The organism is Streptomyces sp. NPDC003300, assembly GCF_040610915.1.
Taxonomy (GTDB): domain Bacteria; phylum Actinomycetota; class Actinomycetes; order Streptomycetales; family Streptomycetaceae; genus Actinacidiphila.
Genome location: NZ_JBEXNE010000013.1, coordinates 60,207 through 117,877 on the forward strand (window position 1 = coordinate 60,207; position 57,671 = coordinate 117,877).

The following is a 57,671-nucleotide window of genomic DNA, read 5'->3' on the forward strand; positions in this document are numbered from 1 at the left end:
CCGCACCCCGAGCGGGCGGGCTGCGCTGACTCCGCCTCACCGCACCCTGAGCGGGCGGGCTGCGCTGACTCCGCCTCACCGCACCCTGAGCGGGCGGGCTGCGCTGACTCCGCCTCACCGCACCCCGAGCGGGCGGGCTGCGCTGACTCCGCCTCACCGCACCCCGAGCGGGCGGGCTGCGCTGACCCCGCCTCACCGCACCCCGAGCGGGCGGGCTGCGCTGACCCCGCCTCACCGCACCCCGACCGAGCGGGCGAAGCCCGAACCCGGCAGCGCCCCGACTCGATCGTGAACGAACACAGCCGAAGGCGCGCCGAAGGCGGGCCGGCCCGGCGGTTTCGACGGCCACCCGAGCCGAAGAAGGCCGCCGGGCGGCCCTCCCCTCGACGTCGACGGTCATCCGACCCCCCACTGAATCGATTCCCCGCACCCCCGAGCCCCCGCCCGCGAGCACGCGGTGCCCCGCCTCCTTGACCGGCGTATACGCCCACCGGCCCCCGGCGTCAGGAGTCTTGACACACCCGTTCACGCGTCCGTAACGTCACTAGCAGATGAAGTGAAACGATTCAATCCCCTTCCGTGGACGGACTGTGACGATGCGTCGAAGACTGGTGTCCCTCTTGGCCACGGCCTCGGCCCTCGCGGCCCTGGTCCTGGTCCAGCCGCTGGCCGGACCCGCGAGCGCCGCGCCGCCGGGCGCGCCGGGCCCGGGGCAGCGGGCAGGCGTGGGGAACAGCGGCGCGCCCTCCCACCTGACGGTCGGATCGCTGTCCGCTCCCGTGGACGTCGATCCCGCCGGTACCGTCGGCTTCGGCTGGCAGTCCGGGGTCGGCCGCCAGACCGGCTACGAACTCCGCGTCACCGAGGGCGAGTCGGGCCGCGGCCGGGTCGTGTGGGACAGCGCGAAGGTCGCCTCGGCCGCCGCGACCGCGATCCCGTACGGCGGCGCCGCCCTGCGCGCCGCCGAGCGCTACTCCTGGTCGGTGCGGGTCTGGGACGAGCGCGGCAGGGCCACCGCGTGGTCGGCCCCCGCGACCTTCGGCACCGGACCCGGCGCCACCTGGGGCACGAGCGCGCCGATCTGGTCCGCGCCGCCCGCCGTCGACACCTGGACCGACTACCGCCTCGACGTGAAGCTGACCGTGACCAAGGTCGCGCTCGGGGTGAGGTTCCGCTCGCCCGACGTCCGCAACGGCTACATGTGGCAGTTCAGGGCGTCGGACACCAGCAACCCCAACACCCTTGTCCCGCACGTCGAGACCAACGGCACCTTCCGCGCGGGCACGCCCGTACCGCTGAACACCACGCTCGCCGTCGGCACCACGCACGACGTCCGCATCGAGGCGGTCGGCTCGACGCTCACCACCTTCCTCGACGGCAAGGTCGTCGACACCAGGACCGACACCGCCTTCGCCGAGGGCGGCATCGGATTCCGTACCGGCGGCACCGAGACGGGCACCGCGGACGACGTCACGGTCACCAGCCTGGCGGCGGCCGACAGCGGAAAGACCCTCTACGCCAACGACTTCGGCGCGACCGGCGCGCCCTTCCCGTGCGGCACCGTGCAGAACGGCGCGCTCGCCGTGGGCACCAGCACGGACTGCCTCAGCTCCCACGCCACCAACGACTGGGCGCTGCTGCGCCACGACTTCACGCTCGACAAGAGCGGGAAGCGGACCAAGCAGGTCGCCTGGGCCACCGTCTTCGCGACCGGCTCCTCCTTCGACGCGGCCAAGCAGTACGTCTACAAGCTGTATCTCGACGGGCGGTTCGTGGGTCTCGGCCCGACCGAGGCGCTGGACAAGGAGACCCGCTACGACGGCTTCGACGTGACGGCCGCGCTGCGGTCCGGCGGCGAGCACGCGCTGTCGGCGGTCGCGTACACCACCAAGGACCAGCGTTTCCAGGCGTATCTGGTGATCCGCTACACCGACGGCAGCACGAGCACGGTCGGCACAGGACCCGGCTGGAGGAGCATGTCAGGGGCGGACATCTGGCCGTCCGCGAAGTCCACCGGGACCAGCTACTGGAACATGCCGCAGGAGGACATCACGATGAGCCGCTACCCGGACGGCTTCGGCCGCTTCGGGTACGACGACTCCGCGTGGCCCGCCGCCACCGCGAAGACCGCGTTCGCCGACCTGCGGCCGACCCCGTTCGGCAAGGTCCGGGAACAGCTCAGGCGGCCCGTGAAGATCACCGACAAGGGCAGCGGGAACTACCTCGTCGACTTCGGCCAGACCTGGCAGGGCGGCGTCCACCTCACCCTGCCCGGCACGGCGGGACGCAAGGTCACCCTCCGCTACGGCGAGGAACTGTCCGACCCGACGACCGTGCGCTACAAGCTGCGCGCGGGCAACGAGTACCAGGACGTCGTCACCCTGCGCGGCGGCACCCAGAGCGTCGACACCTGGGGCATGCGCGTCTTCCGCTACCTCGACGTCCTCAACTCGCCCGTCCCCGTCACGGCCGACAATCTCCAGGCCCTCGCCATGGTCTACCCGTTCGACGAGAGCGGCGCCCAGCTCACCTCGTCCGACCCCGACCTCGTCTCGGTCTGGCAGCTCGCCAAGAACACCGTGGAGACCACCAACCAGAACTTCTACGTCGACTCCTGGACCCGCGAGCGCGGACCCTACGAATCCGACAACTACATCCACCAGTTGGCGAGTCTCTACCTCAGCGACGACCCGACACTCGGCGTCTACTCGATGGACTACTTCGCCAACCACCGCACCTGGCCGCAGGAATGGCCGCTCTACGTGATCACGTCCGTCTACGACAACTGGCGGCAGACCGGCTCCACCGACCAGGTCAAGCGGATGTACGACGCGCTCGTGCCCAAGCTGCTCAGCAAGGACTACAACGCGGCGCTCGGCACCATCGACCAGTCGGACGCCATCGTGGACTGGCCGGAGGGCAGCCGCGACGGCTATGTCTTCGCCGCGAAGAACACCATCCTGGGCGCCCTGTCGTACAGCAACTTCTCGCAGATGGCGGTCCTGGCCGCCTCCCTCGGCAAGAGCGCCGACGCGGCGAACTTCACCGTGATCGCCGACCGGCTGCGCACCACCCTCAACTCGGCGTTCTACAACGCGGGCAAGGGCGCGTACGACGACGGGCTCAGCGCCGACATGAAGCCGACCGGGCACTTCGCGGTCCAGGCGACCGCGTTCCCCGCCGCCTTCGGCGTCCCCGCGAGCCGGCAGCAGTACGACGCGGTCGCGTCGTACCTCACCTCGCGCGGCATGGCGTGCAGCGTCTACTGCTCGGGCTTCCTGCTCCAGGGGCTGTACAACGCGGGCCACGCGCAGGAAGCGCTCGACCTGCTCACCTCGCACGGCACCAACGGTTGGCTGCACATGATTGACCTCGGCGCGGGCGCCACCGGCGAGGCGTGGGACCCGGCCGAGAAGAGCAACATGACGTGGTCGCACCCGTGGGCCACCGCCCCCTCGTACGTCATCCCGCGCGACATGTACGGCATCGCGCCGTCCACGCCGGGCTACGACACCTTCACCGTGCGTCCGCAGCCGGGCGACCAGACGTACGGCTCGGTGACGACACCGACCGTCAAGGGCACGGTCGGCGCGTCCTTCCACCGCGTGGGCGACCGTACCGACCTCGGCGTGTCGGTGCCGGGCAACTCCGTCGCCACGGTGAGCGTGCCGGTCATCGACGGATACCGGGGCACGACGGTGTACGTGGACGGCCGTGCGCGGACCGCGACCCGGCAGGACGACGGCGGGCTCGCGGTGCGCGTCGGCGTCGGCTGCCATGTGCTCAGCACCTCGGGCAGCCGGGCCGTGACCGCTGACCCGCTGCTGACGGGCGTGTGCGGCGGCGCGTACCGGGTCGGCGACACGCCCACCGGCTCGCTGGCCACCACGGCGGTGAGCGCGACACGCGGGAAGCCCATCCCGGTGACGCTCACCCTCGACCAGCAGGTCACCCGCCTGACCGCCGCCGACCTGCGGGTGTCCAACGGCACCGTCACCGGCCTCACCGCCAACGGCGTCGGCGCGGCGGGCACGACCTGGACGTTCACCGTCACCCCGCGCGGGAACGGCGAGGTGACGGTCCGGGTCCCGGCAGGCGCGGTGCACGGCACCAGCGGGCGGCCGAGCCTGGCGATCGGACCGCTGACCGTGGGCTCCGCCGGGCACGGGCCCTGGGGCTGACCGCCTCTCGCCGCAGACCCTGAACCCCGCTGAATCCCCCTGAACCAAGGCCGGGTGCCACGATCAACCCGTGGCACCCGGCCTTGTCCCTGTCCTCCGCTTCCCCTCGGCCGCGCGAGCCCCCGCCCGCCGCCCGGCTACCGTTCCCCGTATGCGCATCGTCTCCCTGCTTCCCGCCGCGACCGACATCGTCGTCGAACTCGGCCTCGGCGACGCCCTCGTGGGCCGTACCCATGAGTGCGACTGGCCGCCGGAGGTGGTCGCCGACGTACCGGTGGTGACCGGCGCGGAATTCGACCCGGACGCGCTCAGCAGCCGGGAGATCTCGCGGGCCGTCGGCGGCGCCGCGCACCGGGGCTCGTCCCTTTACACCCTGGACGCCGCGCTGCTCGCCGAGTTGGCGCCCGACGTGGTCCTCACCCAGGACCTCTGCCAGGTCTGCGCCGTCTCCTACGGCGCGGTCACCGACTCCGTACGCGTGCTGGACGGCGAAGGACCGCGCGTGATCAGCCTGGAGCCGAAGACCTTGCCCGACGTACTCGCCTGCGTGCGCCAGGTCGGTGACGTGCTGGGCGTTCCCGAGGCCGCGGCCCGCAGGACGGCGGAGCTGGAGGAGCGGCTGGCGGCGGTACGGGAGCGGGTGGCGGGCCGCCCCCGGCCGCGGGTGGCCGCCATCGAATGGCTGGACCCGCTGTGGCCCGCGGGGCACTGGGTCCCGGAACAGATCCGCTGCGCGGGCGGCGAACCCCTGCTCGCGCGACCGGGCGAGCACACCGCGCCCATGGAGTGGACCGCGCTGCGGGAAGCCGCGCCGGAAGCGGTCGTGCTGCTGCCGTGCGGCTTCCCGCCCGAGCGCACCCTGAAGGAGGCCGGCCTGCTGACCGGCCACCCCTCATGGGCCGAACTGCCCGCCGTGCGCGACGGGCGCGTGTGGGTCCTGGACGGCCCCGCCTACTTCAACCGGCCGGGACCCCGCGTCGTGCGCGGCGCCGAAGTCCTGGCCCACGCGCTCCACGGCGTCGAACCGGCGGAACCGGTCACCGCCGCGGAAGCGCGCCCGCTGGCGGGAGCCGGTCAGCTCCCGTACCGCAGGTAGACCGTGTCACCGAGGTGGACGGTCGTGCCGCGCGAGGCGGCGATCGGCGCCGAGCCGTCCAGGCTCGACTTCCACGTCGCCGTACCGGAGTTGACGGTGCCGTTGAGCGCCGTGACCGTGCCCGTGCCGGTAGCGGGCGTGACGGCGGTGACGCAGCCGCCGGGCGTCGCGGACGCCGCCGCCGCGTCCAGGACCGTACCGAGCGTCGTGGTCGTACCAGTCGCCGCGACCGGCACCGAGCACACCTTCAGCGAACCGCCGCCGTTGTCCACAATGAGCGCGAGCTTGCTGGTGGAGCCGCTGGTGAAGTCGGTGGTGGCGGCCCAGGCGGGCGCGCCAGGAGTGACCGGGGCCGGGGGAGTGGCGGTGAAGCCGCCGCCCGCGACCGCGCGGACCGCGTCGATCGAGGCGTACGCCGACGGGCTCGTGTCGGTGGGCAGGTAGCGGAAGCCGCCGCCCGGACCGAACTGCTGGGCGAGCAGGAAGTCGACCGGCGTCTTGCGCGCCGCGGTGGTGAAGTCCGTGCCCTGCGCGTTGAATCCGCAGGCGTTCAGGCCGGAGACGGCCCAGCCGTTGGAGTCGGTGTTCGCGCCGAACATCGAGGTGAAGGCGCCGGTGGCGTTGACGAGTTTGCCCTTGAGGAAGTTCTTGCCCGCGACGACGGCCGTGTCGGTGTTGGGCACCCCGGCCGAGCACAGCGACGCCAGGGTCGCGCCGGTCATGTCGATGTCGCTCGCGGCGCCGAGCTGCGTCGGATCGCCCGCCGCCTTCGCGTAGTTCCAGCCGCCGTCGGTGTGCTCGTTGGCGCGCACGACCGCCACCGACGCGTCGAGCAGGGCCTGCGGCACGCGCTGCCCGCCCGATTGCGTCTTCGCCCCGGCCAGCGCCAGCAGCCCGAAGACGGTGCCGTTGAAGTTGGCGGGCGGCCCGAAGTAGCCGGGCGAGCCGGGCTGCCAGTACGAGGCGATGTCCGCGATCAGATTGCGGCCGGTGCCGACGCGGGCCGGATCGATGCCCGCCGCGTACGCGTTGAGCGCGCCGCGCTCGTAGTCCGTCACCACCGGCGACGCGGACGGCCACGCGGCGGTGGCGAGCAGATTCCGGTAGACGGTCCTGGCGTTCTTCGTGGTGTCGCCGCCGGGAGAGACATCGGCCGCCGCGGTGCCCGCGGCGGCGAAGGCGCTGAACGCCCACTCGTTGGACAGACCGCTGCCCGCGTACGAGCCGTCGGCGGCCTGAAGCGACTTCAGATAGGCGACGCCGTTCGCCTTGGACGTGGCGATCTGCGCCGGGGTCGAGGTCGCCCGGGCGGGCGCGGTCGCGGTGAACAGCAGGGCTCCGGCCGCCAGCGGTACGGCGACGGCGAGTGCCCGGCGCCGGGCGGTGCGGGAGGGCACGGTCACAGGAACGGTCATGGGTGGAGGACTCTCCTTGGAAGGGGGCGCCTCGCGCCCCGGCACACGGCTGTCCTCACGACCTGCCCGCGCCGAGGCGGTCGCCGCCCGAACGCGTGGTCAGGCTTCCGCACGTGCTGCGTCTCCGAGCGGGTGATCGGGCTCGGACCACCGCGAAGGCGGCCCCTACCGTTGCGCGTCAGCTCCGGACTCTCACCGGATTCCCCCAGTCGGCGACCAGCCGAGGCTAGCGCAGCACGCGCGTGACGTAAGGGTCGCGGGGGAGTGGTGAAGGCAACTGCCCGCCACGTTGACGGGGCACACGCCGACGTGGTGCTATGAAACGTATTTCCGATTCAGCAGCCAGGGGAAGCCGGTCCAAGTCCGGCGCTGACCCGCAACCGTAGGCCCTCCGAGAGGCGGGCGAGCCGGATCACCTGCGCTGAGCAGCAAGTCACGATCGCCGTCGAGGACTACGGCACGGACGACAGGACGGCCGCGTCAACCGCCAGGCCGCCTCGCCTCCGCGGCCCGCCCTCCCCGTCGGCCGACCCGGGGGGCCACCCGTGCTTCGTCTTGTCCCGCGCCGCCGTCACAGACGGCCGCGCATCGTCGTCCTGCTCACCGCGGCGGCGCTGACCTTCGGCAGCCTCACGGCCGGACTGGTCTCGGTGGCGACCCCGGCGGGCGCGGACCCGATCGGCGACTGCACACCCACCTCGGGGGCGATCGTCGCGGTGGACTACGGGCACTGGAACGGCCCGGTGCTGCGCGGCTGCGACGCGCACCCCACCACGGGCATGAATCTGCTGCACAACGCCGGATTCACCACCACCGGCACCGTGCACGACGGCCCCGGCTTCATCTGCCGGATCGGCAACGACGGCTTCGACAGCGGCACGCAGTACCCGACGACCGCCGACGAGGCGTGCGTCCTGACCCCGCCCGCGAACGCGTACTGGTCGTTCTGGATCGCGCCCGCGGGACAGGACACCTGGACGTACAGCCCGCTCGGCGCGCTCGGCGACCACCCTCAGGACGGCGAGGTCGAGGCGTGGGTGTTCGGCCCCACCGACATCGGCGGCGGCACCGGCGGTCCCTCGTTCACACCGGACTCCGTCCGCGCCCACGACACCACCACGCCGCCGACCACCCCGCCCACGACGCCGCCGACCACGCCCCCGACCGGTCCCGGCGGACAGGCCGACACGGCGGCCGCGGCCACCTGGCTGACGAGGCAACTCACCGACGGCGACCACGTCTTCGACGGCTGGGGCACCGACTTCGGCGCCACCGCGAACACCGCCATCGCACTCGCGGCGGCCGGCGGCCCCGACGCCACGATCCGCGCGATCGACGCCTTTCTGACGGCGCACGCCGACGACTACCTGCTCCCGGACTCCACGGTCACCGTGCCGAGCCCGGCCGCGGCGGCCAACCTGGCGCTGCTCACCGAGATCCTCGGCGGTGACCCCACCTCCTTCGGCGGCCACGACCTGCTCAAGGACCTGACGGACAACGTCTGCGCGGCGGCCGGAAGCCTCGGCAACTGCACCGCGGCCGGTGACTTCCACGGCGCTTTCTCGCCCGGCACCCAGGCCCGCGCCCTGCTCGCGCTGGCCCGCGGCGGCGCCACCGTGCCGCGGCCCGCCGTCGACCGGCTCACCGGGATGCAGTGCGCCGACGGCGGATTCTCCGGCTCGATGCTCTCGCCCGGCGAGCGCTGCACGTCCGACCCCGGTTCGACCGCCGACGCCGTCGTCGCCCTCAAGCACCTGCCCGGTACCGGCGACGTGCTGGACAAGGCGCGGGCGTACCTCACCAAGACGCAGTCCGCCGACGGCGGTTACCTCGCGTACGAGGGGGCGTCCTCCGGCGACACCGGTACGACCTCCTCCGCGGCCCAGGCGCTGACTGTACTGGCGCAGACCGACCGCGCCGCCGCCGCCCGCTCCTGGCTCGCCGCCCGGCAGACCGACGGCGGCGGTTTCGCCTCCGACGGCTCCGGCGGCACCGACCCGGACCTGTACGCCTCGACCGCCGCCGTCCTCGCCGTGACCTCCAGCGACCTCGGCAGCCTCACCTACGGCGACACCCCGACGAGCCCGCCGACGACGCCCCCCACCACCGCGCCGACGACCCCGCCCACGACCGCGCCGACCACCCCGCCCACGACCGGACCGACCACCCCGGCCGCGGCAACCCCCGACCTGGCCAAGGGCGTCGCGTACCTCATCAACCGCGGCAATCTCGTGGACGGCCACTACTACGAGTCCGGCGCGGGCCAGAACACCGGCTTCGCCGACTTCGGCCTGACCGTCGACGGCGTGCTCGCGCTGGCCGCGACCGGCGGCGCCGACGACACCCTCGCCGGGATCACCGACTTCCTCCAGCACGGCAAGGACGGCTCCGGCCGCGGCATCGACGACTGGACGCTGATCGGCACCTCCTACGCGCAGGGCGGCTCGCTCGCCAAGGAGGCCGTCGCGGCCGAGGTCACCGGCAACGACCCGCGCGCCTTCGGCGGCCACGACCTGATCGCCGCGCTCGACGCCACCGTCTGCGCCGCGGCCGACGCCTCGGGCGGCTGCGCCGCCAGGAACAACTACGCCTACGCCACCTCGGTGTTCTCCCAGTCCCTCGGCGTCATCGCCCAACTGCGCGCGGGTGACACCGCCAAGGCGGCCGGGCCGGTCGCGTACCTGGAGAGCCTCCAGGACTCCAGCGGCGCCTGGCCGAGCCTGATCCCGGCCGCCGGCGACCAGGACGTGGACAGCACGGCGATGGCGATCATGGCCCTCGACCTGGTGCCCGGCGACGCCGCGGCCAAGGCGGTCGCCAAGGGCGCGGCCTGGATCGCGAGCAAGCAGCTCGGCGACGGCGGCTTCCGGGGCGCGGCCGGTGACTCCGTCAACTCCGCCGCCCTCGCCGTCCAGGGCCTCACCCTGGGCGGCACGGGGTACCGCGCGCAGATCGCCAAGGCGCGCGCGTTCCTGGCCGCGCAGCAGAACGCGGACGGCGGCTTCCGGGTCGCCTCCGACACCGACCAGAAGCAGTCCGACGTACGCGCCTCCACGCAGGCCGTCGGCGGCGCGGTCGGCACCTCCTTCGGCACCCTGCTGCGCGACCTCGCGGACCAGAAGGCGGCGGCCGAAGGGGCCGCGTACCTGGTCGAGCAGCTCGACGGCAGCGACCACCTGGCCAGCACCTACGGCCCCGACTACGGTCTGACCGCCGACCTCGCCCTCGCGCTCGCCTCCACCGGCGGCCAGGACCCGACGCTGACCAAGGTCACCGGCTACCTCGCGGGACACGTCGCGGACTACGCCGACCCGGCGGGCACCTCCGCCTACCCCGGCCCGTACAGCGGCGCCACCGCCAAACTCGCGGTGCTCGCCCAGGTCATGGGCCAGGACCCGCGGCACTTCGGCGGCTTCGACCTGATCGGCACGCTCAGCGGCCACGTCTGCACGGCCGCCGCCGAGGACGGTTCCTGCACCGCCCCCGGCGACTTCGACCAGGCGTACTCGACGGTCTCCCAGTCCCTCGGCGTCCTCGCCCTGGCCCGCGCGGGCCAGACCCCGCCCGCCGCCGCCGTGAACCGGCTGCTCCAACTCCAGTGCGCGGACGGCGGTTTCTCCTCCACGCTGGACGCGCCGGGCGCCGACTGCGCCTCCGACGTGGACACCACCGGCTACGCGCTCCAGGCGCTCGTCCTGGTGCCGGGACACGCGGACGCGGTCACCAAGGCCCGTACGTATCTCGTCAAGGCCCAGCAGTCCAGCGGCGGTTACCAGGGCGCGGCGGGCGTCAGCAGCAACTCCACCGCGCTCGCCGTCCAGGCGCTGCTCGCCACCGACAAGATCCGGCCCCAACAGGCCCGCGACGGGCAGAAGTTCCTGCGCACCACGCAGAACAAGGACGGCGGCTTCCGGATCACCGCCGCGGCGGGCGACTCCGACCTGCGGTCCAGCACCCAGGCCGTCCCGGCGCTCGCGGGCACCCCGCTGACCACGCTCACCCACGCGCTCGCGCCCATCGCGCCCTCGGGCGGCGGCTCCACCGGCGGATCGTCCGGTTCTTCCGGCTCCGGCGGCTCGTCCGGCTCCGCGGGCGGCACGGACTCCGGCGGCAGCGGCGGCTCGCTGGCCGCCACCGGCACCGGTGTGCTCGCGGCGGCCGGTCTCGCCGCGCTGTTGCTGGCCCTGGGCAGCGCGCTGACCGTACGGCGGCGGCGCACCGCACAACAGGGCGGGAGGCACCAGTGATCCACGGCATTCGGCCGGCCCATGGCATGCGGTCAACGGCCCGGCGGGCGGCGCCCGTCGCAGGCGCGTCCTGCCACCCACGGCGGCCCGGCGCACGATCGGTCCTCGCCCGTACGGTCACCGCGCTCGCGCTGACGTTCGCCGCCGTGTGCGGCGGGCTCACCGTGGGCGCGGCGCCCGCGATGGCGACCGCGCAGCCGATGAGCGCGTGCACGACCACCAAGGGCGTCGTGCTCGCGGTGGACTTCAGCCACTGGGGCGGCCCGCTGCTGCGCTCCTGCGGCACCACGCCCACCACCGGCTACACCCTGCTGAACCAGGGCGGCTGGGCCACCACCGGCACCCAGCACGACGGTCCGGCCTTCATCTGCCGGATCGGCTACGCCGGTTACCAGGGCGGCAAGCAGTATCCGACGTCCAAGGACGCCCCCTGTGTGCTGACGCCGCCCGCGACCGCCTACTGGTCGTACTGGCACGCCGACGCGGGGCAGAACACCTGGTCCTACAGCCAGTTGGGCGCGATGAGCTACCACCCCAAGCCCGGCAGTGTGGACCTGTGGATCTTCGGCGCCACCAACGTCGCGGGCACGCAGGGCCGTCCGACGTTCTCACCCGACAGCGTCCGGGCGCACAACACCACGTCCGGCGGAGCCACTTCGGCCCCGCCGAGGCCGACCAAGCCCGCCGGTACGCACACCACCGCGGGCTCGGCGCCCGGGAAGACCTCACGACCGGCCGCCACCACGCCGTCCGCGACCCGTACGACACCGGCCACCACCTCGGCCCCGCCCACCGCGACCCCCACCGGGACCGCGTCCGCGAGCACCGCGCCGGGCACGGGCACGGCCACGGGCGCAACGCCGTCGCCAGGGCAGCCCCGCACGCAGGACGCGGAGCCGACCGCCGCCGCGGGCCATTCGTCCGGCTCGGTCCTGCCCTTCGCCCTGACCGCGGCCGTCGTGGCCGTGATCGCCGGATTCATCGTCGTCAGGACCCGGCGGCGGCGGAACGCGGAGTAGCGCGTTGTCCACCGCCCCGCCTCCGTCCCCGACCGGCGGTCCCGCGCACGCCGCCGCGGGACCGCCGCGCGCCGCCGCCTCCCCGCACACCGGGCGGCGGCTGCCGCGCACCCTGCACCCGGTCGCCTGGTGGATCTGGGGCATCGCCCTGGCCACCGCGGTCAGCCGCACCACCAACCCGCTGCTGCTCGGCCTGGTCCTGGTCGTCCTCGGCTACGTCGTCACCGAGCGCCGCACCGACGCCCCCTGGGCGAAGGGCTTCAAGTACTACCTGTACCTCGCGCTGACGGTCGTCGCGATCCGCGTCGTCTTCCGCTGCGTCTTCGCCAGCGGCATCACACCCGCCGACCACATCATGTTCTCGCTGCCGCACATCCCGACTCCCCACTGGTACGCGGGAATTCAGCTCGGCGGCCCGGTGTCGCTCGAGGCCACCCTGTCCGCCGCGACCGACGGACTGCGGCTGGCCTGCCTGCTGTGCTGCATCGGCGCCGCGAACACCCTCGCCAACCCCAAGCGGGCCCTGCGCGTCCTGCCCGGCGCGCTGTACGAACTCGGCGTCGCCGTCACGGTGTCGCTGAGCGTCGCCCCCCAACTCGTCGAAAGTGTCCAGCGGGTGGCGCGCGCCCGACGGCTGCGGGCCGACCGGGCCAAGGGGCTGCGGGCGCTGCGCGGCATCCTCATCCCCGTACTGGAGGACGCGCTGGAACGCTCCCTGCACTTGGCCGCCGCCATGGACTCGCGCGGCTACGGCCGGGCCGGCACCGCGACCCGCGCCTCACGCCGTACCACCGCCGTCCTGATGCTCGGCGGCATGCTCGGCCTGTGCACCGGCATCTACGGGCTGCTGGACGGCACCACCCCGCGCGCGCTCGGACTGCCCGCCATGCTGGGCGGGTCGCTGCTGTGCTGCGCCGGACTCGCGCTCGGCGGGCGGCGGATACGGCGCACCAGCTACCGACCCGACCCCTGGCGGTCCGCGGAGTGGGTGGTCGCGCTGTGCGGCGTCGCCACCGCCACCGTGCTGTTCCTGACCGTCGGCTACAACGCCGCCGACCTCAACCCCAGCCTGTATCCGCTGCGTTGGCCGTCACTGCCGTGGCTGCCCGCCGCCGCGATCCTGCTCGCGGGCACCGCCGCCTTCGCCGCGCCGCCCCCGCCGCGCACATCCGCCGCGAAGAGCGCGAAGAGCGCGAGAAGAGCCACGGCCGGGCGCTCCGCCGTGCCGCCCGGCGGAGCCGCCGCGACCGCCACCACAGCCGAAACCGCCGAAACCGCCGACAAGCCCAGCGAGGCCCTGCTGTGATCCGATTCGACCAGGTCAGCGTCGTGTACGCGGACTCCGAGCAGCCCGTGCTGCGGGACGTGGACCTGACCTTGGAGGAAGGCGAACTGTGCCTGGTCGTCGGCAGGACCGGCGCGGGCAAGTCCACGCTGCTAGGCACGGTCAACGGCCTGGTGCCGCACTTCACCGGCGGCACACTCGCGGGCCGTGTCACCGTCGACGGCCGCGACACCGCGACGTACCCGCCGCGTGAACTCGCCGACGTGGTGGGCGTCGTGGGCCAGGACCCGCTCGCCGGATTCGTCACCGACACCGTCGAGGAGGAACTGGCCTATGTCATGGAGCAGTTGGCCGTCCCCGCCGATGTCATGCGCAAGCGCGTCGAGGAGACCCTCGATCTGATGGGCCTGGCCGACCTGCGGCACCGCGCGCTGAGCGAGCTGTCCGGCGGCCAGCAGCAGCGCGTCGCCATCGGGTCCGTCCTCACCGCCCACCCCAAGGTCCTGGTGCTGGACGAGCCCACCTCCGCGCTCGACCCGACCGCCGCCGAGGAAGTCCTCGCCGCCGTGACCCGGCTCGTGCACGACCTCGGGGTGACCGTCGTTCTCGCGGAACACCGCCTGGAGCGCGTCGTGCAGTACGCCGACCGCGTCCTGCACCTGACCGGCGACGGCACCGTCACCTCCGCCCCGCCGTCCGTCGCCTTCCGTACCGCCTCGGTCGCGCCCCCCGTGGTCGACCTCGGCCGCCTGGCCCGCTGGGAACCGCTGCCGCTGTCCGTACGCGACGCCCGCCGCGCCGCCGTCCCCTTGCGCGAACGGCTCGCCGGACGCCCGGTGCCGCCGGTCCGCGTCCCGCACGGCACGGGCACACCGCTGCTGACCGCCAGCGGGATCGTCGTGCGCTACGGAGACGTGGTCGCGGTCCGCGAGGTGGACCTGGAGCTGCGGGCCGGTGAGGTCACCGCGCTGATGGGCCGCAACGGCTCGGGCAAGTCGTCCCTGCTGTGGGCGATCCACGGCGCCGGGCCGCGACAGGGCGGAACCGTACGGTTCGCTCAGGGCGCGGACCCGGCCGCACCCGAGCCTGGGGCCTCGGCACGACGGTTCGGCGGACGGCGTACGACGTCGGGACCTGAGCGCCGCCGCGTCGGCCTGGTCCCGCAGACCCCCACCGATTTGCTCTACCTGGAGACGGTCGGCGCCGAACTGGCCCAGGCCGACCGGGAGTCGGCCGGGGCGGCCCCGAGCACCGCGCGGGCGATCCTCGACCGGCTCGCGCCCGGCATCCCCGACGACACCCACCCCCGCGACCTGTCGGAAGGCCAGAAGCTCTCGCTCGTGCTGGCCATCCAGCTCACCACCGCCCCCGACGTCGTCCTGCTGGACGAGCCGACCCGCGGCCTCGACTACCAGGCCAAGCAGGCCCTCATCCGGATCGTGGACGCGCTCGCCGCCGAGGGCCGCAGCGTCGTGATCTCCACGCACGACGTGGAGTTCGTCGCCGCGAGCGCCGACCGCGTGATCGTCATGGCCGAGGGCGAGACGGTCGCCGACGGCCCCACCGCCGATGTCATCGTCGCCTCACCGGCCTTCGCGCCACAGGCCGCCAAGATCCTCGCCCCGCTGCCCTACCTGACGGTCGGTCAAGTCGCGGACGCGCTCGCGGAAGCCGAGGCGAAGTGATGGCCACGACCAGGACGGGCGCCACGGACACGAGCGGGGGCGCGGGCAACGGCAAGGGCGCGGCCGGGCGTTGGACGGGCCGTACCACCGCCGTCCGGATGCACGCGACGGCCGTCGTCACCATCGTCCTGGCCGCCTTCATCGGCCTGGTCGCCTTCTTCTGGCCCTTCGTCGTCGCCCCCGGCCGCTTCGGCACCTCCTACGCGCCGCCGCTGATCTTCGGCGTCCTGCTGATCCTCGTCCTGGCCGTGGTCTTCGCCCAGATCGCCGACGGCGGCATCGACGCCAAGGCCCTGGCCATGCTCGGCGTGCTGTCCGCCGTCAACGCCGCCCTGCGCCCGCTCGGCGCGGGCACCGCGGGCATCGAGACCGTCTTCTTCGTCCTCGTGCTCGCGGGCCGCGTCTTCGGCCCCGGCTTCGGCTTCACCCTCGGATGCACGTCCCTCTTCGCGTCCGCGCTGCTCACCGGCGGTGTCGGACCCTGGATGCCGTACCAGATGTTCGGCTGCGCCTTCGTCGGGATGCTCGCCGGGCTCCTCCCCCGCGCCCGCGGCAGGGCCGAGATCCTGATGCTCGCGGCCTACGGCTCGGCGTCCGGCTACCTCTTCGGCTTCCTGCTCAACCTCTCCTTCTGGCCCTTCTCGCTCGACCCCGGCAGCTCCATCGCCTACCTGCCGGGCCTGCCCTTCACCGAGCAGTGGCACCGCTACCTGGCCTTCGACGTGGCGACCTCCCTCGGCTGGGACACCGGCCGCGCGGTCACCAACTTCGTCGCCATCCTGCTGGCCGGCCCCGCCGCCCTCATCACCTTCCGCCGCGCCGCCCGCCGCGCCAACTTCACCGCCCCCATCCACTTCGCCCCGCCCGCCCCGCCCCCTCCGCCCGCTGGGTCCGCTCCGGGCGCGGGCGCGGACGAGACGTAACCCGTACTGGTCTAGCCTGGCTGTCCCCGACGGACGCGCGGGACGCGGGACGCGGGAGAAGGGGCTGAGGGCGTGGAGTTGGTGTTCGCGGGGCGGGTCGTGGAGTGGCGCGGACCGGCGCCGTACTACTTCGTGCCCGTGCCGGAGGAGGAGTCCGCGGACATCCGCGAGGTGGCGACGACGGCCTCGTACGGGTGGGGGGTGATCCCGGTGCTGGCCCGGATCGGCGGCACCGATTTCGCGACCTCGCTCTTTCCCAAGGACGGCGGCTATCTGCTGCCGCTCAAGAACGCCGTGCGCAAACCGGAGGGGCTTTCCGAGGGGGACGACGTGACGGTGGAGATGACCGTCCGCCTCGACACGTAGGGAAGGCGATCCCGTGCCGAATCCCGCTGAATCCCCGGATCGATTCCGGGGACCGATCCCCGGGCCGATTCCCCGGCGCCGATCCGGCACGGCACTTTTGCGCGGCCATTGCCGTGCCGACAGCGGTGAACCACTAGCGTTACGGCCTGTGAGTACGAGTATCCGGTTTTCGCCGTCCGCGGCTCCGCGCCTTGCCGGTTCGGTCGCCTTCGGGGCGGTGGTCGGGGCGTGCGTGGGGTCGTCGACCGACACGCCGCTGGGAATTCTCTCGGCCATCGCGGCCACCGAGTCGTTCTTCGTCGTGGTCGGCTGGTGCGTGCTGTGGCCGATGGACGCCGCTGCGACCCGCCACAATTCGCGGCGCGAGGACCTGCGACCGCTCGCCGAGGAGATCGTGGTCGTCGCGGTCGCGCTCTGCGGCCTCATCGGCATCGTCGTGTTCCTGCTCGGCAACTCCGACACCGCCCACGCCGCGACCGCGCTCATCGGCGTCTTCATGGCCTGGGCCGCACTGCATCTGATGTACGCGGCACGGTACGCGTATCTGTATTACGAGGAGTCCGAGGGCGGGATCGATTTCAACTCCGCGGACGAGGCCCCGGCCTACCGCGATTTCTTCTACTTCAGCTACAACCTCGGCATGACCTACCAGGTCTCCGACACCGACGTCTCCAGTTCGACGATCCGCGCGGTCGTCCTGCGGCACACACTGCTGTCGTATCTGTTCGGTACGAGCATTCTCGCGACCGCCATCAACCTCGTCGCCGGAATCTTCACGCGGTGAGCGCACGGCACTTGCCCTGGCGCCTGTCCTGATACCTGCCTGACGCCTGCAATGTCCTGAAGCCTGCGCGCTGTCCTGATCCTGCGCTGTCCTGACGCCCGCACTGACACGTGTCCGGCACCGCGCGACGCCTTCCGCGCGGTGCCGGACACGTGCCGGAGGGTCAGCGGCAGCCCACTCCGTAGGTGCCGTTGCCGGAGTCGGCGGCCGGGTCGCTGGAGACGGACAGCCCGACGTACGGGTGATCGCGGTCCGGGGTGAACGTGTACCGGTCCGTGAAGGTGTAGCTCTGCGCGCCCTTGGGGAACTGGGCGGTCTGCCGGGCCAGCGTGACGGCGCCCTGCGGCTTGCCCGTGGCGCTGTGCCACCACGTCAGGTGCAAGGCGCCCGCCTCGGTGCCGTCGTAGGTCACGTACACCGTGGCGGTCGCCGTGCGGCGCTTGCCGGTCGGGCAGTCGAAACCGGTGACGGCGATGGACGCCACGTGCGGCCCGGCAGCGGGCTTCCCGGTCGTCGTCGGGTCGGTCGAAGGGGTGGTCGGCGCGGTGGTGGGCGGCGTGCTCGGCGTGCCGGTGGGCGTGCTCGACACGGTCCTGCTGGGCGTGACCGCCGTCGTCGGTGTGCCGGTCGGCGAGACGTTGACCGTGGGCGACGCCGACAGGCTGACGGTGGGGGACGGGGTGGCGGGCGCGGTGGTCGGCGTCGTGGCGGTCAGCGACGTGACGGCGGTCGGCGTCGGGCCCGCCACGGGGGTGTCGTCGCTCTTGTTGCCGGTCGCCACCGCCGTGACGGTCACCGCGCCCGCGATGATCACGGCCGCCGCGACGACGGCGAGGACCTTCGCGCGTCGGCTGAAGCGGGGTGCGGGAGCCTCGGGGCCGCCCGCGGGGGCGTGGTGGGGCACGTGCTTGGGCGGTACGGGCGGCGCGCCAGCCCCGGACGCGGCGGACGCGGCCACGGCGACCGGTACGGCGGCGCGCTGCGGCTGCTGGGCCGCTTCCGCCGCCGCATCGCCGGACGGCGCCGCCAACAGGACGACCAGCGCGGCGAGTTCACCGCGCCCGCGCTCCTCCCAGTCCTCGCCGTAGGCGGCGACGGCGACCGCCTCGGCCTCGGCGGCGAACTCGGACGCGCTCTGCGGCCGGTCCGCCGGGTTCTTCGCCAACCCGCGTGCGAGCAGCGGCCGTACGGGCTCCGGAGCCTGCTCGGCCGGGACCGGCGCCTCGGCGTGCTGGGCCGCCGGTTCCGCCGCCGTGGCACCCGCGTACGGCGGCGCGCCGGTGAGGCTCTGGTGGAAGACGGCCGTCGCCGCGTAGACGTCGGAGGCCGCGGTCGCCGGTGCGCCCGCCCACCGCTCGGGCGCGCTGTAGGGGGTGCCGGAGGGTACGGCGTCCGGCTCGGCGTTCGCCTCCGCCTGATCCGGGGCGGGAGCCGCCGGTTCGGCATCGACGAGCTGGACCGCGCCTTCGGGAGTGAGCAGGACGTTCTCGGGCGTGTCCGGCTCGGCGTTCGCCTCCGCCTGATCCGGGGCGGGAGCCGCCGGTTCGGCATCGACGAGCTGGACCGCGCCTTCGGGGGTGATCAGGACGTTCTCGGGCGCGATGTCGCCGTGGGCGCCACCGGCCTCGTGGGCTGCGGCGAGCGCGACCAGCGAGCCCTTGAGGACGACGAGCGCTGCCTCGGGCGCGAGCGCGCCCTTCTCCCGGAGGAGGGCGACAAGTCCGGTGCTGCTGACCGGAGTCGGCGTCCCGGCCGCGGGCTCCTGGGGCTCCGGGGCCTCGGCCGCGGCCTGGGACGGCACCGCCTTCGAAGCGGCCGGTGCCGTCTTCCGCCCCTTCGCCGGGGGCCTGGTCCCCGCCGCCTTCTTCGCCGCGCCCGCGGGCGGGTCCGCCGCCGCGGTCTTCCGTGTCTGCGCCGTCTTGGCCGCGGTTCTCGCGGGCGCCTTCGCGGGTGTCTTCGCGGGTGCCTTCGCCGGAGTCCCGGCCGGTGCCTTGGCCGCCGTCTTCGCGCTCTTGGCGGCCTTCACGGCGGGCTCCTCCGCCGCCTGCTTCTGTGCCGCCTTCGCCGCCGCGGCTGCCATGGGAGCGGCCTCGGGCCGCTTCTGAGGCTCCGTCACCTTGCTTGCGGTGGCGGGTACTTCGGCAGCCGCGGTCTTCACGGCGGGCTTTGCGGCAGCGCGCTTCGGCGCGGCCTTCGTGGGCTTCGCGGGCTTTGGCGCCGCCTCGGACGCGGCGGCTTCCTGAGCGCCGCCCTCGGGCTGCGCGTCCGCCAGCGCCTCCGTGTCCCCTGCCGTGTCCGCTGGCGTCTCCGCTGCCGTCTCCGCTTCCGCCCGGGCGGGAGCCTGGGCGCGCTTACGGGGCTGCGCCGCAGCCTTCCGCGCCCGGGCCATGGGCCTCGGGCCCGGCTGCCGCTGTCCGGCCGGCTTGCCGTCCCCGGCCGTCGCGCCGTCCTCGCCGGGTATGCCCGTGCCGTTGTCGTCGTCCACCTGATTCCGCCCCTCGCGCTGCCCCTTGAGGAGGAGCCGCTGTGCGCGGCACCTCGACGCCCTGTTCCGTACTCGGATTTCCCACCGCCAGCCGGGCCGATCTGCCGGGGGTCACGGCTGTCCGCCCGAACTGCCCCTTCCACGGGAGGGCCGAGCGCCGAAGGCGCCGACAGGGGACCGGGGTTCGCCCGGGAACCGTGGAGGAGGTGCCGTGAGGATCAAGAGGGTACTGGTGGCCGGGCACCAAGGGGAGATCGGGGCGGCCCTCATCCCGCCCCCGCACCCCCCTTTGCCGGACAGCCAGGGGCATATGCCTCGCCGATTCCCCGCCTACGCGTGTCCCCCGATGCGGACGGTACGCACGGGGCGGCGGCGACGACGGCGCGGGCGCGGAACAGGCGCTCGGCGCGGCCGGGTTGGGCCTTGCCGCCGTATCGGCACCGGCACCGGCACCGGCACCGTGTCACTCGATCCTTCAGACGACTGGCCGGATGGCGTGAGCCAGGGGGCGGGCCGTCACGCGCGTGGCACCGTCGCCGTCCGGTTCGACCGCCCGGAGGGGGCAGCCTGTGCCGACGCGGTCGGTGAGTTCGGCGCGCAGGGTGGCGAGTTCGGCCATGCGGGTGTCGAGGAGGCGGATCTTCTCCTCGAACAGCGCGGAGAGCGCTACGGCGGGGGCCGGTGCCGCGCGCAACTCCTCGCCGGTCCTGGCGATTTCGGCCAGGGAGAATCCGAGTGTCTGCGCGGTGCGGACGTAGTGCAGCCAGGCCACCGACTCGGGCGGGAAGTCGCGGTAGCCGTTGGTGAGGCGTCGGCCCGTGACGAGGCCGACCTTCTCGTAGAACCGGATCGCGTCCCTGGTCATCCCGGTCTGAGCGGCCAGCTCTCCGATACGCATGCCGCGCCTCCCCCTCGGCCGATGAGCTTGACCTTGGACCGTACTCCACTGTTTAGCGTGAGGCCGTCGCTGAGCCCCCCAACCGGCCGGAGCCTCCCCATGATCCGTTTCCACGCCCCCGCACGCCCCGCCTATCTCCGCGTCGTACGCGCGAGTGCCTGGTACGACCTCGCGGTCACCGTGGGGTTCGTCACACCGTGGACCTACGCGCGGGTGCACGACGCGCTGTCCTCGGCGGGCGACGCGCTCGGCTGGGGCGTCCTGCCCGAACTCGACGTGTGGCAGACCCTGTTCGCGAATCTGATGGGCTCTGTGGTGGTCGTCTGGGCCGCCCTCCGCATCGTACGGACCCTGCCCGAACACGGCCTGCTCGACGGCATCGCGCGCACCCTGTTCTCCGCGTGGATGGCGTACGCGCTGGCCCAAGGCGCCTCGCGGATCCTGTGGCTGTTCCTCGCCGCCGAGGCCACCTGGGGAATCGTCCAACTCACGCCCTGGCTGCGCCCCGCCGTCGACCACCGGACCGCCCGACCGGAACACTCAGGGCTGGGTTGATCGCCAGCCGCCAGCCGCCAGCCGCCAGCCGCCAGCCGCCAGCCGCCAGCCGCCAGCCGCCGGCCACGGCGGCCCTTCGGGGCGCGGACGGCCTACGGCCTACGGCTACGGCTGCGGCTTCGCGGTGGCGATGCGGTCGAGCCAGTCGCGCAGGAGGGCTTGTTCGGTGGCGGTGAGGGCGGAGGTCCTGGGGAGGACGGCGCGCAGGGCCACGGCGGCGGTGACGGGACCGGAGGCGGGGTCGGTGGCGGCCGGGGCGTCGGTGGTGATCGCGGCGATGACCGCTTCGCGGGCCAGGGCGGCCAGTTCCGGGTCGCGGCGGTCGGGCGGCAGGGAGATCAGCGTGTTGGTGATGCCCTGGCCCGCGGCCTGGACGAGCAGCGAGGCGCGTTCCTCGCTCACGCGCAGTCGGCCCGCCTCGGCGATCCGGCGAATGTGCCCGGCCAGCACCGCCACGCCCGCGACCTCGGCGGGCGTCGGCGGCACCGAGCCCCTGGTCCGCTCGTACATGACCTGGTAGAGCGCCGGGTTGGCGAGGCCGAAGCCGACGTGCAGGTCCCAGCCGGTCCGCAGGTCCGCCACCGGGTCCGCGCCGGGCTCCAGGTCCGTCTTGCCGGCCAGGTAGGCCGCGAAGCCGTCGGCCGCGACCGCGTCGAGCAGGCCCTGCTTGTCGCCGAAGAGCCGGTAGATCGTCGGTGCCTGCACTCCGGCCGCCGCGCCGACCGCCCGGGTCGACACGGCTTCCCGGCCGCCCTCGGCGAGCAGCTTGGCGGTGGCGGCGAGGATGCGCTCGCGCGGACCGTCCTCAGGGGCGATGTCTCCGACGCTCATGGTGTCGACGGTAACAGGAATCGCGTTAGCGGTAATTCAGTATCGGTGCTAGCGTGTAGGTCGTTAGCGGTGATTCGGCGCTGCTCGTGCCGCCACCGGTACGGCGACATCTATCGGCATGTCGATCTGTCGACCGCGCGTCGCCCGTGCGCCGAGGCCGCGCAAACCCTCACCCACCTGGAGACACCTCATGATCATCGTCACCGGAGCCACCGGAAAACTCGGCCGGGCCGTCGTCGACCGGCTGCTCACCCGCGTCCCCGCCGAGGAGATCGGCGTCAGCGTCCGCGACCCCGACAAGGCGCGGGACCTGGCGGAGAAGGGCGTCCGCGTACGGCGGGGCGACTTCACGGACCCGGCGACCCTCGCGCACGCCTTCGAGGGCGCCGCGCAGGTGCTGATCGTCTCGGCCGACGTCACCGGAGAGGCCGCCCTCGCCATGCACCACGCCGCGATCGACGGAGCCAAGGCAGCCGGGGCCGGCCGCATCCTCTACACCAGCCACATGGGCGCGAGCCCGACCTCCCTCTTCGCGCCCATGCCCGACCACGCCGCCACCGAGGCGGCGCTGCGCGACTCGGGCGTGCCGTGGACCTCCCTGCGCAACGGCTACTACGCCAGCTCGGCGATCATGCTGCTCGGCGCCGCCGTGCGCACGGGCGAGCTGGCCGCGCCGGAGGACGGCCCCATCTCCTGGACGGCCCACGCCGACCTCGCCGAGGCCACCGCGCGCGTGCTGACCGCCGACGACCGGTCCGTACGCCCCTCGGGTCCGACCGCGCCGCTCACCGGCTCCGAAGCGCTCGATCTCGCCGACGTCGCGGAGACCGCCGCCGAACTGTCCGGGCGCCCGGTCAAGCGCGTCGTCATCGGCGACGACGAGTACCGGGACCTCCTCGTCGGGCACGGCGCCTCACCCGCGCAGGCGGAACTCCTCCTCGGGATGTTCGCGGCCGGCAGGCAGGGCGAGTTCACCGCGGTCGACCCGGCGCTCGCCACCCTGATCGGCCGCCCGCCGACGCCGTTCAGGGACGTACTCGACGAGGCGATCACGTCCGCTGCCTGACGGCCGCCCCCGGCCGTGTGCTCGTCAGCGCAGGAAGGCCGCCACGGTCGACACGAAACGCGCCGGGTCGTCGAGCCAGGGGAAGTGACCGGCGCCGGGCTGGACGGCCGACTCGGCGCGCGGGAACAGACCGGCGACCTCGGCCGCGGCGGCGGGCGGGGTGTTGAGGTCGACCTCCCCGGCCAGTACGAGGACGGGGGCGGTGAAACGCGCCAGGGCCGCGCGGGTGACGGCCGGGTCGAAGGCGCCCTCGGAACCGAAGACCTCCCCGGCTACCGCGTTCTTGCGCGCCTCGCCCGCGTCCCGGTGCGCGCGGGCCGCGTCGTCCCAACGCCCGTAGAAGAAGGGGTCGACGGCCCGGAACGTCCCGGCGTCGCCCTTGCCCGCGACGACCGCCTCCAGCGCGGCGAAAGCGGCCGGGAACCACGGCTCGCCCTCGCGCAGCAGCGCCGTCCCGCGCCGCGTGTCCCCGGTGACCGGGACATCGACCGCCCGGACGCTCGGCGTGATCAGCGCGAGCCGCCCGACGCGTTCGGGATGCCGGGCGACATACAGCACGGCCAGATTCGTACCGGCGGAGTGCCCGAGCAGATCCGCCCGGTCAAGGCCCAGATGGACGCGGAGGGCTTCCACGTCGTCCACGAGCCGGTCGCAGCGGTAGGAGCCGGTGTCCTGGGGGACCGCCGAGCCGCCGGTGCCCCGCGGGTCCAGCAGGATCAACCGCCGGTGCGCGGTGAGACCGCCGAGGTCCCCGAGGTACGCGCTGTCCTGCATCGGACCCCCGGGCAGGCAGATCAGCGGCGGCCCCTCGCCGAGAGCGTGGTAGGCGAGCCGGGTCCCGTCGGGCGCGGTGAAAGAACTCGTGGCGGCCGTGGCGGTCGCGGTGGAGTCGGCGGTCATGGCGACGACTGTGGCAGCGGCCTCGGGACGGGGGCAACCGGGTTCCGGCGGCGGCCGTCCGCCGGGGAGCGGGAGCGTCGTACCCCGCGAGCAGCGTCGGTCGGCGTGGATCTCGACGCCGTACGCACCTTCGTCGCCGTCAGCGACGCGGGAAGGTTCCAGCAGGCCGCGACGGACCCGCACTCGCTGGTCCGGCGCGCCGACAACCCGCATCCGCCGGTGGCGCGGGCGCGGTCCGCGGGTCCCGGACTGGGGCCGCGCCGTGCCGGACCGGCCGGGGACGCCGTACGTCCAGGGGCCGGATGAGCCGTGCGGGCCGCACCGGGCGAGGAGCGTGCGAGGGCGGCCACCGGACAGGTGACGTACCGGCGAGGGGACGGGCCACCGGACCGGCGGGAGGCGGCCACCGGACCGGCGGGAGGCGGCCACCGGACCGGCGACGGTCGGGCGCCCGGCGTATTCTGCGTCGTATGTCCTGGACCAGCCTCTTGAGGGTGCGCCGCGCGGAGGGGGAGACCTTCCTGCTGCGCCGCAAGCGGGTCCCCGGCATCGACCTGTCCTACGGTGACGCGCGGCTCGCCGAGATCCGGGCGGCGGCGCGCGAGGGCGTCGAGCGGTGGCCGCTGATCCGCGCGCGACTGGCCGCCGCGACGGACGGCGAGGACCTGACCTTCCTGCTGGAGGGCGTGCAGAGCGTCGCCGGGGTGGAGCGGTGGATCGGCGACGTGATCGCCGCCGAGCCGGACGACGCGCTGCCGCTGCTGGTCTCCGGCGCCCGGCATGTCGCCTGGGCCTGGCACGCCCGTACGGGTTTCGCGGCGCGATACGTGTCGGACGAGCAGTGGGAGCTTTTCCGGGCCCGGCTGACCGTCGCCGAGGACCACCTGCTGGAGGCGGCCGAGCGCGAGCCGACCTGGGCGGCGCCCTGGTACTTCCTCCAGATCACCGGGCGCGGTCTCGGCGTCGGATCCGATGTCGCGGAGCGCCGCTTCGCGGCGACCTGCCGCCGCTCGCCCGGCCATGTCGCCGCCCACCGGCAGCACGTGCAGCAGCTCTGCCCGAAGTGGGGCGGCTCGTGGGCCCGGACGCACGCCTTCGCCCGCGAGTCGATGCTGGCGGCCCCCGCCGGTAGCCCGATGGGCCACCTCGTCGCCCAGGCCCACCTGGAGGAGTGGCTGGCACTCGGCGGCGACGCGGAGTCGCCGTATCTGGCCGACGCCGACGTGGTCCGGGCCGTCAACGAGGCCGCCGCACGCTCGGTCTACCACCCGGACTTCGTACGCCGCCGGGACTGGCCGCTGGCCTTCAACACCTTCGCGATGACCTACGCGCTCGCCGGGGACCTCCGCCTCGCGCGTCCGCTGTTCCAGGTCCTCGGGGACCGGGCCACCGAGATGCCCTGGATCTACCTGGACGGCCAGTCGCCCCTGGTCCCGTTCCTCGCCTGGCGCGCCCGCGCCGACCGCTGACCCCGTACGTCCGAAGGGGTACGGACCCGCGCCGGGCGAAAACCGCTGGTCGCGGCGGCTCCCTTTGCGGTAGGTCTGCGGGGGCGCGTGCCGTGGAGCGGCGCCGCTGTGCGATGCCGACGTGGAGGACGAGATGTTCGCGATTTCCCTGGGAGACGACGCCGAGCTGCGCCCGCTGGAGCCGTGGCGGGCCGAGGAGTTCCTGGCCCACATGGACCGCGGGCGCGAGTACATCGGACAGCACATCGGCCTGGCCGACGCCACCGCCGACCTGGACTCGGCGCGGAACTGGCTCCAGTCGTACGCCGACAAGACGGCGGCCGACGCGGGCCGCCTCTACGGCATCTGGCTCGACGGACTGCTCGTCGGCGGTGTCCTGTTCAAGGTCTTCGACGCGGCGGCTGGCAACTGCGAGGTGGGCTGCTGGCTCGAACCGGCCGCCGCCGGACGGGGGTTGGTCACCCGGGCGGCCCGCGTCATCATCGACTGGGCGGTGTACGAACGCGGTATCCACCGGGTGGAGTGGATGGTGTCGCCCAAGAACACGCCGAGCGTCAACGTCGCGAAGCGGCTCGGCATGACCCGCGAAGGACTGCTGCGCGCCACCTACCTCTACCGGGGCGTACGGCAGGACGCCGAGGTCTGGTCGATCCTCGCACCGGAGTGGCGCGCCGCCGGGCGGGACGCCCGCTGACCGACCGATCGACCGCCCGCTGATCGACTGCCTGCTGACCGCCCGCTGACCGCCCGCCCGCCGTCCTCGTACCGGACGCCGGGCCGGCAGCGCACCGCGGCCCCGGCGCGCCCGTGGCAGACTCCCCGAATGCTCCATCCCGACGCCGCCCGCCTCACCCGCCGCTATCTGTCCGCCGCCGACCGGCTGCTGCCGGGCCGGATCACCCACTTCTACGTGGTCGGCTCGGCCGCGCTCGGGGCGTGGCGCGCGGGCGGCAGCGACATCGACGTCGTCGCGGCGGTGGACGGCGGCTTCACGGCGGGGGACCTCCGGCGGCTGCGGGTGCTGCACCCGGTCGGCAACGCCACCCCCGTCGTACGGGCGCTGCTGCGGGCGCGGGTGACGGTCCCCGGCACGGTGAACGCGGTCTACGTGTCGGCCGCCGACCTCCGCCGACCGGTGACGGCCATCCGCCCGCTGGCCTCGCACACCGGGAACTCCTTCGCGCGCGGCCGTGCCTTCGACGTCAACCCTGTGGTGTGGAAGGTGCTGCGCGAACGCGGCATCCCGCTGCGCGGCGCGGCCCCCGGCGCCCTCGGGCTCGACCCGGAACCGGAACGCCTGCGCGCGTGGAATCTGGAGAATCTGCACGGCTACTGGCACCCCTGGGCCGAGAAGGCGCTGGCCGGGAAGACGCCCGGCAAGCCGCTGGTCGCGGCGCGCTCGGCGGGACGTTCGCTCACCACCTGGGGCGCGCTCGGGGTGTCCCGGCTGCACCGCACGGTCGCCACCGGGGACATCGTCTCCAAGGAGGGCGCGGGGGAGTACGCCCTGGACACCTTCGCGCCGCGCTGGCACCCGCTGATCCGCACGGCCCTCGCCCATCGCCGCGCGGAGCCGCTTCCGGCCGGGCTCGCCCGCGACCCGGACCTCGCCGACCGGGTGCGGCGGCTCCGGCTGACCGGCGCGTTCGTCATGGAAGTGATCGCGGACGCCGACCGGCTCTGAGGACCGCCGCCGCCGAGCAGCCGTCCAGCGGTCGCCCCCCCCGCCCCCTCCGGGGGGCCGTCACGACCCGGAATCCCGGCACGACCGGCCGTTGGCCCGTGCCGCGCCCTGCCGCCGTACAGGCGACCCCTGTCACCTGTCAGGAGCGGCAGGCGCGGGCCCGCTCCTACCTCGGCGCCGTGGCCCCCCAGGCGCTGGCGCAAGCGCAGGGCCAAGCGGCGCCGAGCGGCCGGTCGCACCCGTACACCGACACGTACGCGACGGGCACAGCCGCCGATACGACGTCCCGTACGGCCTCCGGTGCGATGTCCGGTACGGCCTCCGGCACGGTCTCCGGTGCGCGGACTGCGTACACCGACCTCGACCGGCTGGTGCGGACCTTGAACGTGCACGGCGGCCGGGTCAGTAGGCTGACGGGCCGTCAGGGGCGGTCCAGGGTGATGGAGTTGACCGGGCCGAGGTCGTAGTGCCAGGCACCGCCCGCCACCAGGTCGTCGACGACCTGGCCGGTGCCGTTGTAGCCCGTCCACAGCCTCGCCCGGGCGCCCCCGGACTGGTTGTTGAGCACGTCGTGCCACCCGTACTGATTGCTCAGGTTGTGGGCGCCGTAGCTCCAGTACACGAAGCTGGGGTGGTCGTTGCCCCAGTCCGTGTCGTTCGGGTAGACGCAGACGGCGCCGTACGGGCAGCCGTGGACCGTGCCGCCCGCCGCGTCGGCCCGCACCGCGCCGACCGTCCCGACGGCCGTCACCGAAAGTGCCAGCACCGCCACGCCCCGCATGACCTTGCCCATGTCGCTCTTCCTCTCCTCGCGGAACCGGCCCTTCGAGGCCGCCACCAGCACCGTAGGAAAGGGGAACGGCCCGCCGCTCCTGACAGATGACAGGGCGGCGGGCCGGGACCGGACCGTCAGGACAGGCAGCCGACGCTCGCCAGGGCCTGCCGGAGCAGGACACCGCGACCGCCCGGCATCTCCTGCTGGAGCTGCGGCGAGGACGCCTCCTGCGGGGTGAACCACACCAGGTCGAGCGCGTCCTGGCGCGGGCGGCAGTCGCCCGCGACCGGTACGACGTAGGCGAGGGACACCGCGTGCTGCCGGGGGTCGTGGTACGCGGTGACCCCCTCGGTCGGGAAGTACTCGGCGACGGTGAACGGCTGCGGGGAGGCCGGGATCCGGGGCAGCGCCACCGGGCCGAGGTCCTTCTCCAGATGCCGCAGCAGCGCGTCGCGGACCCGCTCGTGGTGCAGCACCCGGCCCGACACCAGCGTGCGGCTGATCGTCCCGTCGGGCCCGATGCGCAGCAGCAGCCCGATGTGGGTGACTTCCCCGCTGTCGTCCACCCGCACCGGCACGGCGTCGACATACAGGATCGGCATACGTGCGCGCGTCAGCTCCAGTTCGTCGGGAGCCAGCCAGCCGGGCGTGGTTTCGGTCATGTCAGCCATCCGCTGATCGTACGTCGCCACCCGCCCGCGCACAGGCCCGGGAGCCGAACCGGACCCGCGCGGTCCGCTGTCCGGACCTGCGCGGTTCCCGGCCCCGCCACGATCCGCACCCCTAGCCGCTCTTGCGGCCCACGCCCGCGTAGACCCAGAACTCCGAGGGATTGTCCGGGATTTCGTCGGCCGGATCGGGGCGCCACAGCGGGACGTAGACCAGTCCCGGCGGGACCAGGTCGAAGCCGGTGAAGAGCGCGGCGATCTGGTCGTGGGAGCGGGCGGTGACCGGAGAGGTGGCCTTCGACCGGTAGAGCTGGCCGACGGCGGCGGCGGTGCCGGGGCGGTCCTGGTCGGTCGCGTGGCTCAGCGCGAGCCAGCTCCCCTCGGGCAGCCCGTCACGGTAGGCGGCGACCAGCCCCTCGGGGTCCTCCGCATGCGTGATGAAGTGCAGGATCGTGATCATCAGGACGGCGACCGGCTGGTTGAAGTCGATCAGCTTCCGTAGCTGCGGCGAGTTCAGTACGTCGTCGGGCCGCCGGATGTCCGCGCTCACGATGTCGGCGTCCGGATTGTCCGCGAGCAGCGACGCGCTGTGCGCGACGGCCACCGGATCGTTGTCCACGTAGATCACCCGCGTGCCCGGCGCGATCGACTGCGCGACCTCGTGGACGTTGCCCTGCGTGGGGATGCCGGAGCCCAGATCGACGAACTGCCGGACGCCCGCGTCGACCAGATAGCGCACCGCCCGGCCCAGGAAGGCCCGGTTCGCCCGAGCCAGCGCCCGCACCTGCGGGTCGATGGCGGTGAAAGCGGCCAACGCCTCCCGGTCTATGGCGAAATTGTGCTCCCCGCCGAGCATCGCGTCGTAGATCCGCGCCACGCTCGCCTTGGCCGGATCCACGCCCTCCGGGACATCTTTGCGTCCGCTCACCACAAGTCCCTTTCGACGGCCGCGTCTTGAACGGTCATCATAGAATCCTGGTGACGGGGCGCTGCGGGGTGCGTACGTCTCCACCGGGTGGTTTCGGCCGCCCGCCGCAACGGCTCGGCGGAAGGCACGACCCTGCGACACGAAGCGCACGAACAGCCCGAGGACAGCGCCCTCGAGGACGCGCCGGGGGCCGCTTCCGCGTTCCGCGAGAAGCCGCCGCCCCCGCGCCGCGGGCGGCTGGCGGTCGGTCCAGCGGCCGATGTCATCGGTTCCGCGCTCGATCTGCATATGACCGGAAACCATGTCGTCCACGCGATGGCGCCCGGATTCTGCGACGCCGCCTCCGTCTATCTGCTGGAGCGCTGGCTCGTCGACGAGAGCGCGGGGACGTCCGCCGATCCGCCGCAGATCGAGGCCAGGCGGCTCGCGCTGCGGATGGGCGCGGCGGCGGCCGAGAGCACCGAAGGCGTCCTGCCGATCGACGAGGTGCTGGTCTTCCCGCGCCAGACCCCGTACGCCCGCGCGCTCGCCACCGGCCACGCCCAACTGCTCGACGCGGTCGACACCCACACCTTCGACCGGCTCGCCGCCTCCGGACGCGGCGACGCCCGCATCCACGACCTGTTACGCACCGCGTCCTTCCTCGTGGTCCCCATACGCCTCCAGAGCGCCGTGATCGGCTTCATCGCCTGCACCCGCGGCCCGCACCTGCCGCCGTTCGGCCTGGAGGACATGGCGGGCGTCGAGTCGCTGGCCGCGCGGGCCGGGGTCGCCCTGGACAACGCCCGCCGATACGAGCACGAGCGCCGTACCGCGCTGGCCATCCGCAGGAGCATGCTGCCCGACACCGACCGGACCTTCGAGGGCTGCCGCGTCGCCCACGACTACCGGCCCGCGGGCCCGCACGACATCATCGGCGGCGACTGGTTCGACGTCCTGCCCAGGCCCGGCGGCCGGGTCGGCCTGATCGTCGGCGACGCCATGGGACACGGCCCGGAAGCCGCCGTCGCGATGATCCAACTGCGCACCGCCGCACGGACGTTGGGCGCGCTGGACACCGATCCGCGTGAACTGCTGCACCGGCTCGACGCCCTCGCCGCCGACACCCCCGACGCCTCCTTCGCCACCTGTGTGTACGCCGAGTGGGACGCGGAACAGCACACCTGCACCGTCGTTGGCGCGGGCCACCCGCCGCCGCTGATCCGCGCACCGGGCGAGGCCGCCCGCCCCGTCCCGCTCGGCGCAGGACTGCCGCTGGGGCTCAGCGCCTGGAGCGCCGAGCCCTCGGTGCTGGAGATCCACCAGCCCACGCTCCTGCTGCTCTACAGCGACGGCCTGATCGAGAGCCGCCGCTCCGACATCGACGCCGGTATCGCCCGGCTCGCCCGCTCCCTCGACCACGGCATAGGCGAACGGGCGCCGGGCGGCCCGGCCATCGGTGCCGACGGTGCGGACCGCGCCCCAACCGGCCCCGGTACGGGTCCCGTTGGCGGCGCCACCGCCCGCGCCGCCGCCGAGGCCGCCGCACTGGCCGAAGTCGACGTCGGCCAGGAGCAGTTGCAGTCCCTCTGCGACACCCTCCTCCGCGACCCGCCCGCCGACGCCACCACGGACGACCGCACGGTCCTGCTGGCAGCGCTGACACCGGGATAGGCCGCGGGCGCGCTTGTCGTGAAGGGGCGTCCGTCTGACGGTGCCTGGCGCGCGGCCGGATTCCGTGAGGCGCTTCCGGCGGTCGTGCCAGCGGTCGTACCAGCGGGCTGACACGGCGGGCTGACACCGGGAAAGGCGCGCGGGCGCGCTTTGCGCGAAGCGCCCGGTGGCGCTCGGCGCGCCGTCGCGCACCGGCAGGTGGCTCCGCGGCCCCGCTCGGCCAGATCGCCACGGGACGGACGGCCGACGCGAGCCACGTCCGCTGCGCCGACTTCGACGGCGACGGGAAGACCGACTCCATCCTGATCGGCGCGGGCGGCGAGATCTCGGCGTGGCTGAACCGCGGCGGCGACGGCCGCGTCGCCTCGGGCCCGGTCATCGGCTGACCGCGCGCCCGAGGCCGTGCGGCCGTGTGTGTGTACGCGCGGCCGTACGCGACGGGCCTGGTCGCCGGGGCGCGACGCGTACGGCCGCGCGCGACGCCCGCTCGAAGGGGCCGGTCAGACGATGCCGCCGTTGGCGCGGACGACCTGGCCGTTGACCCAGTGACCGGCCGGGGAGGCGAGGAAGGCGACGACCTCGGCGATGTCGGCGGGGGTGCCGAGCCGCTCCAGCGGGGGCTGGGCGGCCAGGCGGGCGACGGTCTCCTCGTCCTTGCCGTCGAGGAACAGGTCGGTCGCGGTGGGGCCTGGCGCCACCGCGTTGACGGTGACGTCCCGGCCGCGCAGCTCGCGGGCGAGGATCAGCGTCACCGCCTCGACCGCGCCCTTGCTGGCGGCGTAACCGGCGTAGCCGGGGAAGGACAGGCCCAGCACGGACGTGGAGAAGGTGACCACGGCGCCGCCGGGGCGCACCCTGCGGGCCGCCTGCTGGGCGACGACGAAGGTGCCGCGGATGTTCGTGCGGTGCATCGCGTCCAGCTCGGCCAGGTCCAGTTCGGCCACGGTCGACAGCGCCATGCGCCCGGCGGCGTGCACGACGACGTCGACACCGCCGTACGCGGACTCGGCGGCGTCGAAGAGCGCCGCGGCGGCCGTCTCGTCGGCGATGTCGGCCTGGACGGCGAGCGCCCGGCCACCGGCCGCGGTCACCTCCTCGACGGCGTCCTCGGCCAGGCCGCGGTTGCCCGCGTAGCCGATCACCACGGCGTGGCCGTCGGCGGCCAGCCGGGTCACCACCTGGCGGCCGATGCCGCGTGAGCCGCCGGTGACGACGGCGACGCGCGGCCGGGAGGGGGTTTCGGGGGTGGTCGTCATGGGGGGCTCCTGTACGGAAACGGAGGCGGTCGGGCGGGCGGACCGCCCCGGCGTTCGTACGTCCTGCCGGGGGCCGGTCCGCTTCCCACTGTCGGCCGCTTCCACGCGGTCAGCCAGGGCTGAGCCCACCCAGGGGTTGCCGTCCCCTGGCTGCGGCCTGGCCCCGCCGGGCGCGGCGAGTGACGATGGAGGGGTGAATCTTCCCGAGCTGGCGGCGTTCCTGAAGACCCGGCGCGACCGGATACGGCCGGACGCCGTGGGGCTGCCCGCCGGGCCGCGGCGGCGGGTGCCGGGGCTGCGCCGCGAGGAGGTCGCCCAGCTCGCCGGGCTCTCCGCGGACTACTACACCGAGCTGGAGCGGGGCCGCGGCGCCCAGCCCTCGGCCCAGACGCTGGCCGCGCTGGCCAGGGCGCTGCGGCTGACCACGGACGAGCGCGACCACCTGTTCCACCTCGCCGAGCGGCCCGTGCCCCCCTCCGCGCACGGCTCGGCCGCCCCCGTACAGCCCGCGCTGCTGGGCCTGCTCGACCGGCTGACCACCACCCCCGCCCAGGTCATCTCAGACCTGCACGAGACGCTGGCGCAGAACGAGCCGGCCGCCGCGCTCCTCGGCCGTCCACCCGCCGTACGCGGCCCCGCCCGCAGCTTCGTCTTCCGCTGGTTCACCGATCCGCGGGCGCGCGGCATCTACCCGCCCGAGGACCACCCGCACCACTCGCGGGTCTTCGTCTCCGACCTCCAGGCGGTCGCGGGCCAGCGCGGCCGGGACACCGAGGTCGCGCGGATGGTCGCCCATCTGCGGCGCGAGAGCGCCGAATTCGCCGCTCTGTGGGACGCCCACGACGTGGCCTTCCGCCGCACCGACCACAAGCGGATCGTCCATCCGTCGCTGGGCGTCATCGAGTTGGACTGCCACTGCCTGTTCAGCGAGGACGGCCGGCAGCGGCTGCTCTGGTTCAGCGCCGCCCCCGGCACCGAGGGCGCGGAGCAACTGGAGCTGCTCTCGGTCATCGGCACGCAGGACATGACGGCGCGGTAGGGCGGGACGCGGCAGAGCGCGGGGTGCGAGGCACGGCAGGGCGGGGCGCGGCAGGGCGCGGTAGAGCGCGGGGTGCGGCAGGACGTGGGGCGCGGCAGGGCGCGCGGACGCCCTCGGCGCGGCGGCGCCCCCTTCGCACGGCCTGCACCGGTCTCAGGTGCCCGCGAACTCCTCCCAGCTCAGAGGGTGTTCGGCGGGCCGCTAGCGCCGGGGCAGCTGATTCGCATGGGAGTCATGTGGTTGTTGCGCGGTGTTCATCGGGGGTTCTCGGACGGTGACGACCGGCCGCCTACTGTGATCGGGAGAGCTGGCAGGCAGAAAGGGAACTGTGGTGAAACCGACACAGGATCTTCCTGACGCACTGTCAGGCGGTGAGGTCTCCGGCGAGGCGAGCGGCTTAACCGGCCCTTCCGTCGCGGGCGGTGAACTGGCCGCCGCCCGGCTGCGCGGCGAACGCGAGGCGCTGCTGCGGTACGTGGCGAAGCTGCTCGCCCCCGACCTGCGGCACGCCGAGGACGTCGTGCAGGAGACCCTGCTGCGGGCGTGGCTGAGGGCCGATCAACTGGACTGGCAGAAGAGGCCGATCAGGCCCTGGCTGTTCAGGATCGCGCACAATCTGGCCGTCGACACCTGGCGCAAGGACCGCGCGATACCCGTCGGCAGCGCGGCCGACGTCCGCCCCGACACCGCCGACTGGGACGACCTCGCCGACCGCGTGGTGGACCGGCGGTGGCTGCAACAGGCCATGCGGCGACTGCCCTACGCGCACCACGAGGTACTGGTGCACGTGCATATCTACGGACGCGGCAGCGAAGAGGTCGCCGACGTCCTCGGGATACCCCGCGGGACCGTCAAGTCCCGTACCCACCACGCGATCCGCTCGCTGCGCCGCGAGCTGGGTGTGCTGGAGAACGAGGAGACGGCCGCATGACCCGTCCGCAACCGGCCGTCGTCGAGCTGGCGGGCGGGCCCCTCCAGGTGTTCACCGACCACCGGGGCGCCATCTGCACGGTGCTGGGCGTCCTCGGCCTGGTCATCGCCGTGCTGGTCCTCACCAACCGGTCGGTCCGCCGGATCGGCGGATGGCGCGTGGTGCGCCGCTGGGTGCGCCGCGAGAGCCGCCTCACCGCGAACGCCTTCACCGCGCCGTTGCGCGGGTGGGTCCGCTACCGGCGTCAACTCCGGCTGCTGGGACGCCTGTTGGACGACCCCGGCGTCTGGCGGACCGGGGAGCGCGCGCTGCGCGCCGCCCACGCCGCCGCCCCCGACCGCTGCCGCCCGTACGGCGTGCTGGTCGGCGACGGGACCGACGACGGTCTCGTCGGGGTCCTCGTCGCGGGCCGGGACGTCCCCCAACCGCCGCCGCCGTGGGTCGCCGACGACCGCGACCCGCGCGTGTGGTGGAGCGCGTACGAGGAGTGGCACGACCTCCAACCCGCCGGACTCGCCGGCCGGTTGGCCATCGGGGAAGGCGCCGGCTGGGAGCAGGAGCCGGTCGCACCGCCCGTACTGATCGCGGCCGTCGGCGTCGAGGGGGACCGCGCGGTCTTCCTCGACCTCGCCTCGGGCGCGCCGGTCACCTCGCTGGACGGTGACGAACGCGTCGCCCGCCCGCTCGTCCACGCGCTCGCCGCCCAGCTCGACCGGCGGCTGCCGCCCGGCGCCGTCACCGTCGCCGACGGCGTGCACCCCCGGCACGCGGGGCCGCCCGTCGCCCAGGCGCTGCGCGACGCCGCCCGGTGGAGCGACACCCACGAAGGCCCCGCCTTCGTGGTCTGCCAGGGCCCGCTCCCCGACGCCGCCGCCGACCTCGCGGGCGCCGCGGGACCGCGCGTGCTGGCGTACGGCAGGACGCACGGCCGCGCCCGTCTGCTGGACGTGGACCGCGACGGACTGCTCACCGTGCACGGCACACCGCTGCGGGTCCGGGCGACCTCCGTGCCGCGCGCGGTGGCCGCCGCGATCGGGTCGCTGCCGCCGTACGAACCCCCGCCGCTGGCCGCGCCCGTCCGCGCCCCGGCACCGCACGCGCACGTCGAACGGGCCGAGGAGCCGGGCCCGGTGGGCGTCTCCGCGGTGTCCGCAGTCGGCGCGCCGTCCACGGAACTCGCGCGGGGCGTCGGCCACGCCCAGGTGACGTCCCGTCAACGCAGCGGCGGCGAAGCCGAGTCGGGCCCGGTCGGCGTCTCGGCGTCGGCCGCCGCCGGGCCCGGCGCGACCCCGCCAGGGGGACGCGCCCGTACCGGACCCGCCGCCGGTGAGTCCGCGGGCGGAGCCGGGACACCCGACGCCGAGTCCGTGGGCTCGGGAGCCGTGACCACCGCGCCCGCCCCGCGGGGCGACTGACCGCGGACCGACCGTTGACCGCCGCCCCCGGCCGCCCCCACCACCCCGGTTGGACATCGTGAAGCTGACTCTCACCACCGTCGACGCCGTCGGCACCACCGCGGGCGCCGTGCACCGCGACCACCTGCTGGAACTCCCCGACGGCTGCACCGTGGGCGACCTGGCCGAGGCGCTGGGCGTCCGGGCCGACGGCACACCCGCCACCGCGGGCCGCCCCGGCGCGCCCGTGGCGGACCCGGCACGCCCCGACGGCCCGGCGGACCCCGACGCGGGCCCCGCCCTCCACCTCGGCGCCGCACCGCTCGCCCCCGAGGCCCCGATCCGCGACAGCGGCATCCGCGAGGGCAGCGTCCTCGGCGTCGGCGGCACCCCGCCCGACCCCGACCCGCTCGCGGGCCGCGTCCAGCCCGCGCCCGGCGAACCCGTGCTCGCCGAGGTACACAGCGTCTCGGGCCCCGGCGCGGGCCGCAGTTGGCAGCTCGCGCAGGGCAGTTACGAGATCGGCACGGACGCCCGCTGCGCGATCCGGGTCCGCGGCGCCGACGCGCCCGAGTACGGACTGTGGGTGACGATCGCCGCGGACGGCAGCGCGTACTGGCACCGCGAGCGCGCCGAGGACCGGATCGACGGCGGCTCCGTACGGCTCTGCGTCCCCGTCCCGCCCTCCGACGTCGACCCGCTGACCGGCACCGCGCCCGACCGGACCACACCCGAGGAGCGGATGGACGCGGCGCGCGCCGTGGACGAGGCGGAGAAGGCGGCGCGGGCCGCGCGGAAGGCGGCCAGGAAGGCGGCGCGCGGACCGGCCGCCGACCCCCGTACCGTCGCGGCCCGTACACCCGCGCAGGCCGACACCACCGCCCGCCGCGAGGCCGACCACCGCACCGCGTGGCCGGTGGACGTCGACCTCGCCGTCGGCACGACGCTGCTGCGCATGGTCGCCCCCGTGGAGGCGGACGCCGCGGTCGCCGACTCCGCCGACGGCATCGGCGTCGACTTCAACCGGCCGCCGCGCATCGCGCCGCACCTGGACGCCGAGTCGCTGCGCCTGCCGTCCCCGCCGGGACAGCGCGTCCGCGTGCCGTTCCCGCTGCTGATGATGTTCGCGCCGGTCGTGCTCGGCCTGGTCATGGTCGGCATCTTCCACTCGTACTTCTACCTGGTGTTCATCCTCTTCACGCCGCTGATGGCGATCTCCAACTGGGTGATGGGCCGCCGCAACAACCACAAGACGCACGTGGAGTCGCGCCGCCGCTACCGGGCCCGGCGCCGCGTGGTGGAGCGGGAGATCCGCGCGGCCGTCGTACGCGAGCGCCGGGTGCGCTGCGACACCGGACCCGACCCGGCGGCCCTCGGCCTGATCGCCACCGGACCCGGCAGCCGGCTGTGGGAACGCCGCCGCCGCGACCCCGACCACCTCGTGCTGCGGGTCGGCACCGTCGACATGCCGTCGGTGAAGGCGATCGAGGACCCGGCGCAGGACGAGAACCACCGCACCGTGCGCTGGAATCTGCCCGACATCCCGATCGGCGTGGAGATCACCGAACTCGGCGTCGTGGGCGTCGCGGGCACCGCCGCGCCCGTCCAGGCGCTGGCCCGCTGGTGCGTGGCCCAGTCCGCGGTCCTGCACAGTCCGCGCGACCTGCGGATCGTCGTGCTCACCGAGCCGTCCCGCGCGCAGGAGTGGGGCTGGGTGCGATGGCTGCCGCACCTGCGGCCGTACTCGCCCAACGGCCCGGTCGTGGCCATCGGCAACGACCCGGAGAGCGTCGCCAACCGCGTCTCGGAACTGGTCTCGCAGATCCAGGCACGGCAGCGGGCGCTCGGCTCGTCCATCGGACGCGCGATGTTCACCGCGCCCGACATCCTCGTGATCGCCGACAGCGCACGGCAGTTGCGCGACGTGCCGGGCATGGTGCAGATCCTCACCGAGGGTCCGCCGGTCCGTGTCTTCAGCCTCTGCCTCGACGAGCAGGAACGGCTGCTCCCCGAGGAGTGCGGCGCGGTCGTCACCGTCTCCGGCACCGGTCTGACGGTCCGCAGGACCGGACTGCCCGAAGTCACCGGCGTACGGCCCGACCTGGTCGCCTCCGCCTGGTGCGAGCGGGTGGCCAGGGCGCTCGCGCCGCTGCGCGACGTCAGCCCGGACAACGACAGCGGACTGCCCGACGAGGTACGGCTGCTGGACCTGCTCGGCCAGGAACCCCCGGACGCGCGGGCGCTGGTGGACCGCTGGACCAGGCGCCCGGCGACCACCACCTTCGTACTGGGCACCGGATACGACGGGCCGATGTCGCTGGACCTGGTACGCGACGGGCCGCACGGCCTGGTCGCCGGGACCACCGGATCCGGCAAGTCCGAACTCCTCCAGTCCTTCGTCGCCTCCCTCGCCGCGGGCAACCGCCCCGACGAACTCACCTTCGTACTGGTCGACTACAAGGGCGGCAGCGCCTTCCGCGAGTGCGCCAACCTGCCGCACACCCTCGGCATGGTCACCGACCTCGACGCGCACCTCGTCCAGCGCGCCCTGGACTCGCTCGCCGCCGAACTGCGGCGCAGGGAACGGATCCTGGCCGAGCACGACGCCAAGGACCACCCCGAGTACCGGGCCAAGCGCGCCGCCGCCGCTGCCTCCGCCACCGACCCGCAACTCCCGCCGCTGCCGAGGCTGCTGCTGGTCATCGACGAATTCGCCACGCTGGTGCGCGAGGTGCCGGATTTTGTCACCGGGCTGATCAGCATCGCCCAGCGCGGCCGGTCGCTCGGCATCCACCTCATCCTCGCCACGCAGCGCCCGGCGGGCGCGGTCACCGCGGACATCAAGGCCAACACCAACCTGCGGATCGCGCTGCGCGTCACCGACATGGTCGAGAGCCAGGACATCATCGACACCGGCGACGCCGTGCACATCTCGCCGAGCACCCCGGGACGCGCGCTGGTCCGCTACGGACACCGCTCGGCCGTCCCGTTCCAGTCCGCGTGGGTCGGCGCGGAACGCCCCGCCGAGGAGAGCGAGGACCCGGACGGTCGGCCGCGCCCCGCGCTCGCCCGGCCCAAGGTCCACGCCGCGGAACTGTCCTGGACCCGGCTCGGCCGCCCCGCCGCCCCGCCCGCGGGCGACGACGACACCCCGCAGGAGCAGGGGCCGCTCGCGCCCACCGACCTCCAGGTCCTGGTGGCGGCGCTGCGCGAGGCCGCCGACCTGCTCGACGACTACGAGCCGCAGCCCAGCCCGTGGCTGCCCGCCCTGGAGCCGAAGGTGCTGCTGGAGGAGCTGCCCGCGGTCGAACGCCCCGGCGCCACCGGCCTGAAGACGCTCCCGCCGCCGTTCCCGTACGCCCTGGAGGACATCCCGCAGCTCCAGGAACGCCGGGTCGCCACCGTGGACCTGGCCACCTTCGGGCACCTCTACGTGATCGGCGCCCCGCGCTCGGGCCGCACCCAGGCGCTGCGCACCATCGCGGGCTCCGCCGCGCGCACCGCCCGCCTCAGCGACCTGCACATCTACGGGATCGACGCGGCGGGTGGCGGACTGGCCGCCGTGGCCGCGCTGCCGCACTGCGGAGCCGTGGTGTCCCGGCACGACTTCGAGCACCTGGAACGCCTTCTCGGCCGCCTGGTAAGGGAGTTGACCGAACGTCAGGAGGCGTGCTCGGCGCGGAGCTGTTCCGGGCTCAACGAACTGCGCGACCTGCTGCCGGAGGCGGAACGGCCCGCGCACATCCTGCTGCTCGTGGACGGCTGGGACGCGCTGTCCCCGCTGATCGACGACTACGACAACGGGCGGCTGCTCGGCGACATCACCCGCCTGCTGCGCGAGGGCGCGGCCGCGGGCATCCACGTCGTCGCCACCTCGGAACGCTCCCTGATCGCGGGCCGGATCGCCGCCCACAACGACCACAAGCTGCTGCTGCGGCAGGCCGACCGCAGCGACTACAACCTCATCGGCATGCTGCCCAGCCAGGTCCCCGCGTCCGTCCCCGACGGCCGCGGCTGGCACATCGTCAGCCGCACCGAGACGCAGATCGCGCTCCTCGACGCCGACGACAGCGGCCAGGGCCAGGTCGAGGCGCTGCGCAGGATCGGCGCCGCGGCCACCCGGCGGGCGGTGAACGTCCCCGACGACCGGCGCCCGTTCCCGGTCGCCCCGCTGCCCGCGGTGGCCGACTTCTCCGAGGTCTACGAGAAGGTGCCCGCCAATCTGCGCCGCCCGATGTGGGGCCTGCTGGGCGTCGGCGGCGACGGCGCGGGCGCGGTCGGCGTGGACTTCGCGCAGGGCGCGCCGTCCTTCCTCGTCGCCGGGCCGCCCGGCTCCGGGCGCAGCAACACCCTTGCCTGCCTGGCCGTTTCGCTGCTCGCGGGCGGCACCTCGCTGGTGGTGCTGACCCCGCGCGAGTCGCCGCTGCGGGCGCTCGCCCGCCACCCGCAGGTCCGGCTGCTGACCGAGCCCGACCCGTCCGCCGACGCCGTGCGCGAGGCGCTGGACGCGATGGCGGGACCGCGCGTGGTCATCGTGGACGACGCCGACCTGGTCGCGATGGGCGGCGCGGAGAAGATCCTCAAGGACATCGTGGTCTCCGGAAGGGAACGCGGCATCGGCCTGCTCGCCGCCGGTCCCGCCGACTCCCTCTCGCTGGGCCTGGGCAGTTGGCTCACCGCGGCCAAGCGGTCCCGGCGCGGCCTGGTCCTCGCCCCGCGCAACATGTCCGACGGCGATCTGATCGGCGCCCGGCTGTCCATCAGCGCCGTACGGTCGCACGCCCGCGCGGGCCGCGCCTGGACCTCGGGCCCCGGCGGCACGGCGCTCACCGTGCAGGTCCCGGTCACCACGCTCAAGACGTCCTGAACGCACAAGCGCCGGGCTCCCGTACCAACGGGAAGCCCGGCGCGGATGCGTGACGGACCGTCAGCCGTTGGCGGCGTCGCGGATCTTCTTCGCCAGGTCGGCGTCGTTGTCCGCCATCGACTGCTTGATGCCGCGGAACTGCTCCGCGAAGTCCTTGATGCCCTTCACCGCGAGCAGCAGGCTGGAGTTGAACTTCTCGTACGACTCCTTCAGCGCCGCGCTGGACTGCTCGAAGACCATGCCGTCGTCCAGCAGGTTGTTCACGTCGGTGCGGAGCTGGTTGAGCATCGGGACGATGTTCTCGTTGGCGGTGTCCAGCTTGGACGAAGTGGTCTCGATCTTCTCGTAGTCGAGGGAGATGTTGGGCATCGCGGGTGTGCTCCTCGCGGGTTGACGGGCCGGGCTGACGGGCAGGTTGACGGCGCTAGTAGCCGATGTAGTCGTAACTGGGGTCGGGTTCCTCCTCGCTGTCCACCACGCCGTCGCCGTCCTCGTCGCCGACGAGCTTCCACTCCGCGCCCGCCCCGGTGCGCGTGTAGTCGCTCTCCTTGCCGTCACTGTCGGTGACGGCCATGGTGCCGCTGCCGTCCTCGTTGATGTGGACGTCGGAGTGCGCCTTGCTGCCGTCGGCGTAGACGGTGTCCGTGATGTACGACCGGTGGTCGTCCTGGTACGTGGTGGTCGAGGTGTACGTCTGACCCGCGCCGGTGGTGACGGTGGTCTTCTCCGTGACGACGTTGTAGTCGTCGTCCAGGGTCAGTTGGGTGTGTACGGTGCCGCCGTCCGCGGTGGTCAGCGTCTTGTCGGTGGGCGGCGCGCCGGGGTCGGTGGGCTCGGGCCCCGGGTCGGACGCCGAGCAGTACGCCGGGGCGGTCTCGCCCGGCGCGACCTCGCAGGAGTCCGGATTCGCCTGGTACTGCTCCCACAGGTCGTGGTCCTTGACCCACTGGTCGTGGCCCAGCCACGCCTTGTGCTTGGCGACCCAGTCGCTCAGGCCCATGTCGGCGCTCATGATGCCCGCGCCCTCGGCGATCTGCGCGTCCATGTTGAAGAAGCCGTCGGCCACCGCCCCGAAGGTGTCCCCGAGTTGCCGCAGGTCGTCCTCGGCCTTCTCCATCGGGTGCTTGGAGCGGTAGTACAGCGTGCTGAAGGCGGCGGTGAGCTGGGCGTCGCCGAAAACGTCCTGCGCGTCGCCCGAGTCGTCGTTGCCGAGCGTGGCGTAGTCGCTGTTCTTGAGCGTCGGCCCGATCTTGTCGGCCAGCTCGTGCAGGTCGTTGCGGGCGGTGTGCAGAACGGTGTAGTCGAGCGCGAAGTCGACCAATGCCATCTCCTCCTTACGGGCGCCGGGCGCCGGGGGCCGCCGGGGTCACCGGAACCAGCCGGTCCGACATGTTCACGTACCAGCGGTCCCCGCGGTTCACCCAGGTCCGGGACGTGGGTCCGGGACTTCCCGCAGTGAACCGCCGGGGCTCCTCGTACGTGAGACATGCGGCAGAACTTCGCGGCACACGGCGGTACGGCAGGAGAGGACCCGGAATGCCACGCCCCACGGACTGGGACGCGCTCGGTGTGAGCGGCGACCCCACGCCCGGCGACCCGGTGCGGATCCACACCGTGGCGACCTCGATCGGCGACCTGGGCAGGACCGCCCGGGAGATCGACACCGCGATGGAGACGGTCCTCAACAAGACCGGGCCTGAGGCGTTCTCGGGCGAGACCGCCGAGGCGCTGCGGGACCAGATCAGCGGGCGGCTGCGCGGCTTCGTACAGAGCATCGCCGAGGCGTTCGAGTGGTCGAGCACCGCTCTGACCACGTACGCGGACGCCATGTCGACCGCGCAGAGCAAGGCGGACGCGGCGCTCGACCAGGGGCGCGGGCTGGCCAAGGACGACCCGAATCTGGAGACGCTGGCGAGCACCGCGCGCGACGCGGGTCAGACGCAGAAGGACGCGGCGAGCGCCGCCACCACCACGCTGCGCAAGGCGTCGGGCAACATCAAGTCGCCGGTGTCCGGCTGCGCGGAGTTCTGGGAGATCTTCCAGTGGATCGCCATCGCGCTGATCCTGCCCGCGCTGATCTTCGGCGGTCCGATCGCGCTGGTCGCGATGGCGGTCAACCTCACCATCTTCATCAAGACCGCGGTGGACTTCGCGCAGGGCAAGGTCGGCGCGCTCGACCTGTTCCTGTCCGCGCTCGGCATGATCGCGCCCACCACCCGCGCCGTGCCGATCTTCTCGCTGATCGCGAAGGGCTTCAAACTCGGCTGGCAGGCCATCAAGGCGGGCGGCATCGCCACCCTGACCTTCCTCAAGGACATGATGACCGGCATCGCCAAGCCGTTCGTCGCGCTGCCCTCGTTCAGTGAACTCGCCCACCTGACCGGGAGCTGGACCAAGGCGGGCGGGCTGTGGCTGTCGGGCGTCGGCAAGGGCCTCGGCCAGCTCGGCGCCAACGCCTTCAAGGTCGGCTCGCTCACCGTCCTCACCGGCATCAAGGGAATTCCCGCCTTTTTCAAGGGAGTTCCGGAATTCGTCACCAACTTCGGCAAGGGCAGCGCGACGTTCTTCAAGAACGAGTTCGGCGGCGCGAAGTGGCTGCGGGTGTTCCTGCCCGCCGAGGGCGACGAGATCGGGAAGTTCGGCGTCTTCGGCGCCATGAAGATCGCGCTCGTCGACCGCGGTGTGTTCGGCAAGTTCAAGTACGGCGCGGCGGACATCGTACGGCCCGGCGTGCAGGCCGTCGGCAGCGGCGTCAGCCACCTGCCGACGCCGGAGTTCGGCGGCGCGGGTCACTCGGCGCCCGGCCTGTTCATCCCCGACCCGCCCAAGCTCAGCCTCGACCTCGGGCCCAAATTCAGCGACTCGATCACCTTCAGCTTCCAGGCGATCATGGGCAAGGACGCGCTGCTTGACACCCCGATCACCGAACTGTCCTCGATGCACCTGGGCGAGTGGGCGAACGTCACGCACACCCCGACCGGCATCACCTTCGACGTCGGCGCAGGGGTGCACGCGCTGCCGCCGCCCGCCGCCGCGATCCTGGCTCCGCCGCCGCCGATCCACATCTCCACCACCGGCATCAACACCGCGGGCATCGGCGCGACCGGCGTGCACGCCCAGGTCGGCGCGCCCTCCTTCCACGTGCCGGGCATCGGCGCCAACGCCGTCCCCAGCCACATCGTCACGCAGGCCACCGACCTGGTCGTGCCGCCGCAGACCGTGGTCTCCTCGATCGGGGTCCCGCACATCACCCCGGCGGCCGTCGTGACCACCCCGCCCGCCGGGACCGTGCACACCTTCACCCCGACCACCCCGGTGACCAGCGCCCATCTGACGAACCCGGCCGCGGTGATCGCCACCCCGCCGCCCGCCTCGGCCGTCAACGTCAACGTGGCGGGCGCGATCTCGATGCCGCCGCCCGCCGCCACCGCCGGTTTCGCCCACACGGTGCCCGCGCCCGCCCTGCCGCACCTGGCCACCAACGGCGCGGTGAACTTCCACGCGGCGACCGTACCGGTCACCGGGCACGTCCCCGCGACCTTCACCGGCGGCGTCACGCACGTGGTCACCGACATCCACACCGGCGGCTCCTTCAACGCGCTCGACCTGCTGCACACCCCGAACCCGGTCGCCGTGCACGCCCTGGCGCCGACCCCCAACGCGCTCATCACCGGCACCGCCGCGAACATCGCCAACAGCCACACGATGGCGACGCTCGCCCAGCACATCTCGGTGGACCTCGGCCCGGTCCACACCGTCGGGCACACCGCGAGCGACCTCACCCCGCCGCCGACCACCGCGCTGACCGCGACCCCGCCGCCCGCGTCGGTCGTCTCCGCCCCGCCGCCCGCGAGCGTCACCCACATGCCGCCGCCCGCGGCGGTCGCCCAGGTCCCGCCGTCCGCCGCGGTCACGCTCATGCCGCCGCCCGTGGCCGTCACCCACATGCCGGGTACGCCCGCGGTGACCACCTTCGACCTCGGCGGTACGGGCGCGGGGGCGGGCAAGGGCAAGGGGCCCGAACTCCTCACGGCCAACGGCAGCGGAAGCGGCGCGGCGGGCGTGGACCTCCCGCCCGCGCACCGCTTCGACGCCGCGATGGACCTGCTCGACAACGGCTCACTCGGCCGCCCCTCGCCGCTGCCGCACCCCGCGTCCGGACACGGCACAGCTGGCCACGGCGCTTCGGGCCACGGGGTTTCGGGCCACGGCGCGGACGGCCCGGCCTTCGCCGGCACCGCCGTGCCGGGACTCGGCGACAAGGCGTTCGCGGGCGCCCCTGCGCGTTTCCCCGAACCGGCACACGTCCCCGAACCGGCACACGTCCCAGAACCGGCACACGTCCCAGAACCGGCCCCCGTTCCCGAACCGGCGCCCGTGCCCGCCGCGACCCCGCACGCGACCGGTGACGTACGGCTCGGCGGACCGCCGCCGCGGCTGACCGCCAAGGAACTGGACCGGGCGTGGTCGGCCGACAGCGAGCGGATCGGCGCGCTGTTCGGCCCGGCGACCGACCCGTCACGGCCGCTGCGCTTCGACGCCTGGGGCGACTTCGTCCTGGCACGCCACGACCTCGGCCGCCTCGAACAGCACCTGGACGACCTGCGCGCGATGCCCGGCGGACCCTCCAGCGGCGAATCCCGCGCCGTCACCGAGATCAGGACCCAACTGGCCGCCGCCCAGCAGCAGTTCAACGTCGCGGTACGCGACCTGCGCGAGCACGGCATCAACCCGGCCGCGATGGACCAGCACATCACCGACCTCAACCTCCAGTCACTGCGCGAGCGGCCCCGGCTCCTCGGCGGCGCGGTGCCGCCGCCCGTCATCCGGGTCGAGGGCGCCGAAGGCGGGCGTCTCATCGAGGAGTCGGTGCCGCTGAGCGGCCCGACCGGCCTGCCGCACGGCCTCAGTGTCAGCATCGGCTACCACGTCAACGGCGTGGACATCAGGCTCCTCGACGGCGCGGGCAACGACCTGACCGCCACCACCCACCAGGTCGTCCAGGTCAACGGCGGCGGACTGTCCGTCCACGACGTGAACACCGGCATCCGGCAGACCTTCGACTCGCACGGATCGCTGCGCGCCGAGACCGTCCCGCTGCGCGGCCCGCAGGCCCCGCTCGGCACCGGCATCTCCGTCACCTTCGACCCAACGGGCGCGGCCACCCACCACCTGGTCACCGGCGGCGCCGTGGACGCGGGCGCCACCGTCACCCGGCTGCCCGTACCCGGCGACGGCTTCCGCGTCGACCGCGCCGCGACACCCGGCACGTCCGCCACGTACCAGCTCTTCGACTCCGGCGGCCTGCACCTCGCGGACGGCCACGGGCTCCACACCGCTACCGGAGCCCCGCACTTCGTGGAATTCCCCGCGCCCGGCCGGGGCGGCGGCGCACAGCTCCTCGACGCCAACGGCGCGCCCGTGCACGGCTTCACGCCGGTCCGCGAGACCGACGCGACCGGCGCCACCGTCGCCGTGCGGATCGACCGCAACGGCGCGGACGGCGCCTTCGTCCGCCACGACATCACTGGCGGGCAGGCCGTGGAGACCGGTACGCCGCTGCGGCTGCCCGGCGGCGCGGCGGACGGGCGGCTCGTGGTGCGCCCGGTGGGCGGCGGCGCCCCGCACATCGAACTGCCCGGCGGCGTCAGGCCCGGCGGCGTCCAGGTCTTCGACCACGCGGGAGGCGGCCTGCGCGTCGAACGGCCCGGCGGCGCGGGACAGGCCATGACGTACCAGCGCTTCGGCCCCGACCACGTGCTGGTCGGGGACGGCCGCCAACTCCTGGGCGCGGACGGCCGACCGAGCGGCGCCGTGGACTTCCCCGTCGGCGGCGGCGCGGTCGGGCACCTGGACGGCGCGTGGCAGCCGGTGCCGCACCACGCGGTACGCGTCGACCTCGACCCGGCCACCGGCAACCCCGCCACGATCCGCGTCACCGACACCGGCCGCGGCGACTACTGGACGCACGACCACGCGGGCGGCCACCTCGGCGACCACGCCGTGATGCTGCACGGCCCCGGCGGCGCGCCCCTGCACGAATTCGGCGTCACCCGCCATCCGGCGCCCGGCACCATGGGCGCCGCCCAGCGGCTCGCGACCGACGCCAACGGCGTACCGCTGCCCCACTTCGCGCCGCACGGCGACGGCTGGCGCGTCACGGACCGCACGGCGGGCGTACGCGGCGGCGAGTACCGGCAGTTCGGCGCGGACGGCGGCATCCACCAGCAGGCGATCAACGTCACGCGCGACGGCGTCCGCGTGCCGGGACAGCGGTTCGTCCTCACCTTCACGCCGAACGCGAAGACCTGGCAGCTCATGGACACCGTCGCGGACGCCCCCTTCACGGGCGCCGGGCGCGGCCTGCTGCACTCCGGGACGGTCGACGTGGCCACCGACGCGGGCCACGTCAAGCTGGTCGCCAAGCCCGGCAAGAGCGCCGTGGAGGTCTTCGAACGCCGGCCGCTGGCGACCGGCGGCTTCCTCGACTCCCTCCGCCGTACCGACGCGAGCGGCTTCGGCAGGCTCTCCGGCCAGAACACCCGCTGGACGCACACCGACAACGCGGGCAATGTCACCAACTGGGGCCTGCGCAACGTCGGGACGCTGGACGGCAAGGCGTGGCGGGGCATCGACCACCACGGCACCCTGGTCCACGAGTTCCGCACCGGCATCGACGGCGGCGGCGTCCTCGGCGTCCGCGACGGCGCGGGCGACTGGTCGTGGGTGCGCTACGACGCCCACCACCGGCCGGTGCTCGGCGGCAGGCGCACGATGGACGCCGACGGCGGCTGGACCGACCATCTGCGGCTCGGGGGCGACGACATCGTCGTGCAGCGCCAGTGGGGCCCCGCGCACCTGCCGCAGTCCCACGCCAACCACTACCGCGAGGCCGTGCTCGACCCGGCCAACGGGCACCTGCCCAAGACGGTCACCATCGACCCCAACGGGGCGAATTCCACGAGGCAGTTGTGGAAGGAGCAGTCGGAGCACGGCAAGCCGGCCGGAGCCCTGGAGAAGCTGCCGGACAACCAACTCCTGGAAGTCCGGCGCTGGTCCGAGCAACGCCCGCCGCAGTGGGTCCGCAAACATCTCATCGGCATCGGCGACGCCGTGTGGGACACGCACGGCTTCCTCAAGGGCGACACGCGCTTCCAGATGTCGAAGTGGACCAGGACGGATCTGGCGACCGGGGCCGAGACCCACGGCTTCCGCTTCACCGCCATGAACGACAATGTGCTGGACATCGCGGCGGACGGCACCTTGACGCGCGGCACGTTCAAGCTGGACCACGGCAACACCCTCACCGTCGGCGACTCCGTCACGCTGCCCGCGGGCGTCGCCCCCGTCGCCCACCGGATGCCGTGGACCGAGGGGGCGGGGAAGCTCTCCGGCTACCGGATCGAGACGCCCGGCGCGCCCGGCGGCCGGATCTGGGAGGACCACTTCAAGGTCGACCACAACGGGGCCTTCACCGGCGGCGACTGGTACGGCGCGGACGCCGCCCCGACCCGGGTGGCGCGTGCGGGCTACGCGGACGGCACCGTCGTGGAGTTCCAGCCGGTCCCGGCCGCCGGGACCGTCCTGGACGGCGGCCCGGGCGTGCGGGCGGGCGCCTTCGAGGGCAACGGCGGCCCGGCCCTGACCAAGAACGTGCACGGCGCGCCCATCGGCGACGTACGGACCTGGCCCGGCGCCGACCTGCGGCCCGGCCACGGACACGGCCCGACGACCGTCACCACCACCGCGCCGCGCTCCCGGCACTGGGACTGGTCGGGCTACAACGGCCGGACCGACACCCGCCATTGGGCCTGGGACGGACTCGACGGCGCGGGCAACCGCACCACCGGATTCACCGAGTTCGGCCGCGGCTTCAACGGCGCCACACCGTTCGACGACTCCTTCCGCGCGTATCTCCGCACCGACAACGGCCCGGTGGCGATCCGCGGCCGGGACATGCTCGGCGGCGGCGAGCACGTGGACTCCTGGCGCGTCACCAACCCCGACGGCAGCCACCAGTGGCGCTGGGCGAAGTACGACGCGTTCGGCAACGCCGTGGACTTCCACGGCGCCGGCACCCGTCAGTGGTGGAATCCGCGGGCGGGCGGCGGGGCCGGCGCGTACGTGGACGACTGGTTCACCGGCGCCCGGTCCTTCCGCGACCGGGTCGACCTCGGCGGCGGCGCCGCGCCGATCACCGTCCGCGAGGTGCCCACCACCAGCACCACGGGACGTGTGCGCGAGTACCTGCCCGACGGCGCCCGCCTCGGCCCCGGCGCCGCCAACCCCGTGGACCTGAACGTGTGGAAGGAGTTCGACCACAACGCGGCCGTCGTGGAGAGCAAGGTCGTCGGCACCAACCAGGTCCTGACCACGGACGCCTGGCGCGGCCAGTGGGTACGGCACGACGGCAACGGCGTCATCCACGCCCAGGGCTCCGACAGCGGCTACATCTTCGAGGCGGACACCTTCGGACGCCTCCAACTCACCGGACGCGGCGTCGACTTCCGTGGCCCGGCGGCCGAACTGCGCGGCTGGGGACGGCGGCTGCGCGAGCCCAACCGCATGCAGTGGAAGACCGACCTCAGCGGCCTGGACATCTCCCGGATCGGCGACGGCCTCTACCAGCCGCAGTGGAAGCTGGTCATGGAGAAGGCCGCCATCGAACTCTTCCAGGAATTCGTCCTGGAGTTCACCGCGAATCTCGCTGTCAACGCGATCGTCGCGGACATCCAGAACAGGCCGTTCTCCGGGAAGGACGCGCTCAAGGCGTTCGCGAACGCGAGCGTGAGCGCGGGCATCAAGACCGCCGTCGGCAGCCTCGTCCACGACAACAAGATCAGCGGGTTGCAGCGCACCGGCGACTGGCGCAACGGCCTGGCCAACACCGACAGCGGAAAGCCCTGGTACCGCAAGCCGATGAACCACGACAAGCACTGGTCCAACGAGTGGGCGGGCAACGAGGCTCCCACCCGCTGGCGCGGCGGCATGTACGACTTCGGCTACAACGCGGGCACCTCCACGCTCGCCGCGTGGGTCAACGGCAGCATGAACGCCTCGGTGTTCGGCATTACCGACGCCAATGGCGACACCGTCTACCTCAGCGGCGGAGCCGCGGCCCTGGACGGTCTGATCAACGCCGTCTCCGGCATGACCGGCGCGGTCAGCGTCGGTGCCATGAAGAACCTGTTCATCATGGGCGGCGGCAGCCGGCTCTTCCATCGGCAGGGCTTCGCCGAGTTCTTCCTCCAGTTCGGCTGGAAGCTCCCCGAGAAGGTCTTCACCTCCCAGCTCACCAACTGGTACCGCGCCGCCATCAACCCCTGGTGGTACCAGGGCGGTTACGGCGACACCGGCACCGCCGAGACCGGCACCGGCACCTCCGACACCAGCGGGGAGCCGCAGCCGTGACCACCGAGCGTACGACCGCCCACACCGTCCACGTCGCCGCCAAGGGACGGGGCGCCCACCGTACGATCGCCGCCGCCGTACGCGCCGCCCGGCCCGGCGCGACCGTCCTGGTGGAGCCCGGCGAGTACCGGGAGTCGCTGACCGTGGACCGGCCGGTGGTGCTGCGCGCCGAACACGGCGCGGGCAGCGTCACGCTGTACCCGGCGGCCGAGGGAACGCCCGCGCTGACCGTGGCCGACGCGCACTGCGCGGTCCACGGATTCACCCTGCGCGGCGCCGGCCCCGGAGAGGCGGCGGTCCGGGTGACCGACGGTTCGACGCTGGCGCTGCACGACTGCGTGGTCCTCGGCGGCCGGGTGGAGGTGGCGGGCACGGACGCCGACGACGGCTCCCAAGGGATGCACGGAACAAGGGAGTTGGTCGTCCCCGACCCCGACGGCCTGGACTTCGACGCCGACCCCGACCCCGATCCAGCCCCGACCCGCGACCCGGGACCCGCGCTGCTCCTGCTGCGCTGCCGGATCGCGGGCGCGGTCGGCGCGGGCCTGCACCTGTCGGGCACCGCCCGCGCCCGCGCCGACGACCTGCGGATCGAGGCCGTCGACGGCACCGCGGTCGTCCTGTCCGGCACCGCCCGGCTCTCCGCCGAGCGGCTGCGCGTACGCGACTGCACCGGCACGGGCCTGCGGATCCGGGGCCGGGCCGCCGCCGCACTGGTGGACTGCGCGCTGGAAGGGACCGGCGGCAGCGGACTGCTCGTCGAGGACGAGGCGGCGCTCGTCGCGGGCGACACCCGCGTCACCGGCGCGGGCGCGGTCGGCATCCGCCTCACCGGCTCCGCCACCGCCGAGATCGCCGACTGCCGGATCACCGGCTCCGTCACCAGCGGTCTCGTCGCCCAGGACGCCGCGCGGCTGGCCGCCACCGGCTGCGCGGTCACCGACTCCCGCGCCAACGGCCTGCTGATCCTCGGCGCCGCCACGGCCCGCCTCGCCGACTGCGCGATCTCCGGCACCGGCTACAGCGCCGTCCACCTCGCCGACGCCGCCCAAGCCGCCCTGCTCGACTGCCGGATACGCGACAGCGCCGAGCACGGCCTGCACGCCGTCGGCACCGCGCACGCCGACCTCACCGAATGCGGCCTGTCCCGTATCGCCATGACCGGCCTGCACACCGCGGAGACCGCGACCCTCACCGCCCGCGGCTGCCGCCTCACCGACACCGCGACCGGAGTGCACGCCGTCTCCGCCGCGGGCACCGAGTTGGAGCACTGCACGGTGCTGCGCGCCGCGAAGACCGGTGTCGAGGTCGGCGCGGGCGGCGGCGTACGGCTCTCCCACGTCCGGGTCGTCGCCGCGGGAGCGGCCGGGATCGTGGTCGACTCCGGCGGCACCGCGCGGGTCGACGGCGGCTCAGTCGAAGGCAGCGCCGGCTCCGCGATCGTCGTGTGGACCGGCGCGTTCCCCGAGGTCAGCGGGGTCTTCATCGACGCGCCCGCGAAGAACGGCATCTACCTCGCCGAGGACGCGGGCGGCACCTTCACCTCCTGCGAGGTCGCGGGCGCGGGCTTCCCCGCCCTCCACGTGGCACGCGGCGCCGCCCCGGTCTTCCGCCGCTGCCGGGTCCGCGACTGCGCCGAGGATCTGGGCCAGGACGAGGGAGCGCGGCCCGCCTTCGAGGACTGCGTCTCCTACGACGTACGGCGGCCGACGATTCCGCAGTTTGGCCGGGGAGCGGCGGGCCGGGCCGCGGGCCTGCCCGCGTCGCCGTCCGGGACGGCCCCGCCCGGCGCACCCGGTGACGACGGACCGGACCCGGACGCGCCGGAGGAGGATCTGGACGACCTGCTCGCCGAACTCCACTCGCTGGTCGGCCTCGACGGCGTCAAGGGCGATGTCGGCTCCCTGGTCAAGCTGATGCGGACGGTACGGCGACGGCAGGAGGCCGGGCTGCCCGCGCCGCCGCTCAGCCGCCACCTGGTCTTCGCGGGCAACCCCGGCACCGGCAAGACCACCGTCGCCCGGCTCTACGGCCGTCTGCTCAAGGCGCTCGGCCTGCTGCGCCGCGGCCACCTGATCGAGGTCGACCGCAGCGCGCTGGTCGGCGAGTACGTCGGCCACACCGGGCCGCGTACTACCGCCGCCTTCCAACAGGCCCTGGGCGGCGTGCTGTTCATCGACGAGGCGTACGCGCTGTCGCCGCTGCACAGCGGCAACGACTTCGGCACCGAGGCCGTCTCGACGCTCGTCAAGCTCATGGAGGACCACCGCGACGACATCGTCGTGATCGCCGCGGGCTACCCCACCGAGATGGACCGCTTCGTCTCCTCCAACCCCGGCCTGTCCTCCCGCTTCAGCCGCACCCTGCACTTCGTGGACTACGACGCGGCGGAACTCGTCTCGATCGTGGAGCACCAGGCGGCCGAGCACCGCTACGAACTCACCGAGAAGGCCCGCGCGGAACTGAGCGGCTTCTTCGACCGGATGCCGCGCGGCGAGGGCTTCGGCAACGGCCGCTCCGCGCGCCAGGTGTTCCAGGAGATGACGGAACGTCAGGCGCAACGGGTCGCGGAACTGGCCGATCCGCGCGCCGAGGACCTGGTCGCCCTCGAAGCCGACGACTTGCCGCCGCAATCCGTGGCCCTGCCCGCGGCACCCGCCGTCGCCCGCCCCGTCCTCAGACTCTGAGGAGACGCCGAGGCCCCGGCCCCGAGCGAACATCCCGACCCCGAGCGAACACCCCGGCCCCGAGCGAACACCCCGCCCCCGCGCCCGACATCCCCCCGGAGACCCCCCGTGCCGACGCCCGACCTCCCGCCGCCCGCCCTGGACAAGCCCGCGTCCGCGCCGCCGCCCGCCGCCTCGGACTTCTCCGCCACCTTCGCCGAGCACGCCTCCGTGCCCCGCCGCGGCTTGGTGCCCGGCGTGCGCGTGTGGGGCACGATCGGCGGCGCCGCGGCGGTGACGGCCGTCTGCGTGCTCGTCGTCCCGCTGCTCGGCGCTCTCGGCGGCGACAACGGCGGGGACGGCGGCCGTACGTCGGACACGGTGGTCGCCGCCGCGCGGACCCAGTCGCCGAGCGCGACGCCGTCGAGCACCGCCACCACCCCCGAGGCGGCGGTGACCACGACGAGCCCGCCGCCGACGACCAGGCCGCCCGCGGCCAAGCACGCCGCCGCCCCGCCCGCCGGGAACTCCAGCGGTTCCGGCGGCTCGGGGGGCTCGGCCGGATCAGGGGGTGGCGCCCCGCGCACCCAGGCGACGAAGAAGGCCACGAGCCCGGCGACCAGGCAGACCGCCAAGCCGCCGGCGAAGGCGACCAAGGCCGCCGCGCCGCCCGCTCCGGCCAGGGTCGGCGACTTCCTAGTCAGCGCCGGGTCGGGCAAGTGCCTGAACGCCTCGGCCGGTTCGGACGGCACCCACCTGCAACTGTGGACCTGCAACGGCAATGTCAACGAGCAGTGGACCTTCGCCTCCGACGGCACGATCCGCAGCAAGGGCCTGTGCATGGACGCCGCTTGGGGCAGCACGGACGACGGGACGATCGTCCAGATCGCCTATTGCAGCGGCAATCCGGCGCAGCAGTTCACGCTGAGCGGCGGCGTGATCCGCGGCGACCAGTCGGGCCTGTGCGTCGACGTATGGATGGCCGCGACCTCCGACGGCACTCCGATCAAGCTCCACCCGTGCAACGGCGGCAGCAACCAGGCGTGGAAACGCAAGAGTTGACGGCTCATCGTCCCGAACTGCGGGCCCGTGCGGGCGTGCGGTGTCGGCGCGGCGGCAGCGGGGGCCGCGGCACGACAGGGTGATACACCGTCAGATCACCCTGCCGTGCCGGAGCTCCCGCTGCCGCCGGTGCCGGAGGGCGTCCAGCGGTTCCGGCGCCTGCGACGACGGATGGTGGGCCTCCTTGACCAGGAGGTGCGGGCGGCGCTTGGTCTCGTAGGAGATCCGGCCGATGTACTCGCCGATCAGGCCGAGCATCACCATCTGCACGCCGCCCAGGCCCGCGATGATGGCGACCAGGGTGACACAACCGGGCGCGTCGACCCCGGTGACCAGAGCGTCCACCGTGACCCCGGCCGCGGAGAGCCCCCCGAGCCCGGCACGGGTCCGCGCGTCGAAGCGGTCGATGACCGCCTCCTCGTCGTAACAGGGCACGACGACCGAGAGCTTCGTCATGCGCGCCTCCCGGGGCGACGGAGACCGAGGGCGGTTCCGCGGAGCGCGGACCCGTCCAAGAGCCCGTCGCGCGTGGTGCGTTGGGGGAAGAGCCGTCGCGCGAGGGTGCGTCCGGCGGTACCCGAGGAGCCGTCGCGCCCCGAGCGGTCGCGGAACCGGCCGCCGACGCCGACCGCGAGCAGCACGGCCAGGGCGAGGCCGGAGGCCGGGAGCCCGGCGTTCAGACCGGGTGTGCGGAACGAGCAGGAGACCCGCGAACCGCCGCCCAGATCCACGGCGATGAGGCCGCCGAGGGTGCGGGGGGCCGTCGACGCGCCGCCGTCGACCGAACAGCGCCAGCCGGTCACGGCGGGCACGGCGAGGACCGCGGTGCCGTGGCCGCCCCGGCGGAAGGCGGCCGTGATCGTGTGGCCGCCCGCCGTGACCTCGGCCGGGCCGGTGGCCCGCAGCTTCGTGACCGCGCTCCGCAGCGCGCCCTGGTCGAGGCAGCCGACCGGGAACCGGGGGATGTCCTGCGCGGTGGTGGTGCCCAGCGCCAGCCGGATCCGGCCGCTCGCGGGCACGGCGCCGAGCGGCATGATCCCGTTGGCGGCCAGGTCGTGGACGCCGACCGCCCGGTACTCGGCGCCGTTCGCGCGGACCGGGCCGGAGAACCAGGGCGCGTACAGATACGCGAGGGTGCCCGGCGCGCAGGTCGCGGTGAACGACGTCCAGGCCGCGCCCTTGGCGTTGCCCGGCAGCCGCCAGGTGCCGTTCGGCTCGGGGACGGGCCGGGGCCCGGAGGCGGGGGAGAGCAGCGGCACGCGGTAGACCCGGGCGCCGAGCACGCGCTGCTGCCGGGCGAAGACCGAGGTGTCGCGGACGGCGCCGTCGAAGGCCGCGCCGGGCCTGAGGGTGACGATCGGGGGAGCGGGCGCGGTGTGCTGGGCGACGGCGCTCGGCGCGCCGGGCACGTTGCCGAGGGAACTGCTCACTCCCATGATCGCCCGGCCCACCGGGTCGTCGAGGCCGTAGATGTGACGGCCCCTCATGGTCCAGGCGGAGCCGAGGGCCTGGAGGGTGGCCGCGGTCCGCGCGGGCAGGTAGCTGCTGTAGTACGAGCCGCCCTCGCCGCCGAGCAGCAGCGGGTCGTTGGCGGTGTACTGGTGCGGACCGGGGTCGGTGCGGGTCGCGGGCCAGTCGTCCCGCGCGCCGACCGCCGCGTGCGCGGTCAGCGACGCGGCGCTGATCGTCTCCCTCGGCGTCCACCGGGGGTTGTCGTCCCTGATCACGCTGACGGAGAAGACGCTGTAGGCGGTGGCGAGGAAGACCGAGCAGGTCAGCGCGGCGAACACGCCGATACGTACCCGGCGGTCGGTCCGGTGGCGGGCGAGCAGCAGCAGAAGGCCGAGGACGAGGGCGCTGTCGGCGAGGATCAGGATCCACTCGCCGCGCGTGAAGTAGTGGCCGCCGCTCACCGCGGCGAGCAGGACCGCCAACGCGGCCCCGCCCGCGAGCAGTTCACGTGGGCGTGGCCTGCGGGAGAGCGCCAGCCAGGCGACCGCCACCAGCATGGACGTCAGCGCGATGGCGGCGCGGTAGGGGCTGCCGTTGGGCATGGCCAGGCCGTGCCACAGCAGGACCGTCGGCTTCCAGACGTACGACAGGGCCACCAGGACCAGCAGCCCGGTCCAGACCGCGCGTTCCCTGCCCGGCACCCGCCGCATGAAGGGGAAGGCGAGCACGAGCAGCAGCGGCAGCAGCCCGACGGAGATCCGCGGGGCGGACGGGTAGAGGCCGCCGGGCAGCAGGTGCGCGAGGTAGTCGAGGGCGGCGGGCGGCGTGTAGTCCTGGGGCTCGGCGGGCTGGGACGCCTTGCTGGCGGTGTAACTCACCGTCAGCACGGGCGCGGCCAGCAGCAGGCCGGTCGCGGTCGCCGCCGCGGCGCGCAGCAGTGCGCGCCAACGGTCCCGTACCGGACGGGAGTCGAGCAGCAGGCGGGCGCCGAGGACCAGACCCATGCCGAGGGTCGCCATGGCCGCGGTGTAGAAGTTCGCCGCCCAGCACAGGGTGATCACCAGCGTCGCGGGCACCCAACGGCGGCCGCGCAGACACCAGTCGTAGGCGATGCCGAGCAGCGGGAAGGACGACAGGCCCCACATCCACATGGGGTCGCCGAAGCCGTCCGAGATCGTCCAGGTGCTCACCGCGTAGCCGACCGCGAGCAGCGCGCGCAGCCACGGCGAGCCCGGCCGCAGCCTGCCGAGGTAGACCGTCATCAGGGCCGCGCCGAGTCCGATGCTCAGCACCGTGGCCGTGAAGACGGCCGCGTTGACGGCGTCGCGCGGGAAGAGCCCGACCAGCCAGGAGAACGGGTTCATCAGATAGGTGAAGAAGTCGGCGAGGAAGGGGACGCCGTATCCGCTGCCCCAGTTGACGATCAGGTCGCCGGTGGCGCGGCCGTGCATCAGGTCCCACAAGTGGGCGTGGTACGGCACGAATTGGTTGCCGAGGTCGTTGACGGCCCGCGATCTCGGTCCGAACGGATACGTCCCGTGCACGGCCAGCGCCAGGCAGTAGGCACCCATGGAGACGGCCGCCGCGAGCAGCGCCGCCAGCGGTGTCGCGGCGGCCCGGAGCGCCGGGCGGCGCGGCGGACCGGCGGGCGGCGCCGCTGGGGGTGTGTCGATGGCCGCGGAGGAGGAGGTCAGCACCGTGTCCCGCTTGCTCGTATGCCTCGGATCGTCTCCCGGCGCATCCTACTACGTTCTTTGTAGTAGTTTTCGGCATCTCGTCGCTCCGCCGTCCTCCGGCGCCGACCGCCGGGGTTCATACCGCGGACGCCGTCGTACGCGACCGGCTCCGCAGCCGTCTCAGGGCCACGTCGAAGGCCCCGCGCGCGCCGGGTGCCAGGCGCAGCGCCAGCGAACCGCCCGCCGTCCGGTACGCCTGGATCAGCGCGACGCCGTACCGCCCGCAGGGGGTGACCGTGCGCCGCAGCCCCGAGTCCTGGGCGCGCGGCGCGAGCGGGGCCGTCACCGTGCCGTCGGCGTACCGCAGCCGCACCCGTACGTCCCAGGTCTGGGTGCCGCGACAGCCCGCGGCGGCGAGCCGGCCCACGTCGAGCGGGACGCTGGCGCGCCAGCGACCGCACTCGTCGTACGCCGTGGCCGTGGTGGTGACGGCGGGTTCCGCGCCGTCCCGCGCGATGACGTCGACCTCCACGGCGACCGGGCCGCCGACCGCGGCGAGGCGGCCGTAGAGATCGCGGATTCGCAGCCGCAGTCGCCCGTGGCGGCCGGTGAACAGCGTGCCGTCGACCGTCAACGGCAGTGCTTGGAGCGGAAGTTGGCCGAGCCCGTCGAGCCTGACGTCGCGCAGGCCGTCCGACCAGACGGGACCGGCCGACGTCCGCGCGTACGGCGGGGCCAGTCTGGCCGGGTCCGCCGCGAGCTGCGCGAGCCGGGCCAGGTCGCGCGGGGCGTCACCGGCCAGCACCACCGCGGCGATCCAGCGGGCGGGGGCCGCAGCCGCGGCCCGCTCGGCGTCGGTGAAGGAGGCCAGGTAGGCGCGGGCCAGTCTCCACCACGCGCGCTGGTACGCGGGGTCGCGGCCGGGCAGTTCGCGGACGTACAGGCACAGGTCGTCGTCGAGGAATTTGGTGCGGCAGGCGGCGGCGAGCAGGGGGCGGCGGGCG

The 57,671-nt window shown here is 73.9% G+C and carries 38 protein-coding genes, 1 pseudogene and 2 riboswitches (1 of these 41 only partly in view); of the genes and pseudogenes, 25 read left to right on the forward strand and 14 right to left on the reverse strand.

The window, feature by feature from the left end; translation table 11 throughout:
* Positions 1 to 620: 620 nt before the first annotated feature.
* Positions 621 to 4,181: a family 78 glycoside hydrolase catalytic domain gene (locus ABZX65_RS20165; RefSeq protein ID WP_355341451.1), complete on the forward strand. Its 3,561-nt coding sequence runs from the start codon at positions 621 to 623 to the stop codon at positions 4,179 to 4,181.
* A 151-nt stretch (positions 4,182 to 4,332) separates the two neighbouring features.
* Positions 4,333 to 5,277 carry a cobalamin-binding protein gene (locus ABZX65_RS20170; protein WP_355341454.1) on the forward strand — a complete coding sequence of 315 codons (945 nt, stop codon included), beginning with the start codon at positions 4,333 to 4,335 and terminating at the stop codon, positions 5,275 to 5,277.
* Here ABZX65_RS20170 and ABZX65_RS20175 read toward each other — a convergent pair.
* Positions 5,256 to 6,692, reverse strand: a complete 1,437-nt coding sequence (locus tag ABZX65_RS20175) for a hypothetical protein (RefSeq protein ID WP_355341457.1) — start codon at positions 6,690 to 6,692, stop codon at positions 5,256 to 5,258. The genes ABZX65_RS20170 and ABZX65_RS20175 overlap by 22 nt on opposite strands.
* 109 nt (positions 6,693 to 6,801) lie before the next feature.
* Positions 6,802 to 6,947: riboswitch (cobalamin riboswitch) on the reverse strand.
* A gap of 50 nt (positions 6,948 to 6,997) precedes the next feature.
* Positions 6,998 to 7,131, forward strand: a riboswitch (cobalamin riboswitch).
* Between the two features lie 106 nt (positions 7,132 to 7,237).
* Between ABZX65_RS20175 and ABZX65_RS20180 the strand changes: the two genes are divergently transcribed.
* The 7 genes from ABZX65_RS20180 to ABZX65_RS20210 all read left to right on the forward strand — a co-directional run bounded on the left by ABZX65_RS20180 (position 7,238) and on the right by ABZX65_RS20210 (position 17,001).
* Positions 7,238 to 10,939 (forward strand): prenyltransferase/squalene oxidase repeat-containing protein, encoded by a 3,702-nt coding sequence (locus ABZX65_RS20180; protein WP_355341460.1) that lies wholly within the window; start codon positions 7,238 to 7,240, stop codon positions 10,937 to 10,939.
* A gap of 26 nt (positions 10,940 to 10,965) precedes the next feature.
* Entirely contained in the window at positions 10,966 to 11,958 is a 993-nt protein-coding gene (locus ABZX65_RS20185) for a hypothetical protein (RefSeq protein ID WP_355341463.1), read from the forward strand.
* Between the two features lie 100 nt (positions 11,959 to 12,058).
* Positions 12,059 to 13,264, forward strand: a complete 1,206-nt coding sequence (locus ABZX65_RS20190) for a CbiQ family ECF transporter T component (RefSeq protein ID WP_355341766.1) — start codon at positions 12,059 to 12,061, stop codon at positions 13,262 to 13,264.
* Entirely contained in the window at positions 13,261 to 14,928 is a 1,668-nt protein-coding gene (locus ABZX65_RS20195; protein WP_355341466.1) for an ATP-binding cassette domain-containing protein, read from the forward strand. Before ABZX65_RS20190 ends, ABZX65_RS20195 begins: the two co-directional genes overlap by 4 nt.
* A 98-nt stretch (positions 14,929 to 15,026) precedes the next feature.
* A complete protein-coding gene (locus ABZX65_RS20200) occupies positions 15,027 to 15,851 on the forward strand; it encodes an ECF transporter S component (RefSeq protein WP_355341769.1) in 825 nt (274 codons plus the stop codon).
* 72 nt (positions 15,852 to 15,923) lie between these two features.
* Positions 15,924 to 16,217 (forward strand): DUF1905 domain-containing protein, encoded by a 294-nt coding sequence (locus ABZX65_RS20205; RefSeq protein WP_355341469.1) that lies wholly within the window; start codon positions 15,924 to 15,926, stop codon positions 16,215 to 16,217.
* Between the two features lie 148 nt (positions 16,218 to 16,365).
* The gene (locus ABZX65_RS20210; RefSeq protein WP_355341472.1) at positions 16,366 to 17,001 is read left to right on the forward strand and encodes a DUF1345 domain-containing protein; all 636 of its coding nucleotides are present in this window, start codon (positions 16,366 to 16,368) and stop codon (positions 16,999 to 17,001) included.
* A gap of 163 nt (positions 17,002 to 17,164) precedes the next feature.
* On the opposite strand, the gene ABZX65_RS20215 is transcribed toward ABZX65_RS20210, so the two are convergent.
* Together ABZX65_RS20215 and ABZX65_RS20220 are read right to left on the reverse strand one after the other, a co-directional pair.
* Positions 17,165 to 19,486 carry a hypothetical protein gene (locus tag ABZX65_RS20215; RefSeq protein WP_355341475.1) on the reverse strand — a complete coding sequence of 774 codons (2,322 nt, stop codon included), beginning with the start codon at positions 19,484 to 19,486 and terminating at the stop codon, positions 17,165 to 17,167.
* Positions 19,487 to 19,961: 475 nt separating this feature from the next.
* On the reverse strand, positions 19,962 to 20,384 hold the full coding sequence (locus tag ABZX65_RS20220) for a MerR family transcriptional regulator (RefSeq protein ID WP_355341478.1): 423 nt from the start codon (positions 20,382 to 20,384) through the stop codon (positions 19,962 to 19,964).
* Between the two features lie 99 nt (positions 20,385 to 20,483).
* Between ABZX65_RS20220 and ABZX65_RS20225 the strand changes: the two genes are divergently transcribed.
* The gene (locus tag ABZX65_RS20225; protein ID WP_355341481.1) at positions 20,484 to 20,939 is read left to right on the forward strand and encodes a hypothetical protein; all 456 of its coding nucleotides are present in this window, start codon (positions 20,484 to 20,486) and stop codon (positions 20,937 to 20,939) included.
* Positions 20,940 to 21,044: 105 nt separating this feature from the next.
* Here the strand turns inward: ABZX65_RS20225 and ABZX65_RS20230 are convergent, their stop codons facing one another.
* Positions 21,045 to 21,770: a TetR/AcrR family transcriptional regulator gene (locus tag ABZX65_RS20230; RefSeq protein ID WP_355341484.1), complete on the reverse strand. Its 726-nt coding sequence runs from the start codon at positions 21,768 to 21,770 to the stop codon at positions 21,045 to 21,047.
* 190 nt (positions 21,771 to 21,960) lie between these two features.
* Here ABZX65_RS20230 and ABZX65_RS20235 point away from each other — a divergent pair, with 190 nt between their 5' ends.
* Positions 21,961 to 22,836 (forward strand): SDR family oxidoreductase, encoded by an 876-nt coding sequence (locus tag ABZX65_RS20235; protein ID WP_355341487.1) that lies wholly within the window; start codon positions 21,961 to 21,963, stop codon positions 22,834 to 22,836.
* 24 nt (positions 22,837 to 22,860) lie between these two features.
* Here ABZX65_RS20235 and ABZX65_RS20240 read toward each other — a convergent pair whose 3' ends face one another.
* Positions 22,861 to 23,736, reverse strand: coding sequence for an alpha/beta hydrolase (locus tag ABZX65_RS20240; protein WP_355341490.1), 876 nt, complete (start codon positions 23,734 to 23,736; stop codon positions 22,861 to 22,863).
* Between the two features lie 105 nt (positions 23,737 to 23,841).
* Here ABZX65_RS20240 and ABZX65_RS20245 point away from each other — a divergent pair, with 105 nt between their 5' ends.
* From ABZX65_RS20245 to ABZX65_RS20265, 5 genes are all read left to right on the forward strand, one after another.
* Complete coding sequence (locus ABZX65_RS20245) at positions 23,842 to 24,042, forward strand: hypothetical protein (protein WP_355341493.1); 201 nt, start codon at positions 23,842 to 23,844, stop codon at positions 24,040 to 24,042.
* Positions 24,043 to 24,206: 164 nt separating this feature from the next.
* Positions 24,207 to 25,205 (forward strand): hypothetical protein, encoded by a 999-nt coding sequence (locus tag ABZX65_RS20250; protein ID WP_355341496.1) that lies wholly within the window; start codon positions 24,207 to 24,209, stop codon positions 25,203 to 25,205.
* 133 nt (positions 25,206 to 25,338) lie between these two features.
* Complete coding sequence (locus ABZX65_RS20255; RefSeq protein ID WP_355341499.1) at positions 25,339 to 25,899, forward strand: GNAT family protein; 561 nt, start codon at positions 25,339 to 25,341, stop codon at positions 25,897 to 25,899.
* Positions 25,900 to 26,028: 129 nt separating this feature from the next.
* A complete protein-coding gene (locus tag ABZX65_RS20260) occupies positions 26,029 to 26,889 on the forward strand; it encodes an aminoglycoside adenylyltransferase domain-containing protein (protein ID WP_355341502.1) in 861 nt (286 codons plus the stop codon).
* A gap of 98 nt (positions 26,890 to 26,987) precedes the next feature.
* Positions 26,988 to 27,356 (forward strand): hypothetical protein, encoded by a 369-nt coding sequence (locus tag ABZX65_RS20265; protein ID WP_355341505.1) that lies wholly within the window; start codon positions 26,988 to 26,990, stop codon positions 27,354 to 27,356.
* On the opposite strand, the gene ABZX65_RS20270 is transcribed toward ABZX65_RS20265, so the two are convergent.
* The 3 genes from ABZX65_RS20270 to ABZX65_RS20280 form a co-directional block, all read right to left on the reverse strand.
* A complete protein-coding gene (locus ABZX65_RS20270) occupies positions 27,311 to 27,727 on the reverse strand; it encodes a hypothetical protein (RefSeq protein WP_355341509.1) in 417 nt (138 codons plus the stop codon). The two genes, ABZX65_RS20265 and ABZX65_RS20270, sit on opposite strands and share 46 nt — an antisense overlap.
* A 71-nt stretch (positions 27,728 to 27,798) precedes the next feature.
* Positions 27,799 to 28,326, reverse strand: coding sequence for an NUDIX hydrolase family protein (locus ABZX65_RS20275; RefSeq protein WP_355341772.1), 528 nt, complete (start codon positions 28,324 to 28,326; stop codon positions 27,799 to 27,801).
* 121 nt (positions 28,327 to 28,447) lie between these two features.
* Positions 28,448 to 29,260 carry an SAM-dependent methyltransferase gene (locus ABZX65_RS20280; protein ID WP_355341512.1) on the reverse strand — a complete coding sequence of 271 codons (813 nt, stop codon included), beginning with the start codon at positions 29,258 to 29,260 and terminating at the stop codon, positions 28,448 to 28,450.
* 288 nt (positions 29,261 to 29,548) lie between these two features.
* Between ABZX65_RS20280 and ABZX65_RS20285 the strand changes: the two genes are divergently transcribed.
* Both ABZX65_RS20285 and ABZX65_RS20290 read left to right on the forward strand, forming a co-directional pair.
* Positions 29,549 to 30,913: a GAF domain-containing SpoIIE family protein phosphatase gene (locus ABZX65_RS20285; RefSeq protein WP_355341775.1), complete on the forward strand. Its 1,365-nt coding sequence runs from the start codon at positions 29,549 to 29,551 to the stop codon at positions 30,911 to 30,913.
* A gap of 224 nt (positions 30,914 to 31,137) precedes the next feature.
* The gene (locus tag ABZX65_RS20290; protein WP_355341778.1) at positions 31,138 to 31,299 is read left to right on the forward strand and encodes a hypothetical protein; all 162 of its coding nucleotides are present in this window, start codon (positions 31,138 to 31,140) and stop codon (positions 31,297 to 31,299) included.
* Between the two features lie 114 nt (positions 31,300 to 31,413).
* Here ABZX65_RS20290 and ABZX65_RS20295 read toward each other — a convergent pair whose 3' ends face one another.
* Positions 31,414 to 32,169 (reverse strand): SDR family oxidoreductase, encoded by a 756-nt coding sequence (locus tag ABZX65_RS20295; RefSeq protein ID WP_355341515.1) that lies wholly within the window; start codon positions 32,167 to 32,169, stop codon positions 31,414 to 31,416.
* A gap of 193 nt (positions 32,170 to 32,362) precedes the next feature.
* On the opposite strand from ABZX65_RS20295, the gene ABZX65_RS20300 reads away from it, so the two are divergent.
* The 4 genes from ABZX65_RS20300 to ABZX65_RS20315 all read left to right on the forward strand — a co-directional run bounded on the left by ABZX65_RS20300 (position 32,363) and on the right by ABZX65_RS20315 (position 40,400).
* A complete protein-coding gene (locus tag ABZX65_RS20300) occupies positions 32,363 to 33,208 on the forward strand; it encodes a helix-turn-helix transcriptional regulator (RefSeq protein WP_355341518.1) in 846 nt (281 codons plus the stop codon).
* A 331-nt stretch (positions 33,209 to 33,539) separates the two neighbouring features.
* Positions 33,540 to 34,139, forward strand: a complete 600-nt coding sequence (locus tag ABZX65_RS20305) for a sigma-70 family RNA polymerase sigma factor (RefSeq protein ID WP_355341521.1) — start codon at positions 33,540 to 33,542, stop codon at positions 34,137 to 34,139.
* Positions 34,136 to 35,554 carry a hypothetical protein gene (locus ABZX65_RS20310; protein WP_355341524.1) on the forward strand — a complete coding sequence of 473 codons (1,419 nt, stop codon included), beginning with the start codon at positions 34,136 to 34,138 and terminating at the stop codon, positions 35,552 to 35,554. The genes ABZX65_RS20305 and ABZX65_RS20310 overlap by 4 nt, the downstream gene beginning before the upstream one ends.
* A gap of 58 nt (positions 35,555 to 35,612) precedes the next feature.
* Positions 35,613 to 40,400: an FtsK/SpoIIIE domain-containing protein gene (locus ABZX65_RS20315; protein WP_355341527.1), complete on the forward strand. Its 4,788-nt coding sequence runs from the start codon at positions 35,613 to 35,615 to the stop codon at positions 40,398 to 40,400.
* Between the two features lie 60 nt (positions 40,401 to 40,460).
* On the opposite strand, the gene ABZX65_RS20320 is transcribed toward ABZX65_RS20315, so the two are convergent.
* Together ABZX65_RS20320 and ABZX65_RS20325 are read right to left on the reverse strand one after the other, a co-directional pair.
* Positions 40,461 to 40,769: a WXG100 family type VII secretion target gene (locus tag ABZX65_RS20320; RefSeq protein ID WP_188282265.1), complete on the reverse strand. Its 309-nt coding sequence runs from the start codon at positions 40,767 to 40,769 to the stop codon at positions 40,461 to 40,463.
* A gap of 55 nt (positions 40,770 to 40,824) precedes the next feature.
* Positions 40,825 to 41,727 (reverse strand): hypothetical protein, encoded by a 903-nt coding sequence (locus ABZX65_RS20325; RefSeq protein ID WP_355341532.1) that lies wholly within the window; start codon positions 41,725 to 41,727, stop codon positions 40,825 to 40,827.
* Between the two features lie 209 nt (positions 41,728 to 41,936).
* Here ABZX65_RS20325 and ABZX65_RS20330 point away from each other — a divergent pair, with 209 nt between their 5' ends.
* The 3 genes from ABZX65_RS20330 to ABZX65_RS20340 all read left to right on the forward strand — a co-directional run bounded on the left by ABZX65_RS20330 (position 41,937) and on the right by ABZX65_RS20340 (position 53,539).
* On the forward strand, positions 41,937 to 49,811 hold the full coding sequence (locus tag ABZX65_RS20330) for a putative T7SS-secreted protein (RefSeq protein WP_355341535.1): 7,875 nt from the start codon (positions 41,937 to 41,939) through the stop codon (positions 49,809 to 49,811).
* Positions 49,808 to 52,498, forward strand: a complete 2,691-nt coding sequence (locus ABZX65_RS20335) for a right-handed parallel beta-helix repeat-containing protein (RefSeq protein WP_355341538.1) — start codon at positions 49,808 to 49,810, stop codon at positions 52,496 to 52,498. Before ABZX65_RS20330 ends, ABZX65_RS20335 begins: the two co-directional genes overlap by 4 nt.
* Before the next feature lie 108 nt (positions 52,499 to 52,606).
* A complete protein-coding gene (locus tag ABZX65_RS20340; RefSeq protein WP_355341541.1) occupies positions 52,607 to 53,539 on the forward strand; it encodes an RICIN domain-containing protein in 933 nt (310 codons plus the stop codon).
* A gap of 90 nt (positions 53,540 to 53,629) precedes the next feature.
* Here the strand turns inward: ABZX65_RS20340 and ABZX65_RS20345 are convergent.
* The 3 genes and pseudogenes from ABZX65_RS20345 to ABZX65_RS20355 form a co-directional block, all read right to left on the reverse strand.
* Positions 53,630 to 53,890: pseudogene (locus ABZX65_RS20345) on the reverse strand (hypothetical protein); the annotation flags it as partial.
* Between the two features lie 101 nt (positions 53,891 to 53,991).
* On the reverse strand, positions 53,992 to 56,688 hold the full coding sequence (locus ABZX65_RS20350; RefSeq protein WP_355341544.1) for a YfhO family protein: 2,697 nt from the start codon (positions 56,686 to 56,688) through the stop codon (positions 53,992 to 53,994).
* 115 nt (positions 56,689 to 56,803) lie between these two features.
* Positions 56,804 to 57,671, reverse strand: partial view of a glycosyltransferase family 2 protein gene (locus ABZX65_RS20355; RefSeq protein WP_355341547.1) — the 3' portion only. Its footprint extends 746 nt past the window's final position; 868 of the gene's 1,614 nt are visible here — the last part of the coding sequence; the start codon falls outside the window, past its right edge — the gene reads right to left on this strand; its stop codon occupies positions 56,804 to 56,806.

Coding starts and splice junctions, on each gene's coding strand:
- ABZX65_RS20170 (WP_355341454.1), top strand. CDS start 4,333: ATGCGCATCGTCTCCCTGCTTCCCGCCGCGACCGACATCGTCGTCGAA.
- ABZX65_RS20175 (WP_355341457.1), bottom strand. CDS start 6,692: ATGACCGTTCCTGTGACCGTGCCCTCCCGCACCGCCCGGCGCCGGGCA.
- ABZX65_RS20185 (WP_355341463.1), top strand. CDS start 10,966: ATGCGGTCAACGGCCCGGCGGGCGGCGCCCGTCGCAGGCGCGTCCTGC.
- ABZX65_RS20200 (WP_355341769.1), top strand. CDS start 15,027: ATGCACGCGACGGCCGTCGTCACCATCGTCCTGGCCGCCTTCATCGGC.
- ABZX65_RS20220 (WP_355341478.1), bottom strand. CDS start 20,384: ATGCGTATCGGAGAGCTGGCCGCTCAGACCGGGATGACCAGGGACGCG.
- ABZX65_RS20225 (WP_355341481.1), top strand. CDS start 20,484: ATGATCCGTTTCCACGCCCCCGCACGCCCCGCCTATCTCCGCGTCGTA.
- ABZX65_RS20230 (WP_355341484.1), bottom strand. CDS start 21,770: ATGAGCGTCGGAGACATCGCCCCTGAGGACGGTCCGCGCGAGCGCATC.
- ABZX65_RS20235 (WP_355341487.1), top strand. CDS start 21,961: ATGATCATCGTCACCGGAGCCACCGGAAAACTCGGCCGGGCCGTCGTC.
- ABZX65_RS20240 (WP_355341490.1), bottom strand. CDS start 23,736: ATGACCGCCGACTCCACCGCGACCGCCACGGCCGCCACGAGTTCTTTC.
- ABZX65_RS20250 (WP_355341496.1), top strand. CDS start 24,207: ATGTCCTGGACCAGCCTCTTGAGGGTGCGCCGCGCGGAGGGGGAGACC.
- ABZX65_RS20255 (WP_355341499.1), top strand. CDS start 25,339: ATGTTCGCGATTTCCCTGGGAGACGACGCCGAGCTGCGCCCGCTGGAG.
- ABZX65_RS20260 (WP_355341502.1), top strand. CDS start 26,029: ATGCTCCATCCCGACGCCGCCCGCCTCACCCGCCGCTATCTGTCCGCC.
- ABZX65_RS20275 (WP_355341772.1), bottom strand. CDS start 28,326: ATGACCGAAACCACGCCCGGCTGGCTGGCTCCCGACGAACTGGAGCTG.
- ABZX65_RS20285 (WP_355341775.1), top strand. CDS start 29,549: ATGACCGGAAACCATGTCGTCCACGCGATGGCGCCCGGATTCTGCGAC.
- ABZX65_RS20295 (WP_355341515.1), bottom strand. CDS start 32,169: ATGACGACCACCCCCGAAACCCCCTCCCGGCCGCGCGTCGCCGTCGTC.
- ABZX65_RS20310 (WP_355341524.1), top strand. CDS start 34,136: ATGACCCGTCCGCAACCGGCCGTCGTCGAGCTGGCGGGCGGGCCCCTC.
- ABZX65_RS20320 (WP_188282265.1), bottom strand. CDS start 40,769: ATGCCCAACATCTCCCTCGACTACGAGAAGATCGAGACCACTTCGTCC.
- ABZX65_RS20325 (WP_355341532.1), bottom strand. CDS start 41,727: ATGGCATTGGTCGACTTCGCGCTCGACTACACCGTTCTGCACACCGCC.
- ABZX65_RS20330 (WP_355341535.1), top strand. CDS start 41,937: ATGCCACGCCCCACGGACTGGGACGCGCTCGGTGTGAGCGGCGACCCC.